Below are 56782 nucleotides of genomic sequence, written 5' to 3'. Positions count from 1 at the left end.
GAGGTGCTCCCCCTCGTCGAGCACCACCTGCGGCGGCTGCTGGCCTGGGAGCCGTACGACGCGACCCCCGACTACGAGGCGCGCCCCGAGCCGCCGCGCATCACCCTCGTCACGCCCGGCGGCCGCTGAGCCCCCGCGTCGCCACCGCTCGGCCCGCGGAGGCGCGGCGGGCGGGCGCGGCGGCGTACCACTGCGCGAGCAGGAGCGCCGCGAGCGCGAGCTCGACGACGTCGCCGCCGTAGTACATGAGCAGCGCGCCCGAGCGGGCCTCCGCGACCTCGACGCCGGCCGGCGGGTGCGCCCACAGGTGCTTCGCCAGCACCGCGTGCCCGGCCGCCGCCAGCACGAGCACGACGAGGCGCACCCCCGTGCCGGGGCGGTGCGGCGCGGGGTCGACCCCCACCAGTGCCGCGGTCAGCAGGTAGCCCGCGACGAGGAAGTGCGCCAGCAGCAGGTGGTGCACCACCGGGTCGTGCAGCATCACGCCCGCCAGCGGCGTCGCGTAGAGCACCCACAGCGAGCCGACGTTGAGCACCGCCGCCGCGACCGGGTGGCCGAGGCCCCGCACCACCCGGCCGCCCAGCACACGGGTGAGCCGCCGGGCAGCACCTACGGGCAGCACCCGCAGCGCCAACGTCACCGGCGCCGCCGCGACGAGCAGCAGGGGCGCGACCATCCCCACCAGCAGGTGGGCCGCCATGTGGCCCGTGAAGCCGGCGTGCGACCAGGCCGCGAGCGGGCCGACCAGCGCCGCCGCGACGCACCCGAGACCGAGCACGGCCAACCCGACCCGGTACGCCGGCCACCCCCGCCCGCCGCGCCGGCGTACGACGCACGCGGCCCCGACGTACGCGGCGCCGGCAGCGAGCAGCAGCACGAGCCCCGTCCCGGCGAGCAGCGGGCCGAGGAGGTCGCCCGCTCCCCCGTCACCGTGACCCCCGTGCCCGCCGTGGTCCACCACGATCACGCCTCGGAGCGGCGACGGCGTGCCACGCGCACCGTGAGTACGAGGCCCACCGCGAGGGCCAGCAGGCCCGCGCCGATCCAGGCCGCGTCGTACGGCAGCAGGTCGACCCCGTAGCGCACCTGGTGCAGCCGCAGCACCTTGTGGTCGACCACGCCGTCCCAGAGCTGGAAGGCGCCGAGACCCGTCACGAACCCGGCTGCGGCGACCGCGCGGACAGCGAGTCCGCGCCGGCGCGCGTCGGCCAGGAGGAAGCCGCCGGCCACGAGCGCGACGAGCTCGGCCGCGTGCAGCAGGCCGTCGGAGAGCAGCCCGATCCGCAGCGAGGCGGCGTCGTAGAAGTGGTGCCAGCCGAGCATCTGGTGGAAGACGATCTCGTCGAGCGCGGCCATCACGGCGGCGCCGAGCAGGAAGGTGGACCAGTACGTCGGGTCGCGCCCGACCGCGGGTCGTGCGACGTCGTACGGCGCGTCCGTGACCACGGCTCCCCCTCCCGGTCGACGCTGCTCCCGGGGCGCCTGTACCCCGGGCCGGACGGTGCACCCCCGTGCCCTCCGCGGGTGCGTCACCGGCGCCGGGACGCGCCCGGGGAGGGCGGGGTGAGCAGGCGTAGAGTGAAGGGGTGACCCAGACGCCAGCCGCCGACGGACGCAAGCTCCTCCGCCTCGAGGTGCGCAACTCGGAGACCCCGATCGAGCGCAAGCCGGAGTGGATCAAGACCCGGGCGAAGATGGGCCCGGAGTACAAGGCGCTGCAGCACCTCGTGAAGTCCGAGGGCCTGCACACCGTGTGCCAGGAAGCGGGTTGTCCCAACATCTTCGAGTGCTGGGAGGACCGCGAGGCCACGTTCCTCATCGGCGGCGACCAGTGCACCCGCCGCTGCGACTTCTGCCAGATCGACACCGGCAAGCCGCAGGCGCTCGACCGCGACGAGCCGCGCCGCGTCGCGGAGTCCGTGCAGTCGATGCAGCTGCGCTACGCGACCATCACCGGTGTCGCCCGCGACGACCTGCCCGACGGCGGCGCGTGGCTGTACGCCGAGACCGTGCGCGCCATCCACGAGCTCAACCCCGGCACGGGCGTCGAGAACCTCATCCCCGACTTCAACGGCGAGCCCGACCTGCTGGCCGAGGTCTTCGAGTCCCGCCCCGAGGTGCTCGCGCACAACGTCGAGACGGTGCCGCGCATCTTCAAGCGCATCCGTCCCGCGTTCCGCTACGAGCGCTCCCTCGACGTGCTCACCCAGGCCCGCGCGTTCGGCCTGGTCACAAAGTCCAATCTCATCCTCGGCATGGGCGAGACCCGCGAGGAGGTCAGCCAGGCGCTGCGCGACCTGCACGAGGCCGGCTGCGACCTCATCACCATCACGCAGTACCTGCGGCCCTCGCTGCGCCACCACCCCGTGGAGCGCTGGGTCAAGCCCGAGGAGTTCGTCGAGCTGCAGGCCGAGGCGATGGAGATCGGCTTCGCCGGTGCCCTGTCCGGGCCGCTGGTCCGCTCGTCGTACCGCGCCGGTCGCCTGTACCGTCAGGCCGTCGAGGCCCGCGGGGGCGAGGTCACGATCGACGTCGGCGCCGCGCCGGCCGCCGTCTGACCCCCCGCACCGCAGCCCCACCGCAGCCCCGCCCCGACCCGGACCACCTCCGGCCGAACGAGACGAAGAAGGCACCACCGAGATGTCGACCAAGATGCCGGCCCCGCCGAAGAAGAAGCGCCGGGCGCAGATCGCCGAGACCTACCGGATGGCCAAGAAGGGCGATCCGAAGCTCGGTCTGATCCTGCTCGGCGTCTTCGTCGTCGCGGCGGCCGTCGGCTTCGCGCTCTTCTGGTTCCTGCCGGGTCCCGACCTGGTCTTCGCGATCCCCGGGGCGCTGCTCTTCGGCTCGCTCGCGACCCTCATCGTCTTCGGCCGCCGCGCCCAGCACTCGATGTACACCCAGATCGAGGACCAGAAGGGTGCCGCGGCCGCCGCGCTGCAGATGCTGCGCCGCGGCTGGGTCTCGGCCCCCGTCATCGCGTTCAACAAGCAGCAGGACGTCGTGCACCGCGCCGTCGGCCGCCAGGGCATCGTGCTCATCGGCGAGGGCAACCCCAACCGGCTCCGCCCGCTGATGACGTCGGAGCGCCGCAAGCACGAGCGCGTCGCCGCCGGTGCCCCGATCACCGAGGTGATCGTCGGTCGCGGTGAGGGCCAGGTGCCCCTGCCGAAGCTCGTGAAGCACCTGCAGAAGCTGCCGAAGGCGATCCGCCCCGCGGAGATGACCGACGTGGTGAACCGCCTCAAGGCCTTCGACGCGACCCGCTCCGCGGTGCCGCTGCCGAAGGGCCCGGTGCCGACGAACATGAAGGGCATGCGCCAGAACATGCGCGGTCGCTGACCCGCGCTCCCCCACACGAGAGAGGGCCCCGACCGGAGCGATCCGGCCGGGGCCCTCTGTGCGTGGTGCCGGGGTTCGGGTGCCCCAGCAAGTACGGCGGGACTCAGCCGTTCGAGCCGCTCGAGCCGCCCGAGCTGTCGGGGATGCCGCCGCCGAACAGGTCGGCGCCATCCGTCACCGTGCTCGGGTCCGGGGCCTCGACGTCGACCTCGACACCGAAGTTCGAGTAGGTGATCGACTGCGTCAACCCGGGCTGCGCGCCGATCGACGGGATCGTCTGGTCGTAGCGCACGACGTTGCCGTCCTCGTCGAAGCCGACCACGTACGTGAACTCCTCGGGCAGGTCGGACCCGCCCGCCGCGGCGAGGTCGCCCAGGCCGAGGGCCTCGAGCGAGGCGACGGCGTCGATGGTGACCTCGTAGGTGTCGACCGTCGAGCCGTCGACCTCCTCCTCGCCCTGGCTCACGACGCCGGTGGCGGCGGTCTCGAACAGCTCCTGCGCCGACTCGCCGTCGTACGCCGCCTTGAAGGACTGGCCGAGCGGGTTGCCCGCGGCACCGAGGTCGAGCGAGACGTACTGGCTGCCGGTGGCGTCGGCGGGGATGTACATGACGTTGTCCACCAGGATCATGGTGCCGCTCATGCCGGGGGCGAACTCGCCCTCCAGCTCCATCTCCGGGCTCTCGGCGTCGAACGCGACGACGCCCTCGAGGGAGCTGGTCGTGCTGCCGGTGGTGGTCTCCATGGTCACCGCGGCCGTGTCCATCTGGTCGATGGCGTCGCCGTACGCGGCGGCGAACTCCTCGACCGCGACCTCCTCGCCCTCGGCGACGCCGAAGCGCGAGTCGTCGACGGCGTCGCCGGAGTCACCCGAGTCGTCGGAGTCGCCGGAGTCGCCGGACTGGCTGCTGTCGGTGCCGTTGTCGGCGTTGTCGGAGTCGTCGGAGCCGCAGGCGGCCAGGCCGCTGACGGCGAGGACGCTCAGGGACGTGGCGGCGACGGCGCGTCGTACGTTGAGGCGCGACATGGGTTCCTCTCGGGTGGGTGCAGGTACGGCCGGCACGGAGCCGACCGGACGTCACCCTCCCCGGGTGCCGTGCGGCTAAAACGGTTCGACGCGCGCGGTTCTCGTCAGCGTCGCGGCGCGAGCGGTACGACGGCCGACCCGACCGCCAGGTCGTGCAGCCCGCGCCCGTCGGGCCGGAAGACCAGCGGCGGGATCACGAGGGCGATGAGCACGGCGCGCGCCAGCGACCGGAAGGGGTCCAGGGTGCCGGGGCGTCCGTCGTACCGGACCACGCGGAGGCGGGTCGCGAGCTGGCCGAAGGAGCCGCCGGCGAGGCAGACGAGGATGGTCGTCTCGGCAACGAAGAGCAGCAACGTCAGCACCGACGGCGGGATGCCGGTGGTGACGTCGCCCTCGGACGGGAAGTAGCGCGCGGGGCCGACGAACGCGATGACGACGAACATGCAGGTGAACCAGTCGACGATGAGGGCCCCCACACGGCGGGCCCACGAGGCGGTCTCCTGCTGGGTGTGCGGCACGGTCGGCAAGGCTATCGGAGCGGCCCGACAGGCCCCTCGGGCACCACACTGTTACACGCGTGAAACAATCGGGTGACCGTTGCGAAACCGCTCCTGCATACGTTGCAGAGCACTCGCCCGGCCCGCGGTTGCGCCGGGCGGATCACCCGTACGAGCGTGGCGCCCCGGTGCGTCCCGCCAAGGAGGACGAATGTTCGCCAACAGCGAAGAGCTGCTGAAGTACATCAAGGACGAGGGCGTCGAGATGATCGACGTCCGGTTCTGCGACCTGCCCGGCATCATGCAGCACTTCACGGTCCCCGTGTCGTCGTTCGACCAGTCGGTCTTCGACGACGGGCTCGGCTTCGACGGTTCGTCGATCCGTGGCTTCCAGGCCATCAACGAGTCGGACATGTCCCTGTTCCCGGACCCGTCCACGGCGTACATCGACCCGTTCCGCACCGCGAAGACGCTGGTCATCAACTTCTTCATCCACGACCCGATCACGGGCGAGCCCTACTCCCGCGACCCGCGCAACATCGCGAAGAAGGCGCTGGCGTACCTCGAGACGACGGGCATCGCGGACACCGCGTTCTTCGCCCCCGAGGCCGAGTTCTACATCTTCGACAACGTGCGCTACTCCACGGGTGTCAACGAGAGCTACTACCACATCGACTCCGTCGAGGGCTGGTGGAACTCGGGCAAGGAGGGCGACAACCTCGGCTACAAGACCCGCCTCAAGGGTGGCTACTTCCCCGTCGCGCCGTACGACCACTACACGGACCTGCGCGACGACATGGTGAAGAACCTGGAGGGCGTCGGCCTGCAGGTCGAGCGCGCGCACCACGAGGTCGGCACCGCGGGTCAGGCGGAGATCAACTACCGCTTCGACACGCTGCTCAAGGCCGCGGACGACGTGATGAAGTTCAAGTACATCATCAAGAACACCGCGTGGGCCCAGGGCAAGTCGGTCACCTTCATGCCGAAGCCGATCTTCGGTGACAACGGCTCGGGCATGCACGTGCACCAGTCGCTGTGGAAAGACGGCTCGCCGCTCTTCTACGACGAGTCCGGGTACGGCGGTCTCTCCGACCTCGCGCGCTGGTACATCGGCGGCATCCTGAAGCACGCCCCGTCGCTGCTCGCCTTCACGAACCCGACGGTGAACTCGTTCCACCGCCTGGTGCCGGGCTTCGAGGCGCCGATCTCGCTGGTCTACTCCTCGCGCAACCGCTCCGCCTCGGTCCGCATCCCGATCACGGGCAGCAACCCGAAGGCCAAGCGCATCGAGACGCGCTTCCCCGACCCGTCGGCGAACCCGTACCTCGCGTTCTCGGCCCTGATGCTCGCCGGCATCGACGGCATCAAGAACAAGATCGAGCCCGCCGCTCCGATCGACAAGGACATCTACGAGCTGCCGCCGGACGAGATGGCCGAGATCGACCAGGTGCCCACGTCGCTGGGTGCGGTGCTCGACGCCCTCGAGGCCGACAACGAGTACCTGAGCCAGGGCGGCGTCTTCACGCCCGACCTCATCGAGACCTGGGTCGACTACAAGCGCACCCACGAGATCGCCCCCGTGCAGCTGCGCCCGCACCCGCACGAGTTCGAGCTGTACTACGACATCTGAGTTCGCTCCGACGTCTGTCGCGACGCCCCCGGTCACCGCTGCGGTGACCGGGGGCGTGCGTCGTACCGGGCTGCTTCGGCTCCGGTGTCTCGAGGAGCGGGCACGTGCGGAGCCGACTCTCGACCGGATCCCGTACGCCGATCGACCGCGGGCGCCGCGCGGTGCGGCGCCGTTCCGGTCGAGCGTCAGCGGCGGCCTCTTGGCGTCGGCACGTGGTTCGTCGACACGGCGTGGGGCCGGGAGTCCCCACCGTCGAGCCCCCACCCACCGACGACGATAAGCGCGAACTCCGCGGACTTTCCGCTGCGCTCACCTAGTGCCCCACGTCACAAAGACCCCTAGTGTGCTCTCGGGCGCCGCCGACACCTGCGGTAGCGCCCACGAGCCGAGGAGGACGTCGTGCCGGACCGGGAAGTCTTCACCCACGTGGTGGTCGGAGCCGGCAGCGCCGGCGCCGCGCTCGCCGCCCGCCTGACCGAGGACCCGTCGGTCTCGGTCCTCCTGCTCGAGGCCGGCGGCCCCGCCGACGCGGACGAGATCAGCATCCCGGCGGCGTTCCCGAACCTCTTCAAGACGCGGTGGGACTGGAACTACCAGACCAGCGAGCAGAAGCAGCTGGAGGGGCGGCGTGCGTACTGGCCCCGCATGAAGGCCCTCGGCGGCTGCTCGTCGATGAACGCGATGATCTACATCCGCGGCAACCGCGCGGACTTCGACACCTGGCGCGACGCCTACGGGGCGACCGGGTGGGGGTACGACGACGTCCTGCCGTACTTCATCCGCTCGGAGGCCAACACGCGCCTCGGCGGGCCGTACCACGGGCAGGACGGCCCGCTGCACGTCGAGGATCGGCGTTACACCCACCCGCTGACCACCTCCTGGGTCGAGTCGGCCGTGGCCGCCGGGTTCAAGCCCACCGACGACTTCAACGGCGCCGAGCAGGAGGGCGCGGGGCTCTACCAGGTCACCTGCCGCAAGGGGCGGCGCTGGTCCACCGCGAAGGCGTACCTCGAGCCCGCCGCGAGCCGGCCCAACCTCACGATCCGCACCGGCGCGCTCGCCGAGCGGGTCGTCCTGGAGGGTGGCCGGGCCGTGGGCGTCGCCTACCAGCACGGCGCCGGCAGCCGCACGGCGTACGTCGAGGGCGAGGTCGTCCTCGCCGGCGGCGCCATCAACTCGCCCCAGCTGCTCCTGCTCTCCGGCATCGGTCCGGGCACGCACCTGACCGAGATCGGCGTGGATGTCGCCGTCGACCTGCCCGGCGTCGGCCAGAACCTGCACGACCACCCGGCCGTGCCGCTCGTCTTCCACACGCGCGACACCACCGACCTGCTCGACCACAACAACCTGGTGCAGTTCGCGCGCGCCAAGGCGACCGGCACCGGGCCGCTCACCTCGAACGTCGGCGAGGGCGGCGGCTTCTGGCGCACCCGCGACAGCCTGGCCGCGCCCGACCTGCAGGTCCACGTCGCGCCGACCGGCTTCTACGACAACGGGTTCCACGAGGCGACCGCCCGCAGCGTCACCGTCGCGCCGACGCTGGTCTCGGTCGAGAGCCGCGGCGCGCTGCGGCTGCGCTCCACCGACCCGCGCTGGCACCCGGAGATCGACCCGGGCTACTTCGACGACCAGGCCGACCTCGACGCGATGACCGCCGGCGTACGCCGGATGCTCGAGACCGTCGCGACCGGTCCGCTGGCAGAGCACGTGGCCGGGCCCGGGCTGCCGACGATGGAGTCCTGGGGCGACGACCCGACCGACGCGCAGATCGTCGAGCACCTGCGCAGCTACACCCAGACGCTCTACCACCCGGTCGGCACCTGCGCGATGGGCGGTGACGAGCGCTCGGTCGTCGACCCGCAGCTGCGGGTGCGCGGGGTCGACGGGCTGCGCGTCGCCGACGCCAGCGTGATGCCGATGGTGACCCGCGGCAACACCAACGCCGCTTCCATCATGATCGGCGAGCGTGCCGCCGACCTCCTGCGCGGAAAGGCCTGAACGATGACCACCACGACCACTCCCCCGAATCCGGCCGCCGCTGCGAGCGAGCGGCCGACGTTCGAGTCGATCAACCCCGCCACCGGCGACGTGGTGGGCGTCCACCCCGTCCACGACGAGGCCGACGTCCGTGCGGCCGTCGCGCGGGCCCGGGAGTCCGCCGGCTGGTGGGCCGACCTCGGCTTCGCCGGCCGCCGCGAGGTGCTCACCCAGTGGCGGGCCGTCCTCACGCGCCGGCTCGCGCAGCTGTGCGACGCCGTGCACCAGGAGACGGGCAAGCCGCACGGCGACGCCCAGCTCGAGTGCGCCCTCACGATCGACCACCTCGCCTGGGCCGGGTCGCACGCCGAGAAGGTCCTCGGTCGCAAGCGCGTCTCGCCCGGCCTGCTGCTCGCGAACCAGGCGGCGTCGGTGGAGTACCTCCCCCTGGGCGTCGTCGGCGTCATCGGCCCGTGGAACTACCCCGTCTTCACCCCGATGGGATCGATCGCCTACGCGCTGGCCGCGGGCAACACCGTCGTGTTCAAGCCCAGCGAGCTGACCCCCGGCGTCGGTCTGTGGCTCGCCGACAGCCTGCGCGAGGTCGTCCCCGACCACGACCTGCTGCAGGTCGTCACCGGCCTCGGCGAGACCGGGGCCGCGCTGTGCCGGGCCGGCGTCGACAAGGTCGCCTTCACCGGCTCGACCGCCACCGGCAAGCGCGTGATGGCGGCCTGCGCCGAGACGCTCACCCCCGTGGTGGTCGAGGCGGGCGGCAAGGACGCGCTGCTCGTCGACGAGGACGCCGACCTCGACGCCGCTGCGGACGCCGCCGCCTGGGGCGCCTTCGCCAACGCCGGCCAGACCTGCGCCGGCGTCGAGCGCATCTACGTCCACGAGCGGGTGCACGACCGGTTCGTCGCCCTGCTCGCCGAGCGCGCCCGGACCGTCCACGCCGGTGTCGACGTCGACGCCAAGATCGGCCCGATGACCATGCCCGGCCAGCTCGACGTCGTACGCCGCCACGTCGCCGACGCGCTCGCCCGCGGTGGGCGGGCAGTGGTCGGCGGATCCGACGCGGTGGGCGACCGGTTCGTGCAGCCGACCGTCCTCGTCGATGTGCCCGAGGACAGCGAGGCGGTCACCGAGGAGACGTTCGGGCCGACCGTCACCGTGCGCAAGGTGCGCGACATGGACGAGGCGGTCGAGCTGACCAACGCGGGGAAGTACGGGCTCGGCTCGGCGATCTTCACCGGCGGGAACGGGGAGGACCTGGCGCGGCGACTCCGCACGGGGATGACATCGATCAACTCGGTGATCTCGTTCGCCGGCGTCCCCTCCCTGCCGTTCGGCGGTGTCGGCGACTCCGGTTTCGGTCGCATCCACGGGCCGGACGGGCTGCGGGAGTTCACCTACGCCAAGTCGGTGACCCGCACGCGGTTCAAGGCGCCGATCAACCTCACGACCTTCGAGCGCACCGCCGAGCAGGAGACGACGGTGGCCACCCTGCTGCTCGCCCTCCACGGGCGGGCCACGCAGCTGCCGAAGCTGCCGCGCCGTCCGTTGGAGACGATCCGCGGGCGGCGACGCGACTGACGGGCGCGGCCTACGATGGCCACCCGATGAGCCCGACCGACGACACCCCCCGCAAGCTCCTCCTCGTCGTCGACGCGCCGTCGCTGCTGCACCGCAACCACCACGCGCGTGCCCACACCCGGGCGCTCGACCGTGCGGGCCGACCGGTCTGGGCGCTGCACGGGATGCTGCGCCAGATCATCGAGTCCATCGACCGGTTCGCGCCGGACGCGGTGCTCTTCGGCCTGGACGACCGGACCGCGTCCGTGCGGCGCGACGCGTACCCGGCGTACAAGGCCGGCCGTGCCGAGAAGCACCCCGAGCTGATCGGGCAGCTCGAGCGGGCGGGCGCTCTGCTCGACGCGCTCGGCTTGGCGACGCTCACCCCGCCCGGGCTCGAGGCCGACGACGTCAGCGCCTCGGGGGCCGCGTGGGCCGGTCGGCACGGGTGGGACTGCGTCATCATCACGTCCGACCGCGACACGTTCGCCCACATCAGCGACCACACGAAGGTGCTGCGGCTGATCGACGGCGGCATCAACGGCTCGCCGCTGCTCGACCCGCGGCGGCTGCACGCGATGTACGGCGTCGCGGCCGAGAACTACCTCGCGTACGCCGCGCTGCGCGGCGACGCCAGCGACAACCTCCCCGGCGTACCGGGGATCGGCGAGAAGACCGCCGCCATCCTCCTGGAGGCGGCCGGCTCCATGCAGGCCGTGTGGGCCGACGTCGAGCACGGCGACGGCAGCACGGTCGCTGCGGCCCTCGACTCGTGGGCGGTGGACAACGGGAGCCCCCGCCTGGGCACGCGCGTCGTCCGGCACCTCACCGCGTCAGGAGCCCGGGAGCGCTACGACTTCAACGTGTCGATGATGCGCGGCCACGACGACCTCGACCTGGGGCTGACGCCGGACGTGCCCGGTACGCCGGGGCTGCTGCCGCTCGACGTCGATCGGGTCAGCCGTGTGGTGGGGTTCCTCAACGTCGAGGCGACGACGTCGATGGCGGTGCGGGTGCTCACCAGCACGCCGGCGTCGGCGGCGACCCGCTGGGCGTGACCACGCAGGTCAGCCGACGCTGATCTCCACCTGGTTCGGGTAGAACGCGACGTGGCCGGCGATGGGTGCGACGGCGTCGTACGGCGCGTCGTACCCCCAGACCGCGTTCTCCGCGCGGTCGTCACCGTCGACGAGCGAGAAGTAGCCGGCCTCGCCCTTGTAGGGGCAGTACGTCGCGTGGCTCGTCCGCTCGAGGACCGACGCGTCGACGTCGGCGAGCGGGACGTACTGCGCCGCCGGGTAGCTCGCCTCCTGCAGAGTCAGCGCGCTGTCGGTCTCGGCGATGACGCGGCCGTGGCGCGTGACCACGACCCGGCCCTCCGTGGGCGTGACGGTGATGGGGTGGGTCTCGTCGGGGATGAGGTGCGGGCGCTGGGTCATGACGTGGTGAACGCCGCGGCCTGACCGCATCATCCCCACCAGCAGACCCCGCTCGAAAAGGCGGTGGAAGCGCCGGAGCCCGCGCGGACCGGCGGACCTCAACCGGGATGCCCGAACCCACGACCCCTGTCGGCGCACCGCGCTAGGTTCCGTACATGGCGAAGTACCCCCGGATTCGGGAACAACACGTCGCAGTGTTCGGCGAGAGCGGCTCGGGCAAGACAGTGCTCGTCTCTTCCTTCTTCGGGCCCACCCAGGAGGGGTCTTACAAGAACGAGCTCTGGGACCTCATTGCAGACGACACTGGCCAGGGAAACCGGCTCTACCAGAACTACCTCGGCATGCGGGACAACGGGACCGCCCCCATGGCTACTCGTTTTGCCAATACCACCTACTACTTCTCGTTGAAGCTCCGCGGCGCGGACCTGGACACCGCCAAGAAGCGGCCCTTCGACGTCCTCCGGCTGGCGTGGCACGACTACCCAGGTGACTGGTTCCAGGACGAGCCCTCAAGCGACGAGGAGCGGAACCGCCGGACGGACACGTTCCGATCGCTCCTGAAGTCCGACGTGGCCCTCCTGCTCATCGACGGGCAGAAGTTGCTCGACTATCGCGGGCAGGAAGAGCGCTACCTCAAGTCGGTGCTCGGCAACTTCCGACAGAACCTGCTGAGGCTCAAGGACGAGCTGCTGGCCGGCGAGGGGCGACTGGTCGAGTTTCCGCGCATCTGGATCCTCTCCCTGTCCAAGGCCGATCTGCTCCCGGAGATCGACGTGCACGCCTTCCGCGATCTGGTCATCCTCAAGGCGGCCGAAGACGTCGAGAACCTTCGGACGACGCTCCAGCAGTTGATTGACACACCCGACGCACTTGCGATCGGCGATGACTTCATGCTGCTCTCGTCCGCGAAGTTCGAGCTGACGGCCGACGCCGGTTCTCCTGTCGAGATCGACCTCACCCGGCGCGTCGGCGTCGACCTCGTCCTCCCCGTCGCTTCGCTGCTGCCGCTCGAGCGCCGCGTCCAGTGGCAGTCGAGGCTCACCATTCCCATGAAGGTCCTCGACTCGCTCGCCGACGGCGCCGAACTGTTGGCAGCGGGACTGACCGGGGGAAGGTTCGTGCTGGTGGAGAAGGCTCTCGCGAGACTTCCCAAGGCCGGCAGGGCCACGAAGGTTGCCGCCAAGCTCGGCCCGATCCTGGTCGAAGCCGTGGAACTCGCTGGGCCGAAGTTGCGTGAGATGAACGAGCAAGCACGCGCCCAGCACGACTACCTGCGCGCCATGCTCACCCAACTCAAGCTCGACCTCGAGCAGGGTGTCGCAGACAACGTGATCCGGAAGGCAAAGTGAGCGATCAGTCCGCCCACGTCACCCGTCTCATCTGGGCGACGCGGGGACGATCCTGGGTGTTTCGCTTCTTGCTCGACGCCGGTCTGAGCGACCCGCTGCCCATGTACGAACGTACGTTCGGTGCTCTTCGCGATCAGTCTGAGGCGTGGCGTCGCGAGGGAACCAACGTGGCGCTTCGGTTTCCCGACCCCGAGGGCCGGGCCGACACCGCCGGCCGGGTCATCCCCCACGAGTTCATCGTCCTCGGACCTCTCGCGCGACAGATCGAGTCCGTCGAGGACGGTCGAGAGCAACTCTGGCCCGTTGTCAGCGCGGCGTACGCAGCAGTCTGGGACTCGCCTTCTCCGCCGTCGGCCATGTACCTGGATCACGCGGACGGGATGCAGGTCCGCAGCCGTTGAAGTTCGTTCGAACCCGCTGGTCTCGACACGGCTTGGCTGCGGAATATCTGTGACGAGCAAACCCGTACCGGACCGATAACGGGCAGCGCTGCGACGAGCTGTCCTACAGACTCGGGGCCATGAAGCAGAGCAAGATCCGCCGCCGGCTCGAGAGCTCGTTGACCGACGGGCGGATCGCCACGGTGGTCCGAGACGACTTCGAGCTCACCATGACGGACGGGTTCGTCGTCACCCTGACAGACGACTGGGTGGTCCTCCACGAGCTCGCCGACGGCGTGCACCTCGACGACCTCGTGATGCTGCGTCTCAGCGACGTCTCGCGCGTCTGGTTCCGCGACGACGACCCTTACCACCACCGAGCGATCAACGGCCTCGGCTCGACGGTCGCCACGTTCGAGTGCCCGCCCGAGGCCGGGTTGATCGACATGCTCAACGCAGCCGCCTTCAAGGCGGACATCTTCGCCATTCGCATGGAGACGCTGCGCGACGAGCCGCTCGCGATCGGCCGGCTCGTCAAGCTCGGGAAGAAGCGGCTCACGCTGCACTTCGTCGGTCGTGACGGAGTGTGGGCACCCGAGACGGAGCGCTGGCGTCACCGCGACATCACGCGCATCGAGGTCGGCGGACGCTACCTGGACGCGCTCAACCGCTTCGCCGACCCCTATCCCGCCGCCGAACCCGCCTGAACGCACACTGACCCGGACGGCGCGAGAGTCGACCGCACTTACCCACCCACCCCGGTGCGACGATGACCCGGTGCACCGACTCGTGGGCCTGCTGCTGACCGTAACGGTCGGGCTCGTGCTGGCCGACTCGGCGATCGTCACCCTCGCGCTACCCGAGATGCTCGAGCAGCTCGACGCGTCGGTCACCGAGGTCGCGTGGGTGCTCATCTCCTACAACCTCGTGCTGGGGGTGCTCGCCGTACCGGCCGCCCTGCGGCCGTTGCGGGTCCGCCCGCGCATCCTCGCCGCCGCCGGCATCGCCGTCTTCGCCGGCGCCTCGGCGTGGTGCGCCGCCGCCCCCACGATCGAGGTGCTCATCGCGGCCCGCTGCCTGCAGGCGGTCGGCGGGGCGTTCGCGCTCGTCGGGGCGCTGGAGCTGCTCGTCGCCCGCTCCGGCGAGCGCCGCGGCGTGGCGGCTTGGGTCACCGCCGGGGTCGTCGGTACGGCGGCGGGCCCCGTCGCCGGTGGCCTGCTGACCGAGGCCATCTCGTGGCAGGCGATCTTCATCGCCCAGGTGCCGTTCGCGGCGCTCGCGGTGCCGGCGGCGCTCGCCGTACGCACCCGGCACCAGGGCCAGGCCGTCCCGGAGCCGGCCGTCAGCCACCGGCCCGTCATCGGCCACAACGTCACGCTCGCCCTGCTCTCCGCCGCGCTGACCGCCGCGCTCTTCCTGCTCGTGCTGCTGCTGGTGGAGGGGTGGCGCCACTCGCCCGCCACCGCCGCGCTCACTGTGTCCGTCATCCCCGTCGCGGCGCTCGCGGCCCAACCCCTGGCGCGGCTGCTGCGCACCACGCCCGACCTCGAGCTGGCTGCGGGCTGCGTGCTCGTCGCCGGCGGTCTCGTCGGTCTCGCGCTCCCGCCGTCGGCCGACCTGTGGTGGACCGTCGCCCCGCAGGCCCTCGTCGGCCTCGGCCTCGGGCTCAGCGTCGACGAGCTCACCCACCGCGCCATGGAGGACCGGCTCCCTCGCGCCCGGCACGCCGCCTGGACCATCAGCGCCCGCCACCTCGGCGTCGTGGTGGGGCTGGCGGTGCTGACGCCGGTCTTCACCGCCGACCTCCTCGACGCCGAGGAGCCCGCGACCGAGGCCATCGCCGCGCTGGTGCTCGACGCGCCGCTGCAGCCCGACGACAAGATCTCCGTCGCCCGGGCCCTCGGCTCCCACCTCACCGACCAGCGCGGGCAGGTGCCGGAGCTGGACGGGGCGTTCGCCGAGCTCGACGTACGGGCCGAGGACGAGGCCGCGGTCGCCGACCTCGAGCGCGGCCTCGACGACCAGCTCGACCGGTCGGTGTCGCTGGCGTTCCGCGACTCCTACCTCGTCGGCGCGGGCCTCGCGGCGCTGGCGCTGCTCTCCGTCGGGCTCACGGCCGCCGCGGGTGCCGCGCGCCGGTCCCGGGCGCGCAGGAGCCTCGTGTGAGCGCCGGGCTGCGCGCCGGGGTGCTGCCCGGGCTGGCGCTGGCCCTGGTGGCCGGCGTCGTCGGCGCCCAGGTCGCGGCCGGCGGCGGCGACTTCGCGCCGCTGCGCCCGGCCGACGCCTGCGCCGACCGCGCGGTCACCTCGCAGGCCGACGGCATCGAGGGGCTCACCGAGCAGCTCGTGCTGCGCGGCATCGACGACGCGGCGTGCACCCTCGACGTCAGCCGCGAGGCGCTCACCCTCGAGCTCGCCCAGCAGGAGGAGCCCACCGACGCGCAGGTCGACGCGGTCCGCGACGGGCTGCGCGCCGCGGTGGGCGAGCTCGCCGACGAGGACGCGCTGCCCCCGTCCTCCTCGCTGGTCGACGAGGCCCTCGAGGGCTCCGACCTCAACCGGTTCGTGAAAGGCGCGATCCGCCTCGTGCCCGACTCCGTGGTCGACGACGCGCTGCCCACCGAGGACGTCCTGACCCGCGCGGTCGACGAGCTCGACGTACGGGCAGTCCTGTCCGACCTCGACGACGCCGAGGCCCTCAACGAGGCCGTGCAGGACGCGGTCACCCAGGCCGTGCGCGACGAGCTGACCGACCGGGTGCGGAACCTCGTCTGAGGGGTACGGCGGGCGCCGTCACGGGCTGGGTGCGCTGGCAGGCACGAGGTCCTCCGGGCTCCGCCGTCGTTCCCGCGCCGAGGCGACCTTGTCGATCGCGACCCCCGCGCAGAGGCCCAGCACCATCCCGACGCCCATCGCCAGCCAGGGCTGGTCGCTCAGCCCGAACCCGGCCACGGCGCCGACGCCGACCGTGAAGCTCCCCCACAGCAGGCAGGCGCTCAGGGCGAGCGGCAGCCACACCCGATAGCGCAGCGCACCTCCGGCGACGAGGTTGACGCCGATGCGGATCACCGGCAGGAAGCGGGCCGTCACCACGATGCGCGCGCCGCGGCGGGCGAACTGCCGGTCCGCGGCCTCGATGAACTTCGCGAACCGCCGATGCTCCCGCAGGCGTTCGCGGGGCAGCCTGCCCCCGATGGCGAAGCCGATGCTGTCGCCGATCAGCGCGCCGACCACCGCCACCGCCAGCAGCACCAGGAGGGCCCACGGGTCGCCGGAGGCGACGGTCAGCGCCGCGACCGCGATGATCACCTCGTCGCTCGGCACGGCAGGCAGGAAGCAGTCGACGACGACCAGCAGGAGCACCGCCACGTAGAGCCAGGGCGACCCGAGCGACGACCGGGCCAGGTCGAGGACTGCGTCCACCTCGGAACCTCCTCGCTCGGTCGACACCTCAGCCTAGGTGGCCCACCCGACGGCCTCGTACGGCGGTCGCCCGCACCGACCCACGCGTGCCGGGGCCGGCCGCCTCCCTCAGACGCCCTGCTCCCGGAGGAACGCGACGGTGTCGTCCATCGCGGCGTCGAACGCCGGCCCGAAGGCGTGGGCGTCGTCGTACCACCGCAGGCGGGAGTCGACGCCGGCGGCGACCAGCGCGTCCTGCGTCGCGTCCGCCCACCGGGGCGGGCACTGGTCGTCGTGCCGGCCGTGGACCACCAGGACCGGCTCGGTGATCCGGTCGAGGTAGGGGCGCGACGAGTTCTGCTCCCACCACGCCGGGTCGTCCGCAGGGAGCGCCCCTCGGCGAGCCAGCTCCGCCACCTCGGGGTCGTCGGCGGGGGCGTCGCCCCGGAACTGCGCGAAGTTCTCCGCCTCGAGCGACGACACCGACGCCCAGAGCGCCGCGGCCCGCACCAGCCCGGGCTCGGCGACGAGCGCCTTGAGCACCACCCCGCCGCCCATCGAGCGGCCGAGCAGCGCGATCCGGTCGTCCACGACCGGCACGTCGTCGGAGGCCTGCAGGGCCTTGACGGCGTTGACCACGTCTGCGCTGTAGCCGAGGAGCAGCTCGCGGCGGTGGTCCGGGTCGTCGTCGGACTCGGCGTGGCTGCGGTAGTCGACGTGGAGCGCGACGTACCCCTGCGCCGCCAGGCGGCTGCGCTCCCGGGTCATCCCCTGCCCCCGCACGTAGACGTCGGGGTCGATGTAGCCGTGCGCCAGCACCACCGCCGGGAACGGGCCCCCACCCCGCGGCACGTCGAGCACCCCCGAGATCGTGTACCCCTCGACGACGCCACCGGGCGTCGTGCTGCGGCTGCGGTAGGTGACGTCGTACGACGTCGCGTCGGCCGTCCGCTCCCGCACGGCGCCGAGACGCAGCCGGTCGCCCTCGTGCGTCTGCTCCGCCAGGCCGAGGACCGAGGTCCCCGGGGCCGGGGGGCTCACCTCCGCCCCCGGTCCGGCGGCACCGGCCGCCCCACCCGGGGAGTACGACGACGCTTCGGCGCCCGGCGTGCGTCCGGCGCCCGCCGAACCGTCCTGGGCGGAGCAGCCCGCCAGCACGACGACGGCAGCGACCGCCGCCCCCAGCACGGGACGGCGCCTCACGGAACGGCGCCCCAGGGGAGGGCGCCTCACGGGCCCTCCGACCACGAGGCACGTCCGTCGCCGTCGATCGGGATCGCGGGGCCGCCGGTGACCGATGGCCGCCACGTCGCCTCGCCCAGACCGCGGACCCGGGCCAGGGTCTCCCGGACGTGCCGCCCGGCGTCGCCGGCGACGTACCCCTGGACCTCGATCCCCGCCGCGGTGCCGAGGTCGACGGCGCGCACCGCGTAGGTGTCCTGGGTGACGACGACCGCGCTCTCGACGCCGAACACGTCGTGGGCACGCCGCATGGTGTGCCACGTGCTGAACCCGGCGTAGTCGACGAAGACGTCCTCGGCGGGCACGCCCGCCGCCAGCACGGCGTCGCGCATCGCGCGGGCTCGTTGTAGTTCGGCGAGCCGTTGTCCCCCGAGACCAGCACCTTGTCGACCGCACCCGCCTCGTGCAGCGCGACCGCCCCGGCGACGCGCTCCCCCACGACCCGCCCCAGCGAGCCGTCGGGGTGCACGAACGACCCCGGCACGATCGCCACCTGGGCCGGCTCGACGGCGCCGAGCTCCCGGGTCACGTGGTCACTCGCGCGGGCCGCCACCACCACGTTGGCGGTGGCCACGACGACGGTGCAGGCCGCGGCGCCGACCAGTCCGACGCGCAGCAGGCGCCGGGCCCACCGGTCCGTCCCCCGCGCGGGGGAAGCGGTCCTCATGCGGCGACCTCGCCCCTGGCGCGGAAGCGCACGGGCAGGACGACGCGCCTGCCGGTGAGGTCGGGAACGTGGAGGTCGGGCGTGCGGGCCATGGGGTGCTCCTGGGTCGGTGGGTCGGGATCGTGCCGTGGCACCACCGTCCAGCAATCCGCGGGCGGGAGGCAGGGCCCGTCGATCCCCCTCTCCGCACCGACGCGCAGGTCGGCCACGCTGTCAGCGGCGCACCGCCGGTCGCTACGGTGGCGCGGTGGCACCGTCGCCGAGCCCCGCGGACGAGGCTGCCCGCGTGCGGCGTACCCGCGTCGACGAGCCGCACGTGGCTCCGCTCAACGACCTGGCCCGCTCGCTGCGCACCCAGGGCGAGGGCCATCGCTTCGTCCCGTGGTTCGACCCCGACGGGGGTGGCACCACGGCGCACGTCCTGGTGCTCATGGAGACGCCGGGCCCGCGCACGGTCGCGGCGGGCGACCTGGGGTTCAGCACCGAGGACAACACCGACCCCACGGCCGCGGCCCTCCGCGCCGCCCGCGCCGCCTCCGGTCTCGACCGCTCCGCCTACGTCCGCTGGAACGTCGTCCCCTGGCCCCTGCACGACGGCGCCGGCCATCGCCGCCCGCCCCGGGTCCGCGACCTCGACGAGGCCCGGCCGGCACTGGCGGCCCTCCTCGACCTGCTCCCCGCCCTGGAGCTCGTCGTCGCGGTCGGTACGCCGGCACTCACCGGTGTCATGCGCCACCTCACCCTGGACCCCCCGGACCGGGTGCCGCGGGTGCTCGGCGTCCCCCACCCGTCGCCGCGCAACGCCGGCCAGCAGCAGGAGGCCCGGGCGCGGCTGGCCAACGCGCTGCGCGCCGGCGTCAGGCCGCCGGAGCGGCGGTGAGCACCTCCGCCCCGTCGGCGGTGATGACGACGGTGTGCTCGGAGTGGGCCGTGCGGCACCCGGTCGCGCTGCGCAGCGTCCAGCCGTCGGCGTCCGTGACGAGCCGGTCGGTGTCGGCCATGACCCACGGCTCCAGCGCGAGCATCAGGCCGGGGCGCAGGTCGTAGCCCCGGCCGGGCCGTCCGACGTTCGCGACGTGGGGGTCCTGGTGCATCGTCGAGCCGATGCCGTGACCGCCGAACTCGGTGTTGACGGGGTAGCCCGCGTCGGTCAGGACCGTGCCGATCGCGTGGGAGAGGTCACCGGTGCGGGCGCCGGGACGGGCCACGGCGATGGCCGCGGCCAGCGCCCGCTCGGTGACCTCGATCAGCGCGACGCTCTCCGCGGGCCGCGTCGGCCCCACGACGAAGCTGATCGCGGCGTCGGCGGCGACACCGCCCGTCAGCAGGGCGAGGTCGAGGGTCACCAGGTCGCCGTCGGCCAGCGCCCGGTCGTGCGGTCGGCCGTGCAGCACGGCGTCATTGACCGCGGTGCAGACGTGGTGGCCGAACGGGCCCCGGCCGAAGGACGGCGCGTAGTCGACGTAGCAGGACTCCGCCCCGGCGTCGCTGATCATCTCGGCGGCCCAGCGGTCGATCTCGAGGAGGTTCGTGCCGACCGTGGCTCGGCGCCGCAGGGTGTGCAGGATCTCGCCGACCAGGGCGCCCGACACCCGGGCCTGGGCGATCTTCGCGGGGCTGAGGATCTCGATCACGAGCAGGACTCCGTCCGGGATGGGATGACTATCCCGGTAATGTTATCCCGGTACTACTATCGGCCCATGGTCCGGCTCCCGCTCTCCCCCGCCGAGGTCGAGCGCGGTCGACGCCTCGGCGCCCTCATCCGCCGCGCCCGCGGCGAGCGCCCGATGCTCGAGACCGCGCTCAGCGCAGGCGTGTCCCCCGAGACGCTGCGCAAGATCGAGTCGGGCCGGGTGGCGACCCCCGCGTTCCCCACCGTCGCGGCCATCGCGGACGTCCTCGGTCTCTCCCTCGACGAGGTCTGGGCCGAGATCAGCGGTCCCACGGGCGGCCGGCGCCACGTCTCCGCCCCGGCCGAGGACCCCCGCGCCCGCCTGAGCTCCTAGCGCCGGGCCCACCCGCGGCTGCCGTCGGGGCGGAAGACTCCTATTGTTTCGGGCGTGTAACACGTCCTGACCACGACGAGCGCCCCGAGCGCCGTCCCACGGAGGAGCCCCCATGTCGATGCTCGACGAGAAGCTGCAGCCCATGTTCGAGGAGGTGCTGCGCCGCAACCCCGGTGAGGACGAGTTCCACCAGGCCGTGCACGAGGTGCTGGACTCCCTCGGGCCGGTCGTCGCCAAGCACCCGGAGTACGCCGACGCCGCGATCATCCCGCGGCTGTGCGAGCCCGAGCGGCAGATCATCTTCCGCGTCCCGTGGGTCGACGACAGCGGCCAGGTGCAGATCAACCGCGGCTTCCGCGTCGAGTTCAACTCGGCTCTCGGCCCCTACAAGGGCGGCCTGCGCTTCCACCCGACGGTCTACCTGGGCATCGTGAAGTTCCTCGGCTTCGAGCAGATCTTCAAGAACGCGCTGACCGGCCTGCCCATCGGCGGCGGCAAGGGCGGCTCGGACTTCGACCCCAAGGGTCGCTCCGACGCCGAGGTGATGCGCTTCTGCCAGTCGTTCATGACGGAGCTCTACCGCCACATCGGGGAGTACACCGACGTCCCCGCCGGCGACATCGGCGTCGGCGGCCGCGAGATCGGCTACCTCTTCGGGCAGTACAAGCGGATCACCAACCGCTACGAGTCCGGCGTGCTGACCGGCAAGGGCATCGGCTGGGGCGGCTCGCTGGTCCGGACCGAGGCCACCGGCTACGGCACCGTGTTCTTCGTCGACGAGATCCTCCGCAGCCGCGGCGACAGCCTCGACGGCAAGAAGGTGGTCGTCTCCGGCTCGGGCAACGTCGCCATCTACGCGATCGAGAAGCTGCAGCAGCTCGGCGCCGTCGTGGTCGCCTGCTCCGACTCCGGCGGGTACGTCGTGGACCCCGACGGCGTCGACCTCGCGCTGGTCAAGGACATCAAGGAGCGGCGCCGCTCCCGCATCGCCGTGTACGCCGACGAGCGGCCGCGCGCGTCGTACGTCGAGGGCGGCTCGGTGTGGCAGGTGCCGTGCGACGTGGCGCTGCCGTGCGCGACGCAGAACGAGCTGAACGGCAACGACGCCGCGGCTCTCGTCCGCAACGGCTGCCAGGTGGTGGCCGAGGGCGCGAACATGCCGTGCACCCCGGAGGCCGTGCGCACCTTCAGCGACGCCGGCGTCTCCTTCGCGCCCGGCAAGGCCGCCAACGCGGGCGGCGTCGCCACCAGCGCGCTGGAGATGCAGCAGAACGCCTCGCGCGACTCCTGGTCCTTCGAGCACACCGAGGAGCGGCTCGCCGAGATCATGCGCAACATCCACCACCGGTGCCTGACGACCGCCGACGAGTACGGCCAGCCCGGCAACTACTCCGTGGGGGCCAACATCGCCGGCTTCACGCAGGTCGCCGACGCAGTGCTCGCACTCGGCGTCATCTGACCCCCAGCACCGTCCCGGCGCGCCCGACCAGCCGCTCCATCACCGCCCGCACCGCGGGCACGTCCTCCGCGCCGGGACGGTGCACCAACCCGACGTGCCGCTCGCCGAAGGCGGGCGCGCGACGCGCCTCGACCTCGGGATGACGGAACGCCGTCAGCGCGAGCTGCGGCAGCACCGTCACCCCCAAGCCGTGGGCCACGAGGTTCTGCACCACCACGTAGTCGTCGCTCTCGTGGACCAGCCGCGGCTCGAACCCCGCGGCCCGGCACCGCTCGAGCAGGTGGCCGCGGCAGCGCTCGCACCCGGCCACCCAGTCCTGCTCGGCCAGCCATGCCCCCGGTACGGCGGAGCCCTCCCCGCCGGGCGCGCCGGGCGCTGCGGCACCAGGCGGCAGCACGAGGTGCAGCGGCTCGACGCCGAGCGGCACCCAGGCGAGCGCGCCGTCGTCGGCGGGCGGCCCGTCGTACCCGAAGACGAGGGCGACGTCGGCGTCGCCGGCGAGCACGGCGGCCCACGCCTCCGGCGGCTCGGACTCGACCAGCGTGACCCGCAGGCCGGGATGGTCGCCCTGCAGCGCCCGGACGACCGCGGGCACCAGGGTGGCCGCCGCCGAGGGGAAGGCGGCGAGCCGCACGGTCCCGGCTCGCAGGTCGGCGAGCGCCCCGAGCTCCTCCTGCGCCTGGTGCAGGGCGGCGTGGACGGCGTCCGCGCGGGCCAGGAGCGCCGCGCCCGCCTCGGTCGGCGTGGTGCCGCGCGCCGTGCGCACGAGCAGTGCCCCGCCCGCCTCGCGCTCCAGGGCGCGCAACTGCTGGCTGACGGCCGACTGGGTCGTGCCGAGCTCGCGCGCAGCCGCGCTCAAGGAGCCGGCCCGGGCGACGGTGCGGAAGAGCAGGACGCGGCGGGGATCCACCGGGCCATTAGATCCGCTACGAGCAGGTGACGGGAAGTCCCGTCTACCTGGGAACCGAACGGGGCCCGACGATGGGCTGTATGGAGACCATCGGACTGATCGGCGGCATGAGCTGGCACTCGACCGCGACCTACTACCGCACCGTCAACGAGGCGGTGGCCGCCGCCCGCGGGGGGCACGCGTCGGCGCGCATCGCGCTGCAGTCCCTCGACTTCGCCGAGGTGCGGGCCCTCCAGGAGGCCGGGGACTGGGACGGGGCCGCCGCCCTCCTCGTCGAGGCGAGTCGGCGGTGCGTCGCGGCCGGCGCCACGACCGTCGCGATCTGCACGAACCTCATGCATAAGGTCGCGCCGCAGGTGGAGGCCGCCCTCGACGTGCCGCTGCTCCACATCGGGGACGCGGTCGCGGCCGAGTCGGCGCGGCACCGCTGGGGGACCCTCGGTGTGCTCGGCACCCGCTGGGTGATGGAGGAGCCGTTCTACGCCGAGCGGCTGGCCGGCCACGGCATCGCCACGGTCGTCCCCGACGCGGCGGACCGCGCGCTGGTCGACGCCGTGATCTTCGACGAGCTGACGCAGGGGGTCGTGGACCCCGCCTCGCGGGAGCGGTACGTCGAGGTGATCGCCCGCCTCGCGGAGCGCGGCGCCGACGCGGTCGTCCTGGCCTGCACGGAGATCGGCCTGCTGGTCGGTCCCGACGACAGCCCGGTCCCGCTCATCGACAGCGCCGACGTGCACGCCCGGGAGCTGGGACGGGTCGCGGCGGGCACGGTCACCGCGGAGGCGTGAGGCTCAGCGGCCCCGCGCAGGGAACGGGTCGTAGCCGTCGTCGACCCGGCCGCGGTCGGTGACCGGGCGCTCGGCCGCGACCCGGTCGGCCACCGCCTGGTCCACCGCCTCCTCGACGGCGGAACCGGCGCGCCACGGGGCGGCCTCGGCGCGCCGTACCCGCTCCTCGTTGCGACGCTTGCGGATCGAGTTGAAGGTGTGGACGTTCGCGAGGTGCACCACCCCGAGCACGAGGAGCACCACGCCCAGCTTGCCGCTGAGGGTCTCGAGCATGTCGGCGAACCCGCGCACCTCACCGCCCACCCGGACGAGGAGCAGCACGAAGCCGATGTTGAGCAGGTAGAACCCGACCACCATGAGGCGGTTGACCGACCCCGCCAACTGCGCCCGCCCCTCGTAGACGTCGGTGAGGAATGCCGTGCCGTTCACCAGCAGCGTCCTCGCCACCCACACGGTCACGGGCAGCGCGACGGCCAGGTAGACGAGGTGGGTCGTGGCGGTCCAGTCCATGGGTCCTCCGGGGGATCGGCGGCGAGCGCTCACGCACTCCGCCCCCCGGTGCCCAATCGGCGCCGCGTTGACCGTCAGCCGCGCAGGGACCGCACCAGCGTCGCGATGTCGCCCGCGATGCCCCGCACGACCGGCAGGCGGGTCAGGCGCGCCAGCCGGTCCACGAGGGGTACGACGCCCCGCACCAGCGCGCGGGTGCGCTGCTGGTCCTCGGAGGAGTCGTAGACCCAGAACAGCACCACCCCCATCTGCAGGAGCCAGAGCAGCTCGGGCATCTCCTCGCGCAGCGCGGCGGGCAGCTTGAGGTCCGACCCGGCCAGCACCTCGCGCTGGATGCCCACCGACGTCTCGCGCGCCGCCTGCGACTCGGGCGAGAACGGCGAGAGGGGGCTGCGGGGGTCGGCGGCGTTCTTGAAGAAGGTGGCCGCGAACTCGTGGTACGGCGCCGCCAGGTCGATCCAGCGCAGCAGCACACCGGAGTAGCGCTCCACGAACCCCGTCTCGGCGGCGAGCACCTCGGCGACGGCCGCCTCGTGCTCGGCCGACAGCTGGTCGTAGAACCCCTGGACCAGGTGCTCCTTGGAGGCGAAGTAGTAGTACGCGCTGCCCAGCGACATCCCGGCCTCGTCGGCGACCGCACGCATCGTCGTCGCGTCGTACCCGCCCTCGCGGAACAGGCGCATCGCGGCGGCGACGATCGTGGCGCGCGTCGCCTCAGCCTTGGCGGTTCGGGGAGCAGGCGTCGGCACAGCGGCCAGCGTAGTCATCGTCCCGATCCCACCCTGCGCCCCCGCCCGCGCCCGGCGTCGCCCCCGGCCCGGGGCCGAGGAGGTGACGCAGGCCGGCGGCCGAGTACGCCGCGCCCCGCGCCAGTCCCCGCCCGGCGGCCGAGCCGCTCAGCCGGTGGGCGAGCACCCGGTGCCGACTGGTGGCCCAGAGCACGACCACCCAGGCGGCGTCGTGGGTCCACACCTCTCCCCCGTCCCCGACCACCGTCACCGTCGCCCGCGTCGCGGCGTGGTCGAGGCCGGGGAAGCGGGCCCGGGCCTCCGCCGACCCGCACGGCACCAGCTCGAGCGGGACCAGCAGGTCCTGCCGCGCCACCCAGCCTGCGAACGGGACGCACAGACGGCAGTCCGCGTCGTACAGCAGCGTGAGCCGCACGGCCCGTCACCGGCCCGGCGCCGGGAACGGCTGGAGCGCACCAGGGTCGGCCGGGGCGGCCGGGCCGGCGGGGGCCGCGGGGCCCCGGGATCCGGCGCCGAGGACACCCTGCGGCGCCACCGGCGGGCGCTGTCCCTGCTCGTAGTGGTGACGGCGGCGGATGGAGTTGAAGACCAGCACGTTGGCCAGGTGGACGCCGCCCAGCACCAGCATCACGACGCCCAGCTTCACGCTCAGCACCTCGAGCATCCCGCTGGCGTCGAGCACCGGGTCGCCCACCCGCAGGAAGAGGAGGACGAACCCGACGTTGAGCAGGTAGAAGCCGACGACGAGCAACCGGTTCACCGCCGCGGCGAGCTCGTGGCGGCCCTCGAAGACGTCGGTCAGGAAGACGGTGCCGTTGGTGAAGAGCGTGCGGGCGACCCACACGGTGAGCGGGATGGCGATGGCCAGGTAGCCGAGGTAGGTGGTGACGGTCCAGTCCACGAGGATCCTCCGGAGTCAGTGTTGAACGTGTTCAACTTCTTGGTCGTGACCGTACACCATTTCTGAACACGTTCAATACTGCGCTGGCGCGCCCCCGGTCACGACGCGAACGCGTGCCAGCCGACGCCGTCGTCACCCAGCAGCCGCACCGCCTCGCTGCGCGGGAGGTCGGCGACGGCGAGCTCCGGCGAGGTGGGCTGCACGACCTCCTCGGCGCGGATCCCCTGCGGGGTCCAGGCGTCGCCGTCGGCCGCCATCATGCCCACGATCCGCACCCACCGGACGCGTCCGTCGCCGCCCGTGACCTGGGCGACCGACTGCAGCATCACCGTGTCCGGCGCCTCGGCGCTCCCGCTGTGGCCGTAGAGCCGGTAGGCGCCGCCGCGGAAGTCCACGCGCAGGGCGTCGTCGCCGCTGGCGGCGAGGTGCCCGAGGTCGCTCGGCAGCAGCAGGGGGAACGCGGCCCGCGCGACCGACGGGTCGTCGCGGACGTCCTGCGACGACAGCAGCCAGCCCGCGCACTCCACGAAGCGCCCGACCGCGTCGTCCACCGTCACCCCGGGCAGGGGCCCCACCACCGGCGAACGGCCGGGCTCGAAGAGGCCCCCGCGCACCGGGCTCGGCGCGAGGTCCAGCCCGACCCCCCGGCGCGGGGGTTCCGGCACGGGGAGGTCGGCGGACGGTGACGTGGCGGACGAGGTGGCGGACGAGGTGGCGGACGAGGCGGCGGGATCCACCGCGACGTCGTCCTCCCGGCCGGCCTCCTCCCCGCCCATGAGGAGCACCACCAGCACCACCACGACGAGCACCACGAGGGCGACCAGCACGGCCACCACCTGGACGGACCCCTGCGAACGCGACATGTCCCCCACCCCTCGCGGCCGTGCGGTCGACGACCCCTCGTGCAGTCTCGGCGGGGCCGGGCCCCGGCGCGTGAGTGCGCCGACTCAGCTCACGCGAGGACGACGAGCCGCTGCGTCGCCCGGGTCATCGCGACGTAGCGGTCGACGGCCGCCGCGACCGGGTCGCCCGGGTCACCCAGCTCGTCGGGCCGCAGGAGCACGACGAGGTCGAACTCCAGCCCCTTCACGAGCGCCGGGGTGAGCACCCGGACCCGGGGCGAGGCGGGGACGGCGTCCGGGTCGAGCGTGCCCGCGGCCACGACGCACGCGGTGCCCTCGGCGTGCTCCGCGAGCCACGCGTCGAGGAGGGGACGCAGCTCGTCGAGCCCGCCGTGGTGCACCGGCACGCCGGTGCGGCGCACCGAGGTCGGCACGTTGGCGTCCGGGAGCACCGCGCGGATGACCGGCTCGGCCTCGGCCATCACCTCCGCCGGGGTGCGGTAGTTGACGGTCAGCGACGCCACCGTGACCTGGTCGAACCCCACGCGCGCGAGCCGCTCCTCCCACGTGCCGGTGAACCCGTGCCGCGCCTGCGCCCGGTCCCCGACGACCGTGAGGCTGCGGGTCGGGCACCGATGCAGCACCACCTGCCACTCGGCGTCGGTCAGCTCCTGCGCCTCGTCCACCACGACGTGGGCGAACGGCCCGGCGAGCCGGTCGTGCGTCTCCGTGGCGGGAACCGTGCCCGGGTCGGCACCGGGCACCAGCGCGCCCTGGAGGTCGTCGCCCCGCAGCATCGACATGACCGCCATCTCGGTGTCGTCGGTCGCCACGAGGTGGTCGACGACGTGGGCCATCCGCGCGCGCTCGGCGGTCGCTGCGACCGACGCCCGCCGCCGCCGCCGCGACGCCTCAGGGTCGCCGAGCCGCAGCCGGGCCGCGTCGAGCAGCGGCAGGTCGACGACCGTCCACGCCTCGGGGTCGCGGCGCTGCAGGGCGCGGACCTCCTCGGGGGTGAGCCAGGGGGCGCACCGCCGCAGGTAGGCCGGCACCGTCCAGAGATCGCCGACGACGTCCGTCGCCTCGAGCAGCGGCCAGGCCCGGTCGAACGCCTCGCGGATGGCGCCGTTCGCGGCCAGCGCGCGCCGTACCTGCTCCGGCTCCACCCCCTCGGCGTCGTGGCCGGTGTCGTGCTTGTCGACGAGGATCGCCAGCAGCGCCTCCCAGACCTGGTCGCGGGCGTCGTTGTGCGGCGTGCCGGGGTCGGGCGAGGAGAACGCCTCGGCCCACTCGGCGGCGCTCAGCCAGGTGTCCGCCCACGGCGTCTCGACGTCCATGCCGGTGGTCGGGGGTTCCTCGTAGAGCGCCACGGCGGGCTCGATCGCGTCGACCATCGCAGCGTCGGACTTGAGCCGGGCCACCTGCGGGTCGCGCTCCTCGGCCGCATGGGCCCCCTCGGGCACGAGGTCGCGGAGCGTGCAGGTGCGCACGCCCTCCTCCCCCAGGCTCGGGAGGACGTCGGCGACGTAGGCCAGGTAGGGCTGGTGCGGTCCGACGAACAGCACGCCGCCCCGGCGGTGGTCCAGGCGCGGGTCGGCATGGAGGAGGTACGCCGTGCGGTGCAGCGCCACGACCGTCTTGCCCGTGCCCGGGCCGCCGTCGACGACGAGCACGCCGCGCGACCCCGCGCGGACGATGGCGTCCTGGTCGGCCTGGAGGGTCGCGAGCACGTCGCGCATGCGCGCCGAGCGGCTGCTGCCGAGGCTGGCGACGAACGCGGACTGGTCGTCGAGGGCGGCGTGCCCGGCGTACGCCGCGGGGTCGAAGACCTCGTCCCAGTAGTCGGTGACGCGACCGTCCGTCCAGCGGTAGCGGCGCCGACTGACGAGGCCGCGGGGGTCGGCGTGGGTGGCGCCGAAGAACGGCTCGGCCGCCGGCGAGCGCCAGTCGACGAGCAGGCGCTCGCCGGCGCCGTCGCTGACCCCGACCCTCCCGACGTACGTCGGGGCGGACCCGTCCGCGGGTACCGCGCGGCCCAGGCAGAGGTCGAGGCCGTAGCGGCGCAGGGTGCGCAGCCGGCTCGAGAGCCGGTGCACCTCGAGGTCGCGGTCCATCGCCTCCTGGCCGGTGCCGCCGGCCTCGGCGAGGGTCGCGTCGAGCCGAGCGGAGACGTCGTCGACGGAGCGCTGCAGGGCGTCGGCGAGGCGGGCGAGGAAGCACTCGTCGTCGTCGACGAGGGCGGGTGCGGCCTTGGCCGCGAGGTGGTCCGGCAGGGCGAAGGCGGAGGGGCGTGTGCTCGTCACGGCGGGCGACTCTGGACCACCACGGGGGTCTTGCGGCAAGCCCCCTGGTGCTCTATACCTTGGAGAAGGAGAGGGGCACGCCCCTCTCCTTCGTCGTTCCCGGGGGCTGCCCCCGCACCGCCGGGCCCGTCAACCGCCGCGGCGCACGTGCATCCGCTCGCCCTGCGGCCCGAACAACGCCAGCACCTCGACCGGCTCACGCCCGCGGTTCGCCACGACGTGCGGAGTGCGGGTGTCGAACTCGACGACCTCCCCCGGCCCCAGGTCGATCTCGCGCTCCCCCAGCACGAGGTGCAGCCGGCCCGACAGGACGTAGATCCACTCGTAGCCCTCGTGCACCCGCGGCTCGTACGGCGGGGGCGGATCGTTCGGCGGCACGATCATCTTGAAGGCCTGGAGCCCGCCTGGGCGCCGGGTCAGGGGCACGAAGGTGCGGCCGTGGCGGACGATCGGCTTGGCCCGCACGCGGGGGTCGCCCGTCTCCGGCGCGTCGACCAGGTCGTCGAGGGACTGCCCGTGGGCGCGGGCGAGGGGCAGCAGCAGCTCCAGCGTGGGGCGGCGCTGGCCCGACTCGAGGCGCGAGAGCGTGCTCACCGAGATGCCCGTCTGCTCAGCCAGCTCGGTCAGGGTCGTGCCCCTCGTCAGCCGGAGCGCCCGCAGGCGCGGCCCGACCCCGTCCAGCACCTCGGCGTACTCGTCCACCCGGCCAGTTTGCCGTTTCGGCAACAGAACTTGTCAATCCGGTGTGGTGCGCGGAGCCTGGAGGCACACGCAGTCGTGCGTCGTGATCGCAGGTCCGACGCGCGCCAGGAGGAAGGCACCGCATGAGCGACCACGACCACCAGCACGACCACCGGGACGGTCAGGAACACGGCCACCAGCACGACGAGCGCGAGGACCAGTGGTTCGAGCCCGCGGGCTGGGAGGAGCGCTACACCGGCGAGGAGACGATCTGGAGCGGCCGGCCCAACGCCCAGCTCGTCGCCGAGGCCTCGAAGCTGCCGCCCGGCACCGCGCTCGACGTCGGCTGCGGCGAGGGCGGGGACGTCATCTGGCTCGCCCAGCAGGGGTGGACGGTGACGGGTGCGGACTTCTCCGCCAACGGCCTGGCTCGCGCCGCCCGGCACGCCGAGCAGGTCGGCGTGGCCGAGCGGACCGACTGGTGGCAGGTCGACGCGCGCACGTTCGAGGCGGGCGGGCGTCAGTTCGACCTCGTCACGACCCACTTCCTCCACCCGCCGGACGGGCGCATCGTCGAGGTCGTCGGCCGGCTGGCCGAGGCCGTCGCCCCCGGCGGCCACCTCCTCGTCGTCGGCCACGCGCCCTCGCCACTGTTCACCCAGCTGAGCGAGACCCGCCGCCGCGCCATGTGGGATGCCAACGAGCTCGTGCCCGCCCTGCCCGACGGTTTCGACGCGGTCGTCGTCGAGCAGCGCCCGCGCACGATGGAGCGCGAGGGCGTCACCCACGACGTGCACGACTCGACGTTCCTGGCGCGCCGGCGCGCCTGAGGCCTCGCCCTCGGGTCGGGGGGGGGGGGGGGGGGGGGGGGGCCGCCCCCCCCCCCCCCCCCCCCGACCCGGTGCGGCCAACCGCGATCACCCGGTACGACGGGTGGCCGGGGCCTTCACCCCGGCTGGGATCAGCCCTTCGGCACCCAGGGACGCAAGTGCTGCACCACGTCGGCGTAGAAGGTGGTCGTGACAGCCTTGACCGAGCCGATCAAGGTGCCAGTGCCGGCTGCGCGCTTGCTGCCGAGCGCCAGGTCGAGGGAGACGGTGAACGCCTTGATCTCCCGCTGCTCCTCCGGGACCAGGCACGACGGGTTCTGGCGGGCGCCGCCCAGCAGCGCGGCGGTCGACGCGCCCCGCGGCCCTGCGAGGTGGGCCTCCACCCGGATCGACTCCTTCGCGTGCTCCGGCAGCTGGCGGAGCAGCCACTGGACCCGGGTCAGCGGGCGCGTGTCGCCGCGCGGAGCGGGGACGGTGATCGACGCCATGGCCTTGTCCGAGCGCAGGTCCGCGCCGACGACCAGCACGTCCACCGCCCCCGGCACCTTGAGGCGGCCGAACAGCAGGCCGGAGTCCGCGAGCTGATGGCGGCGGCTCGCGTGGTCCGGGGTCTCGCGCGGCGGGAGGGACTGCACCTCCACCCCGAGCAGCCCAGTCATGTGGTGCCCCAGGTGCTGGACCAGCTCGTCGAAGCGGGCGCTGACCTCACCCGTGGCCTTGTCGGAGGCGCGCGCCGTCTTGGCCTTGACCGCCTCGCGGACCTTGACCCAGCTCGGCCCCATGTCGCCGAGCCCGCCCATCCCCGAGCGGGCGTGGTTCATGTAGCGGATGAACTCGTCGAGCACCTTCGCCTGCGTCGCGTCCGCGACGCCACGGTGCCGAGCAGCCAGGACGGCCTCGGCCCGGATCTGGTCCCACGACAGGTGGTGCAGCGAGACCTTCCGCAGCTTGCGTCGGTCGATGGCGACCGGGTGCTCGGCGTCCCCGCCGGCGAGCTCGTTGCTGATGGTGATGACCGCGTCGTACCCACGGCTGCGGGCGATCTCGACGTACTTGTCGATCTGCTCGACGTTGAGGCGCCCCGTGGACGTCTTCACCTCGACGAGGGCCGTCCACTCCTTCCGCCCGCGCCGCACCTGGATGACCCCGTCGGGCCGGTACGCCTCCTCGTCCTGGCCGAAGGGCACCTCGATGAAGGTGCTGACGGTGCCGCGGGGTGCACCGCAGCGGGCCGTCAACGCGGCCCCGAACTCCCGCACGGTGCTCATCACCGCCAGCAGCGCCGACGTGGCGCGACGCTCCTGCTCCTCGCCGCTGCCGATGCCCGCGACGGGGAAGAGCCGTGCGGGCTGCCAGTCGTTGCCGTCCTCGGCCGGGATCGAGGCGTCCCAGTCGGCGGGCAGGCGCGGGGCGCGGGTGGGGCGTCGCACCGAGACGGACCGCTTCACCGGGGCCGGCGGTGCTGCGGGGTCATCGTCGGCTGCCGCGGCCGACTCCTCGGCGAGTGTCGGCGGCGCTCCGGCGTCGTCCTCCGCCGCGACGACGGCGGCTGGGTCGAGAGGAGGAGCGGCGGTCTCGACGGTGAAGGTCGGCGAGGCGTAGCCGGCCGTGTCCGACCCCTCGGCTGCCCCTCCGGTCACTGCCGGGGCGCCGGGGTCCGCTGCTACCGACGGGCCCGCGGCGGCGTCGTCGGTGTCCGGCTCCTCGGACACGTCCACGCCGTGCTCGGTCACCAGCGATGCCAGCCCCTCGACGTACCCCCGGCCCACCGCCCGGATCTTCCAGCTGTCCTCGCGGCGGTAGAACTCGCCGAAGACGAGCGCGAGCTCGTCGGTGGCGTCGTCGATGTCGTAGACGAGCAGGTCGGCCGCGTCGGAGGTGCGTTGCAGCCGGAGCCGTACGCCGGCCGCGTCACCGAACGTCGTACCGCTCGCGGGATCGAGGCTCGCGGCGACCACGATCCGCTCGATCTCCTGCGGCACGTCGTCGAGCTCGATGGTCACCACGTCCGAGGACCAGCCCTGGTGGGCCTCGTCCGTGCCCGGCTCCGGGCGCACCTTGTCCCGCAGGTGCACCGCGCCGTTGAGGGCCACCGGCTGGTTGTAGAAGACGAAGTCGCGGCCGGAGCGCACCTTGCCGGTGCTGTCGAGGAGCAGGACGCTCACGTCGGCGTCGACGGGCTCGTCGTCCCGGCCCCGGCTGTCGAGGAACACCGTCAGGCCGCCGAGCTCGGCACCCAGGTCGTCGAGGGCTGCGTTGGCTCCCCTGCGCAGCTCGCGGGGAGCGGGGTTCGCGTCGTTCACGGTCCGAGCCTCACACGCCCTCCCGGTCCTGCGCCGCGGAATCGACCGAACGAGAACCACGCCAATGCGCCCGGCCTGCGGCTCGCCGCGACGCCGCCAGGTCGCGGTGGCAGCGGTGGTCATCCACTACCGCTCCTACCGCGACTCACCACAAGAGGTCGCCCCCCACGACCTCGCCGTGGGCGGGGACGACCTCAACGGGGGCGCCCTCGACCGCCTGCCAGCGGTCGATCCAGCTCGGCGTCGTCCCCCCGATGCTGGGCCTCCGGCGGGCCCGCGGAGGGCACCGTACCCGGGTACGGCGTGGCGCGCGCCACCTTCTTCCGCCCTCCCTGCGCCCGACATCGTTATGGTGAGCGCCGAGCGAACAGCGTTCGCACGCCGGGTGTCACGCTGCGCTACGCGTGGGACCCCCGGCGGTCCGCCCGTCGGAGGGGCTCCTCCCTGCGGCGGGATCCGTGCACGAACCGGCCGGAAGGGGCGTTGCCGATGGGTGAGTTCATCGCCGAGCGTCGACAACAGATCGCCTACGACATGCTCCAGCACGCGAACCTGGTGTTCCAGTGCGTGCTCGTCGCCACGCTCGTCGCCGTGCTGCTCGCGGTGCTCATCAACCGCTTCCGGGCGTTGGAGCCGATCGCCAACGCCGTCTCGGCGATCGGGCTCACGCTGCCGGCGTTCGCGCTGGTCGGCCTGCTGCTCCCCCTGACCAGCCTCGGCACCGTCACGGCGTTCACCTGCGTCGTCTTCTACGCCGTGCTCCCCGTGCTCCGCAACGCGGTCGTCGGCCTGGCGGGGGTCGACCCCACCCTCCTCGAGTCGGCCCGCGGCATGGGCATGAGCCCGGTCGGGGTGCTCCTCAAGGTGCAGCTCCCGCTCGCCTGGCCCGTGATCCTGGCCGGCGTCCGCACCTCCATGCAGATGTCGATGGGCATCGCCGCCATCGCGGCGTACGTCCTCGGCCCCGGCCTCGGCTCCTACATCTGGCGCGGCCTGACGCAGACGGGCGGCGCGAACGCCCTCAACTACGCGCTCGTGGGCACGATCGGCATCATCGCCGTCGCCCTCGTCGCCGACCTCCTGCTGCTCGTCCTCGGGCGGCTCACCATCTCGAAGGGAGTCCGGGTCGCATGACCGAGAGCATCGAGAGGCCGGCCGGCGCCACCAGCACGAGCGCCACCGACCACAGCAGCGCGGCTGCGCCCGACCGCCACATCAGCGGCGTCGAGATCCAGCTGCGCGACGTCGTCAAGAAGTACCCCGGACAGAAGTCCGCCGCCGTCGAGAGCCTGTCGCTGACGGTCCCGGCCGGTGAGGTGGTGATGTTCATCGGGCCCTCCGGCTGCGGCAAGACGACGTCGCTGAAGATGATCAACCGGCTCATCGAGCCCACCTCCGGCACCATCACGATCGGCGGCGAGGACGTGCGCGGCCGCGACGCCGACGAGCTGCGCCGCACGATCGGCTACGTCATCCAGGGCGGCAGCCTCTTCCCGCACCTGACGGTGGCCGACAACATCGCCGTCGTCCCCAAGCTGCTGAAGTGGTCGAAGCAGCGCACGGCCGACCGCGTGGAGGAGCTGCTCGACCTCGTCGGGCTCGAGCCCGGGCGCTACCGCGACCGCTACCCCCGCGAGCTCTCCGGAGGCCAGCAGCAGCGCGTCGGCGTGGCCCGCGGGCTCGCGGCCGACCCGCCGGTGGTGCTGATGGACGAGCCGTTCGGCGCGGTCGACCCCATCACCCGGCAGCGGCTGCAGGACGAGATGCTCGGCATCCAGCGCGAGCTGGGCAAGACCATCGTCTGCGTCACCCACGACATCGACGAGGCCATCAAGCTGGGCGACCGCATCCTCATCCTGTCCGAGGGCGCCCACGTCGAGCAGTACGACACCCCCGAGAACGTCCTGGCCGCCCCGGCCAACGACTTCGTGGCCGACTTCGTGGGCGCGGGCTCCACCCTCAAGCAGCTCAGCCTGTCCCGCGTGGACGAGCTGCAGATGCTGCCGTGGACGACCGCGCGGGTGGGCGACGACGCCGCCGAGGCGGTACGACGCGCCGAGGCCGCCGGCCACGACTGCATCGTCGTGCTCGACGCCCGCAACCGCCCCATCGCGTGGCCCTGGCTGCGCAACCTGCGCCGCGGCGGCTCCATCGACATCGCCCGTCGCGACGAGCTCATCACCCTCGACCAGCGCGCCACGCTCAACGACGCCCTCGACACGATGCTCAGCTCGTCGCACGCCGGCGCGATCGTCACGGACTCCCGCGACACCTACGTCGGCGTCGTCGACTTCGAGTCGGTCACCACCCACATCCGCTCCCAGGAGGCCTCCGCCAAGGAGGCCCAGCAGGCGCGCGCCGACGGGGCGGTCTCGTGACGACGACGACCGGCACCCCCCTCGACGGGCGCGACACCGCCGCCACGCCCCCCACGGGGCTGCGGGGCTGGATGGCCCGCAAGACGGTGACGCGCGAGGCCGTGACGATGCTCGTCCTCCCCCCGCTGCTCATCGCCGTCGCCTTCGGCGGCTTCGTCGTCTGGCGCCAGACCGCCGAGCTCGACTCCGTCGAGGCGCAGCAGCTGCGCTGGGGCACGCTGACCCGGCTGCTGGTCGACCACGTGCAGCTCACGGTCGTCGCCGCCGTCATCGTCGTGGCCGTCGCGCTGCCGCTGGGGATCGCGCTCACGCGCGGCCGGGTACGGCGCGCCGCACCGCTGGTGGTCGGCATCGCGAACGGCGGCCAGGCGGCCCCGGCCGTCGGCCTCATCGTCCTGCTGTTCCTCTGGCTCGGCGGCGGCTTCTGGACGGCGATCCTGGGCCTCAGCCTCTACGGCCTCCTGCCCGTGCTCCGCAACACGATCACCGGCATCCAGGCCGTCGACCCGACCCTGGTCGAGGCCGCCCGCGGCGTCGGCATGACGTCGTTCGAGACGCTCCGCAAGATCGAGCTGCCGCTCGCGGTGCCGGTCATCATGGCCGGTGTGCGCACCGCGCTCGTGCTCATCGCGGGCACGGCCTCGCTGGCGTGCTTCATCAACGCCGGCGGTCTGGGCGAGGTGCTGCAGACGGGCATCTCCCTGTTCCGGTTCTCGCTGATGATCACGGGGGCGCTGCTCATCGCCCTGCTGGCCCTGCTCATCGAGTGGGTCGGCCGTCTGCTCGAGCTCGCCTACCGACCGAAGGGGCTCTGACATGGCTCGCACGACCGACGCACGACGGCGGGGCGCGCGGCGTACCGGCGTCGTGGCCACGACCCTGGCCGGGGTGGGTGCGCTCCTCTCGGGGTGCGCGCTCGGGACGGCCGGCGGCTACGTGCCCGAGGGGCAGCTCGCGGGCGACCTCGAGGACACGCCCTCGCTCGAGGGCGCCTCCATCGCGGTGGGCTCGAAGAACTTCAACGAGAACGTGATCCTCGGCAAGATGGCGATCATCCTGCTGCGCGCGGCGGGCGCCGACGTTGCGGACCTCACCAACGTGCCCGGCAGCGCCGCGGCCCGGCAGGCCCACCTCGTCGGGCAGATCGACGCCATGTGGGAGTACACGGGCACCGGGTGGATCACCTACCTCGGCGAGAGCGACCCGATCCCCGACGAGCAGGAGCAGTACGAGGCGGTGCGCGACGCCGACCTCGAGCAGAACCAGCTCGTCTGGCTGCCGCCCGCGCCGATGAACAACACCTACGCGTTCGCGATGAACCCGGAGGTGACGGAGCGGCTCGGCATCACGAGCATGTCGCAGCTGGCGGAGATCCCCGTCGAGGAGCGCACGTTCTGCGTCGAGTCGGAGTTCACCAACCGCCCCGACGGGCTGCCCGGGATGCTCGAGACCTACGGCATCCCGCTCGGCGACCCGCAGGGGACGCCGGAGTCGAACCTGCGGACCTACCAGACCGGCGCGATCTACGACGCGACGGCGCGGGGCGAGTGCAACTTCGGCGAGGTGTTCACCACCGACGGCCGCATCCTGGCGCTCGACCTGACGGTGCTGGAGGACGATCAGCAGTACTTCCCGAAGTACAACGTCTCCCTCGTGCTGCGCGAGGACGTCGCGGAGGAGTACCCGGAGATCGAGGACCTCATGGCCCCGGTCACCGAGGCGCTCACCGACGAGGTGCTCATCGAGCTGAACGCGCGGGTCGACGTCGACGGCGAGGAGCCGGCCGACGTGGCCTACGACTGGCTCGTCGAGCAGGGCTTCGTCTCGTGACCGCCACCGCCGACCGTCTGCTGGACGCGCACACCCGCTGGGTCGTGGACCGCCTCACCACCGGCGGGCCCGACGGCTCCCGCGACGAGGCGATCGCCGAGGACGTCGACCTGCTGCTCGACCTCGGGTCCGAGCTGACGCTCTCGGACGTGCTGAGCCCCGACGAGGTCTCCGACGCGCTGGAGCGCGTGCTCGTGACCGTGCCGCCGAGCGAGGGCGCGGCGCGCTTCGCCGCCTCGGTGGCCGACGCGCTGCTCGACGGGGACATCGACCGGTTCGCGCTCTCCGACGTGGTGAGCCGCGCGCACGTCGAGGCGTGGGTACGCCGCGTGCTCGCCGGCGTCGACGGCATCGAGGCGGCGCTCGACCGCCTCACGCGCAGCCCGCAGGTGGCGACGCTCGCCGGCGGGTTCGTCGGCCGCATCGTCGGCGAGGTCGTGCAGGCCAACCGCGCCGCCGCGGAGAAGATCCCGGGGGTCGGCTCCCTGGTCTCCTTCGGCGCGAACGCCGCGGGCCGGGTCGGTGGCGCGGCCAACAGGCAGCTCGAGGGCCTGCTGGGCGACACGGCCGGCAAGGGCGCGGTGTTCGCGATGCGGCGCCTCAACAAGGTGCTGGTCGACACCCTGCGCGACCCCACGATGCCGGACGCCTTCATGGAGGTCTTCGACCTGTACCGCGACGAGCCGCTCCCCCGCGTCGGCGACGTCGTCTCGCGCGACGAGGCGCACGAGATCGCCGGGCTCGTCCACGAGGTCGTCGCCGGCGCGGCGCCGTCGCCGCCGGTGCAGCAGATCGCCACCGCGGTGGTGAGGCAGGTCTGGGCCGATCACGGCGACCGGCCCGTCACGGCGCTGCTCGAGGAGCTCGGCCTGACCCGTGACGAGCTGGTCGTGCACGCGATCTCCTTGGCCCCGCGGCTCCTCGACGCCGCCCACGCCGACGGCCGGCTCGAGGCCCTGGTGCGCGGCCGGCTCGCCCCGTTCTACGCCTCCGACGAGGTCGCCGGCATCCTCGAGGCCTGAGTCCCCGCCTGCGGGCACACCGCGGGCCCGGTCCCCGTCCGTCGGGGAGCCGGGCCCGTCGGGGCTGCTGCGTGCTGGTCGGCTCAGGCCGTGCCGCCGAGGATCGACTGCGCGTCGACCTCGCCGTGCTCGTCCTGGATCGCGTCGGCCAGCTTGGCGCGGTCGGCCTCGCTCACCTCGATGCCGACCTCCTCGAACCCCTTGTGGAGCTCGGTGTCGACGGTGCCCTCGGTGGCCCCGTCCTGCCAGGAGGTGACGCGGTCCACGACGACCTGGATGGCTTCGAACTGCTCGGAGGTGTAGTCGCTCATGCCGTGACGGTACCCACGCGGCCCTGAGACGAGCGGCCGCCGTGTCCCCGCTCGCGCCCGCTCCGGCGCCGGGGGGCCGTCGACCGCTGCGTGGGTACCGTCACCGCATGGACGTGGACCTGACCCTGACCGTCGACGGTGCGGAGCGGACCGTCGCCGTCGACACGCGCACCACCCTCCTCGACGCGTTGCGCGAACGGCTGGGGGTCACGAACCCGAAGAAGGGCTGCGACCACGGCCAGTGCGGCTCCTGCACGGTGATCCTCGACGGCCGGCGCCACCTGACGTGCCTCACGCTCGCGGTGGCCCACGAGGGCGCCGAGGTCGTGACGGCCGGCGGGCTGCGCGGCGCCGACGGGGCCCTGCACCCGGTGCAGCAGGCGTTCCTCGACCACGACGGCTTCCAGTGCGGCTACTGCACCCCGGGACAGGTGTGCTCGGCCGTCGGCGTGCTCGACGAGGTGCGTGCCGGGCACCGCAGCCACGTCACCGAGGACCTCGAGGCCGACCCGGAGCTCACGGACGACGAGATCCGCGAGCGGATGAGCGGCAACCTGTGCCGGTGCGGCGCCTACCCCGGCATCCTCGCGGCCGTGCGCCAGGCCGGCGGTGCCGCGTGAGGGACTTCGCCTACCACCGCGCCGACGACGCCGCGGGGGCCGTCGCCCTGGTCGCGGCCGACCCCGACGCCCGCTTCCTCGGCGGCGGGACGAACCTCGTCGACCACCTCAAGCTGGGCATCACCTCCCCCGGCACGCTCGTCGACGTCAGCCGGCTCCCCCTCGACCAGGTCGAGGAGCTGCCCGACGGCGGCCTGCGGGTCGGTACGAACGTCCGCAACAGTGACCTCGCCGCCCACCCCGCGGTACGGCGGGACTTCCCCGGCGTCGCGCGCGCCCTCCTGGCCGGCGCGTCGGGCCAGATCCGCCACCAGGCCACCACCGGCGGCAACCTGCTGCAGCGCACCCGCTGCGTCTACTTCCAGGACGTCACGACCCCCTGTAACAAGCGCGACCCCGGCTCGGGCTGCTCGGCCCTCGAGGGCTACGGCCGCTACAACGCGGTCCTGGGCCTGAGCGAGGCCTGCGTGACCACCCACCCGTCCGACCTCGCCGTCGCCCTGGCGGCGGCCGACGCGACCGTCGTGGTGCTCGGCCCCGAGGGCGAGCGCCGCATCCCGCTGGTCGACCTGCACCGGCTGCCGGGCCACCACCCCGAGCGCGACACGGTGCTCGAGCACGGGGACCTCATCACCGCCGTCCAGCTGCCCGCCTCCGCGGTGGCGCGGAACGCGACGTACCGCAAGGCGCGCGACCGCGCGTCGTACGCGTTCGCCCTCGTCTCCGTGGCCGCCGGCCTCGAGCTCGACGGGGAGGTCGTGCGCGACGTGCGCATCGCCTGGGGCGGCGTCGCCCACAAGCCGTGGCGCGCGCTGCTGGCCGAGGAGGCGCTGCGCGGCGCGGTCCTCACCGAGGACGCGGTGCGCGAGGCCGCCTCGGCCGAGCTGGCCGCGGCCACCGTCACGGCGCAGACGGCCTACAAGGTCGACATGGTGCGGAACCTGACTGCGCTGGCCCTCACCCGTCTCGCGGAAGGAACCGGCCGATGAGCGAGCAGTCCCCCGACGAGGTCGTCCCCGAGGTCGTCGCGCCGCAGGTGATGGGCCGCCACCTCGACCGCCAGGACGGGGTCGAGAAGGTCACCGGGGAGGCGACGTACGCCGTCGAGCACCCGGTCGAGGGCGACCTGCTGCACGCCTGGCTCGTCACCTCCACCGTCGCCCGGGGGCGGGTCGTGCGGGTCGACGCCTCCGCCGCCCTCGAGCACCCCGGCGTCGAGGCGGTCCTCGACCACGAGAGCGCCCCCCGGCTGGCCGACACCGAGGACCGCGAGCTGGCGGTGCTGCAGGACGACCGCATCGGCTTCCGGGGACAGGTCGTGGCGCTCGTGCTCGCCACCAGCTCGGAGGCGGCCCGCGAGGGTGCCGCGCTCGTGGCCGTGCACCAGGACGCGGAGGCCCACGAGGCCGCGTTCGCGCCGGGCAGCGCGACGTACGCCCCCGAGGAGGTCAACGCCGGCGCCGAGACCGACACCGTCGACGGCGACCCGACCGCGGCCCTGGCTGCGGCGCCCGTGGTGGTGGACGCGGTCTACGAGACGCCGCACGAGTACAACAGCCCGATGGAGCCGCACGCCGCGACGGCGCTGTGGGACGGCGAGCGGCTGACCCTGCACGACTCCACCCAGGGCGTGCACCCGGTGCGGGCCACGCTCGCGCCGCTGCTCGGCCTGGAGCCCGAGCAGGTGCGGGTGCTCGCGCCGTACGTCGGGGGTGGCTTCGGCAGCAAGGGCCTCCCCCACGCGCCCGAGGTGGCGGTGGCGCTGGCCGCGCTGAGCGTGCCGGGCCGGCCCGTGCGGCTCGCCGTGACGCGGCAGCAGATGTTCGCGCTGACCGGCTACCGCACCGCGACGCGCTCCCGGGTCCGCCTCGGAGCGGAGCCCGACGGGCGCCTGGTGGCGCTGCGGCACGACGCCGAGTCGCAGACCTCGCGCATCAAGGAGTTCGCCGAGCAGACGGCGACCGCGGCACGCATGATGTACGCCGCCCCCCACCGCGCCACGACCCACCGGGTGGCGGAGCTGGACGTGGCCGTGCCGTCGTGGATGCGGGCGCCGGGCGAGATGCCCGGCATGTACGCCCACGAGGTCGCCATGGACGAGCTGGCCGTCGCCACCGGGGTCGACCCCATCGACCTGCGGGTGCGCAACGAGCCCGAGGTCGACCCCGAGACGGGCAACCCCTTCAACGACCGCCGCCTCGTCGAGTGCCTGCACCGGGGCGCCGAGCTGTTCGGCTGGGCCGAGCGGCCCGAGGGCGTCCGGGCGCGGGCCGAGGGTGACTGGTGGGTCGGCACGGGCGTGGCGTCCGCGACGTACCCCATGCTCTGGATGCCGGGCAACGGCGCACGGGTGCGCTCGGTCGAGGGCGGGCGCTACGAGGTCGCCATCGGCGCGGTCGACATCGGCACCGGGGCGCGCACCGTGCTGCTGCAGGTCGCCAGCGACGCGCTCGGGTGCCCGCCCGAGGCGATCGACCTCCTCGTCGCCGACTCCGAGCTGCCGTTCGCGACCGTGGCGGGCGGCTCGTCGGGCACCTCGTCGTGGGGTACGGCGATCGCCGCCGCCGCGCAGCAGTTCCGCGCCGACCACGGCGAGCACCCCGACCCCGGGGTCGCCACCACCGCGACGTCGGGGCAGTACGCCGACATGTCCGGCCACTCCCTGCACTCGTTCGGCGCCGTCTTCGCGGAGACCCACGTGCACCGGTGGACGGGCGAGGTGCGGGTCGAGCGGCTGCTCGGCGTCTACTCGGTCGGGCGGGTCATCAACCCGACGACCGCGCGCTCGCAGCTGCTGGGCGGCCTCGTGATGGGGCTGTCCGCGGCGCTGCACGAGGAGGGCTGGCGGGACCCGCGCTTCGGCCACACGGTGACGCAGGACCTCGCGACGTACCACGTGGCCGCCCACGCCGACGTGCGCGACCTGCGCGCCGAGTGGCTCGAGGAGGAGGACCACCTGTCGACGCCCATGGGCTCGCGCGGCATCGGCGAGATCGGCATCGTGGGCACCGCCGCGGCCATCGCGAACGCGACGCACCACGCGACGGGGGTGCGCGTGCGGTCGCTGCCCGTCACCGCGGACCACTTCCTCGACCTGCCGGCGCTGGCGCCCGAGCCGGCCGGGAAGGCCTGACGCCGGTGGCGGTGGACGCCGGACGGCACCTGGTGCTCGTGCGGCACGGCAAGTCGGACTGGTCCACGTGGGTGCCCGACCGCGACCGGCCGGTGGGGCCGCGCGGCCGGCGCCAGGCGACCGAGGCGGGCGCGTGGCTCGGCGCGCACGGGCCGAGGCTCGACCTCGCCGTGGTGTCCCCGGCCGTCCGCGCGGCGACCACCTGGGAGCTCGTCGCGGCCGGTCTCCCGGCCCCGCCGCCGGTGGTGCACGACGAGCGGGTCTACACGTTCGACGCCGACGACCTGCTCGCCGTCGTCGCCGGGCTCGACCCGGCGCTCCCCGCGGTGGCGCTCGTCGGCCACGAGCCGGGCCTCGGCGAGCTGGCGTCGTCGCTCGCCGGCGACGCGGTCGCGATGCCGACGTCGGCGATCGCGTGGCTGCGGTGGGAGGGCGTCTGGGCCGACGCCGTGGACCACGCCCGCGCCGGTACGGCGACCCTCCACGCCGCCGGCCGCCCCCCGGCCGCGCCGGGCGAGTAGCCCCTCCCGGTTCCCGGCGCTCCGTCCGGCTCCAGGGGGCTTTCCGGTGGTTGAGGTGGCCGCCCCGGCGGCCACGCGGTGGTTGAGGTGGCTGCCCCGGCGGCCCTCGAAACCACCAGCCGGCTGACGTGCACGGATCGCACCGTGGTTTCGAGGGGCGCTAGCGCGCCCACCTCAACCACCGAGACGCGCCACGGCTCCGCCGGTGGTTGAGGTGGCCGCCCCGGCGGCCTTCGAAACCACGGGCCGGCAGACGTGCACGGATCGCACCGTGGTTTCGAGGGGCGCTGGCGCGCCCACCTCAACCACCGGGGCGCAGCGCCCACCTCGACCACCGGGGCGCTGGCGCGCCCACCACAACCGGGGCGCAGCGCATTCCTCGACCACCGAGACGCGCCGCGCCCGGCCAGCCGGGCGTCACGGGCGCAGGACGCGCTCGCGGGTGGCCTCGAACCGGGCGATGGTGCGCAGGTGCACCTCGTCGGGGCCGTCGAAGATGCGCATGGCGCGGTGCCAGCCGTACATCAGCGTCAGCGGCACGTCGTCGCTGACACCCGCGCCGCCGTGCACCTGGATGGCGCGGTCGATGACCTCGAGCGTCACGCGCGGCACCGACACCTTCGCCATCGACACCAGCGGGGCGGCCGCCTTGTTGCCGTGCGCGTCGATGACGGCGGCGGCGTGCCGGCAGAGCAACCGCGCCTCTTCGATGGCCAGGCGCGACTCGGCGATGTCGCGCTGCACCATGCCCTGGTCGGCCAGGGGCTTGCCGAACGCGACGCGGCTGCCGGCGCGCCGTACGAGCAGGTCCATGGCCCGCTCGGCGGCGCCCAGCGCCCGCATGCAGTGGTGGATGCGCCCCGGGCCGAGGCGGGCCTGGGCGAGGGCGAACCCGGCGCCCTCCTCCCCCAGCACGTTCGTGACGGGCACGCGCACGTCGGTGAGCAGCACCTCGCAGTGCCCGTGCTGGTCGTGGCGACCGAACACCGGGAGATCGCGCACGAGCTCCACACCGGGCGAGTCCATCGGCACCAGCACCATCGACTGCTGCCGGTGCTTGGCGGCGCCGGGGTCGGTCTTGCCCATGACGATGAGCAGCCGGCAGCGCGGGTCGGCGGCACCGGAGGTCCACCACTTGCGGCCGTTGATGACGTACTCGTCGCCGTCGCGCACGATCGAGGTCTCGATGTTGGTGGCGTCGCTGCTGGCGACCGCCTTCTCCGTCATGGCGAACGCGGAGCGGATCTCCCCGTCGAGCAGCGGCTGCAGCCAGCGCTCCTGCTGCTCGGGCGTGCCGAACAGGTGCAGCAGCTCCATGTTGCCGGTGTCGGGAGCCTGGCCGTTGATGGCCTCCGGCGCCAGCTCGAGGCTCCACCCGGTGATCTCCGCCAGGCCCGCGTAGTCGAGCTGGCTGATGCCGCCGATGTCGGGCATGAAGAGGTTCCACAGCCCGCGCCGCCGTGCCTCGACCTTGAGCGTCTCCACCACGGGCGGCAGCGTGTGGTCGTCGGGGCCGGCCGCGGCCCGGTACGCCGTGTACTCCGCCTCGGCGGGGAACACGTGGTCGTTCATGAACTCCACCAACGACCCCCGCAGCTCCCGCGCCCGTGGCGAGGGCGTGAGGTCGAGCCCCGCCACGTCGAAGGGGTCGTCGGTGGGGAGCAGGTCGGTCATCGGGTCTCCTCGGCGGTGGGGCGGCGGTCGACGACGGTCAGGACGTCGGCGACGGGGGCGCGGTCGGTGCGGAACGCGTTGACCGGGTGCTCCGGGTCGGCGTGGCCGAGCGCGACGGCGCAGACGACGAGCCGGTCCTCGGGCAGGGCGAGGAACTCGTGCACCGCGCCGGAGTACATGGCGATCGCCGCCTGGGGGCACGACGCCACGCCGTGGGCGGCGGCCGCGTTCAGCAGGTTCGCGACGTACCCGCCGCAGTCGATCGCGCCGTACGTGCCCTGCTGGCGGTCGGTGGTGACGACCGCGACGTGGGGCGCGCCGAAGAACGAGAAGTTGCGGAACATCTGCAGGCCCCGGGCCTCCTTGTCCTCCCGCGCGATGCCGAGGCTCTCGTAGAGCGCGAACCCCGAGGCGCGGCGGCGGTCGGCGTACACCCCCGCGTACCCCTCGGGCATCGGCAGGTCGGACGACCCCGGCGCGGTCAGCACCGCGGTCTCGAGGTGCTGCGCGAACTCCGGCACGGCCTCGCCGGTGACGAGGTGCACCTGCCAGGGCTGCGTGTTGCACCAGGAGGCGGTGCGCTGCGCCAGCCCGAAGATCGCGGCGAAGGTCTCCGGCGCGACCGGGTCCGGGAGGAAGGCCCGGCAGCTGTGCCGCCGCGCGAGCAGCTCCTCGAGCGCCGACGCCGGCGCGCCGTCCGGTCCCCCGCCGGTCCCCGCGGGTCCGCCGTCCTCCACGAGCTGCACCACGCGCCCCTCCCCGTCCGCACCGGGCCGATCGTTCGATCGGTCCGGGGCGAGCGTACGACAGCAGCCCCGGACGGACCGGTCAGTCGGAGGTCGCGCCGTCGCGGTCCTCCGGCGGCGGGGGCCGCAGCCGAACGGGGACGAACCGCTCGAAGCCCCCGAACGCGTCGCGGTCGACCTCCTCGCCGGGCCGCTGCACGACGTCGCCGAGGGCGTCGTACGCCGACCCGCCGAGCTCGGGCCCGATGAGGACGAGGGAGCAGCCGCGGACGCCGCTCGGCACACCCGGCGTGATGCGCACGTGCCGCCCCACCCGGTGCACGGTCCAGCGCGCCGGCACGCCGGGCACGTCGATGCCCACGAACCCCTTGACGCGGAACGCCTCGGGCACCCCCGAGGCCAGCAGCGTCGCGAGGCGCGCGGGGTGCAGCGGGCCCGGGTGGGTCCAGCTCACCGACCGGTACGGCGTGTGCAGGTGCGCGTGCTCGTCGGCCCGGATGTCGCCCAGCGTCAGCTGCCGGTGCGGGTCGTGCCGCAGGTCGAAGAGCAGGGAGGGGTCGAGGGCGCCCTGGCGGGCGACGGTGACGGGGCGGCCGGGGACGAGGACCCGCAGCCGTGCCCGCAGACGGGCGAGGTGCCCGGCGTCCACGCGGTCGGCCTTCGTCAGCACGACGAGGTCGGCCGCGGTGAGCCGGCGGTGCAGGTCACCGCCCTCGTCGACGGTGGGCGTGTTCTCGGCGTCGACGAGCAGGACAAGGCCGCCGAAGCGGGCCCGGCGGCCCAGGTCTCCGACGACGCGCTGCACGAGCACTCCGGGGTCGGCCACGCCGCTGGCCTCCACGACCACCACGTCGATGCCGGCCCGCGGGGCCGTGAGGCGGGTGATGAAGTCGGCGATCGCGCCGTGGTCGGCGGCGCAGCACAGGCAGCCGCCGGTGGCGGAGAACATCATGTCGGCCTGGCCGGCCACGAGCAGGCCGTCGACGTCGACGTCACCGAAGTCGTTGACGATCACGCCCACCCGCGTGTCGGCGCTGTGGCGCAGCAGGTGGTTGACGACCGTGGTCTTGCCGGCGCCGAGGCTGCCCGCCACGACGACGACCGGTACGGGCTCCACCACGAGGCGCGAGCCTACTCAGGCGGCACGCAGCCGCCTCAGACGGCTGCGCGCTTCTTCAGCTTGCGGCGCTCGCGCTCGGAGAGACCACCCCAGATGCCGAAGCGCTCGTCGTTGAGCAGCGCGTACTCCAGGCACTCGTCCTTGACCTCGCACGTCAGGCAGACCTTCTTGGCCTCCCGCGTGGAGCCGCCCTTCTCCGGGAAGAACGACTCGGGGTCGGTCTGGGCGCACAGCGCGCGCTCCTGCCACCCCAGCTCCGCCGAGTCCTCGTCCACGAGATCCAGTTCGTTCACCGCACCCGACCTTTCGACCCGACTCCGACCCAGCTGACCCTGCTGCCGCGCACACGACCCCCACCACGACGTCGGGGGGTCTGCGACGAGCACACGTGGCGTCCGGGGGTACTGCTCCACCAGCAGGTCACACCGTAACGACACTGTGGGAATTACATGCCTGTCGTACCCCGAAGTCAAGCCCGTCATCTGGTAGAGGGGCACCCGGAGGGGTGATCCGGGACCCTGGTCCCGGGTCCGCCCGTCGGCCCCGGCGCGAGGTCGGACCCGATCATCGGGCAGGGTGGTTCCATGAGCGCTCCCGGCACCCCCGTGCGGCGCGTCACCGTGCTCTCGGGCGGCATGGGCGGCGCACGCTTCCTCCAGGGCCTGCGGCACGGCCTCGCGCACGGGCTCGTGCCCGGCGCGTCGGCCGACACCGAGGTCACCGTGGTGGCCAACACCGCCGACGACATCTGGGTCCACGGCCTCAAGGTCTGCCCCGACCTCGACACCGTCATGTACACGCTCGGCGACGGCATCGACCTCGAGCGCGGCTGGGGCCGGCGCGACGAGACGTGGAGCGTCAAGGAGGAGCTCGCCGCGTACGGCGTGGAGCCGACGTGGTTCGGCCTCGGCGACCGCGACGTGGCCACCCACCTGGTGCGCACGCAGCTGCTCGAGGCGGGCTACCCGCTCTCGGACATCACCACGGCCCTGTGCCGGCGCTGGCAGCCCGGCGTGCGGCTGCTGCCGATGACCGACGACCGCGTCGAGACCCACGTGGCGATCGCGGACCCCGACGCCCCCAGCGGCCGCCGGGTCGTGCACTTCCAGGAGTACTGGGTGCGCCTGCGCGCCGAGGTGCCCGCCGAGGCCCTCGTCTTCGTCGGCCTCGACGAGTCCGAGCCCGCCCCGGGCGTGGTGGAGGCCCTGACGGAGACCGACGTCGTCCTCCTCCCGCCGTCGAACCCGGTCGTCTCGGTCGGCACCATCCTCGGCGTCCCCGGGGTGCGGGCGGCGCTGGCCGCCTCCGACGCCCCCGTGGTCGGCCTCTCCCCCATCGTGGGCGGCGCCCCCGTGCGCGGGATGGCGCGGCAGCTGCTGGAGGCCATCGGCGTCGAGGTCACCGCCGGGGCGGTGGGCGCGCACTACGGCGCCCGCGCGAACGGCGGCGTGCTCGACGGCTGGCTGGTCGACGAGCGCGACGCGGACCAGGTGGCCGTCGCCGAGGCCGCCGGGGTCCCGACCCGCGCCGTGCCGCTCATGATGAGCGACCACGACGCCACCGCCGCCATGGCCGCGGCCGCCGTCGGCATGGCGCTGGAGCTGCGCGCCGACCGGGAGGCCTGAGGTGGTCGGACGCGTCGAGCTCGTCGCGCCCGAGGGGGTCGGCGAGGTCGCGGCCGACACCGACCTGGTCGCCCTGGTCGCCGACCTGCTCGCACCGGTCGACGGCGACGTCGTCGTCGTCACGAGCAAGGTGGTCGCGAAGGCGGAGGGACGCGTGCGCGCCGGTGACCGCGAGGCCCTCGTCGACGCCGAGACCGTCCGCGTCGTGGCCCGCCGCGGTCCCACCCGCATCTCCCGCACCCGCCACGGCCTCACCCTCGCTGCGGCCGGCGTGGACGCCTCGAACGTGGCGCGGGGCTCCGTCGTACCCCTCCCGGCCGACCCCGACGCCTCCGCCCGCGCCCTGCGTGCCGGGCTGCGCGAGCGCACCGGCGTCAACGTCGGCGTCGTCGTCACCGACACCGCCGGCCGCGCGTGGCGCGAGGGCCAGACCGACATCGCCGTGGGCGCCGCGGGCCTCCGCGTGCTCGACGACCACGCGGGTCGCGTCGACGGCTACGGCAACGAGCTGGCCGTCACCGCCCCCGCGGTCGCCGACGAGATCGCCGGTGCGGCCGAGCTCGCGCAGGGCAAGCTCTCGGGCCGGCCGCTGGTGCTCCTGCGTGGCCGTGCCGACCTCGTGCTGCCCCCGGACGAGGACGGCGCCGGCGCCCGCGGGCTCGTCCGCGACCCCGCCCGCGACATGTTCGGGTACGGCGCACGCGAGGCCGTGGTCGCCGCGCTCGCCGCCGAGGTCGACCCCGCGGACCTGGCCGACGGCTTCGGCGCGCCCGCGAGCCCCGGCGACCTGGCCGACGCGCTGGCGCGGGTGCTCGCCGTACCCGTGCTCGTCGTCGAGGAGGCCCCGGAGGGCCGCGCCGCGGCCCCGTTCCACCTGTCCGTGCACGTGCCGCCCGCCGCCGGCCTGGAGCGGACGCTCGACGCGCTCGGCCGGGCGTTCGCGTGGCACTGGGAGCGCACCGGCCCGGCGGAGGTCCGCTTCGTCCCGGGGACTCCGTAGACTCTCCCCTCGTGCGCCCGCCCGGGGCGCCCGTGCACGCCCGCGCGCACACCCTCCTGACCGCCGTCCACCCGTGAGGAAAGCCTGACCGTGGCGAAGACCCCCAGCAACGACCGTGCCGCCAAGGCCAAGAAGCAGCTGAAGGCGCACCAGCGCGCCGAGCGCCGCGGCAGCTTCATGATCGTCGGCGTCTGCGGCGTGGTCGCGCTCCTCATCGTCGCCGCCGCGGCGTACCGCCCGGTGATGAACTGGTGGGAGCTGCGCCAGTTCAACGACATCGACCTCGCGAGCATCGGTGAGCCCGCCGACACCTGCAGCCCCGAGCAGGTGCTCGCGGCGACGGGCAACCAGGACCACCAGGACGACGGGGACATCACCTACGAGACCTCCCCGGCCATCTTCGGTCCCCACCGCAGCGTGCCCGCCCCGATGGAGCGCAAGTTCTACGGCTGGGACGAGGCCCCCGAGGTCGAGCAGCTGGTCCACAACCTCGAGCACGGCTACACGTTCCTCTGGTACGACCAGACGGCGTGGGAGGACGAGGAGATGATGGACGAGATCCGCGGCATCGCGAGCAAGCTGAAGGGCACCGACAACTTCCGCCTCAAGTTCAAGGCCGCGCCGTGGAAGGGCGAGGAGGACGGCGGCACCGCCTTCCCCGAGGGCCAGCACATCGCCATCGCCCACTGGGCCTCCTCGGCCGAGCCCGCCGTCGGCGAGGCGCCCGAGGACCTGCCCGAGGAGGGCGACAGCGGCTTCGGCGTCGTGCAGTACTGCTCCGCCCCGAGCGGCGAGGCGCTCGAGGACTTCATGCTGCGCTGGCCCTACACCAACTCGTGGGAGCCGAACGCCATGTGAGCCACTCCCCCGCCGACCCGGCGGGGGTACGACGAAGGGCCCCGGTCGCGCCGACCGGGGCCCTTCGTCGTGCTCGGGGGCGTGCTCGGGGGTGGTGCGGGGTCAGTCCCCGGCGCCCACGGTGCTGCCGACGTCGACGCGCTCGTCGGTGACGTGCGCGCCCGCGGTGACGACGACCTCGTCGCCGAGCGTCGCCCCCCGCAGCACCGCGTCGCGACCCACCCGGGCCCAGGGCCCGACGACCGAGTCCGTGACCCGGGCGCCCGCCTCGACGACGGCGCCGGTCATGACGATGCTGCCCTCGACCACGGCCCCCGCCTCGACGGTGGCCTCCTTCATGACGACCGATCCCCCGCCGACGTGGTCGCTGCGGACGGTGGCTCCCTCGGCGACGCGCGCGCCGGCCTCCGCCGCGCCGATGGCCGGGGTCGGCGCCACGCCGAGGACGACGTCGCGCGACGCGCCCACCAGGGCGGCCGGCGTACCCACGTCGCGCCAGTAGGCGGTCTCGACGAAGCCGACGACGAGGCGGCCGTCGGCCACGAGGCCGGGGAAGGTCTCCCGCTCGACCGAGACGACCTCACCGGCGGGGATGGTGTCGATGACGTCGCGGCGGAAGACGTAGCAACCGGCGTTGACCTGGTTGGTGACGGGGTCGTCGGACTTCTCCACGAACGCGGTCACCCGGCCGGCCGCGTCGGTGGGCACGCAGCCGAACGCGCGGGCGTCCTCGACCTCGACGAGGTGGAGGCTCACGTCGACGCGCTGCCCGTCGCGCGGGGTGCGGAAGTCCTCGAGCTGCGCGGGCAGGTCGTGGCCCGAGAGCACGTCGCCGTTGAGGATGACGACGGCGCCGTCCGGGTCGTCGGTCAGGGCGTCCGCGACGTTGCGGATGGCCCCGCCCGTGCCGAGCGGCTGCTCCTCCAGCACGTAGTCGATGCGCACCCCCCAGCGGCTGCCGTCGCCGAGCACCGGGCGGAACTGGTCGGCGTGGTACGACGTGGCGAGCACGACGTGGTCGACCCCCGCCTCGGCGAGCCGCGCGATCTGGTGCTCGAGGAAGGGCACGCCGCCGACGTCGAGCAGGTGCTTGGGACGACGGGCCGTCAGCGGGAGGAGCCGGGAGCCGAACCCACCCGCGACGATCACCGCCTCGACAGAGGAAGGAGTCATGTCGGGCATCGTAGAGAAGGCTGGGAGGATGGCCGACGTGACCCACGCCGCCGCACCCGCCCGTCACCGTCCCGCCACCTTCGCGACGCTGCTCGCCGACCTGCTGCGCGCCGAGCCGGGTCGCCCGCTGCTCACCTGGTACGCCCACGACGCCGACGGCCAGGTGGTGGACCGGACCGAGCTGTCCGTGACGACCTACGCGAACTGGGTCGCCAAGACCGCCGGGCTGCTCACCGACGCGCTCGACCTCGAGCGCGGCGACCGCCTCCTCGTCGACCTGCCCACCCACTGGCTCGGTCCCGTCGTCGCCGGGGCCGCGTGGACCGCGGGCCTCGTCGTGCTGCTGCCCGACCACCCCGGCGCCGACGAGGCCGACGCGGTGGTCTGCGGCCCGGACCGCCTCGAGCGCTGGGCCCCCGAGGCGGGCCGGCGCGTCGTGGTGGCGGCGGCGCTCACCCCGCTCGCGCGCCCCTTCGCGACCGGTGTGCCCGCCGGCGTCCACGACCTCGGCGTCGAGGTGTGGGGCCAGCCCGACGCGTACGTCGCGCTCGACCCGCCGACCCCCCAGGACGCGGCGCTCGGTGCGCGCACCCACGCCGAGCTGTTCGCCGCCACGGGCTCGGAGCCCGCGCGCGTGCTCGCCCACGCCCTGACCGACGAGGGCGCGGTCGCGACCGCGTGGTCGGTGCTGGCGGCCGGCGGCTCGCTCGTCCTCACCGACGACGACGCGCCGCTCGCGCCGTGGTGGCGGGAGCGGCGCGTCGTCCTCGAGCGCGACGAGCGGATCAGCCCAGCAGGTTGACCTTCGACGACGCCTGGGCGAGCACGCGGTTGGTGACCACGCGTCCGGAGGCGTCCCACTGCACCAGGCGCAGCAGCCCTGTCGACTTGTGGCGGATGACGAGGTCGGGCCGGCCCGCCCCGGTCAGCGACGCGACGGTCGTCACGAGGTCGTAGCCGCGCAGGTCGAGCCCGCCGTACGAGTACCAGTCGGCCAGGCGCTGCGACGCGGAGATGCCCGGCTTGAACCCGTTGACGCCGTTGCCGGGGAAGATCCGCAGCGTGCCCTCGGCCGAGCGGCCGAAGAAGTCGGGCATCCCGTCGCTGGTGACGTCGCCGACGAACCGCAGCGACGTGACGCCCTCGACGCCGGAGCCGAGGGGCACCCCGGCCGCGAACGTGCCGGTCCCGGTGCCGCGCCACAGCGTGAGCCCGCCCCCGGAGCTGCGGGTGACGAGGTCGCCCCGGCCGTCCTTGTCCCAGTCGCCCACGTTGAACATCTGGGTCGCGGCGGGCACGACGACGTTGGTCGCGACAGCCGGGGTGTGGTCCACCTTGCCCGAGTGCGGCAGCAGGTAGACGTCGTCCCCGACGCGCGTCAGCAGGTCGGGCGAGCTGCCGCCGATGACGTTGCCGCCGCCGGAGATGCTGCGGTAGGCGCCCTTGGTCGCGACCGGGCCGCGGGCCGGACCGAGGCGGGCGTCCCCGTTGCCCGGCATGATGTAGACGGTGCCGCTGGACAGACGCACGACCAGGTCGGCCTTGCGGTCGGCCGTGACGTCGCCCCAGCCGCCCATCGCGGAGATGGAGCCGAAGTCCCCGGGCACCTGGATCCGCGCGCCCATCGCGACGACGCGACCCTTGACGGTGCCGGCCACGCCGCCCGGGATGATCCACAGCTTCCCGGCCGTGTCGCGCATGACGAGGTCGGGCTTCCCGTCGTCGGTCAGGTCCCCGACACTCGTGATGAGCTCGTAGCTGCGCCAGTCGCGCGCCACCTTCGTGGGGGTGAAGCCGCCGCGGCCGTTGCCGAGGTACACGTAGGTCTCACCCGTGGCCTTGAAGCGGGCCAGCAGGTCGTTCCTGCCGTCGCCGTCGATGTCGCCGACGGGCGTCAGGTTGTCGGTGCCGCGGAACATCGAGGCGCTCGCCAGCTTCGTCGTGGCGAACCCGCCGCCGCCCGTGCCCGGGCGGATCCACGCCGCACCGCCGCGGTCGACGATGACCATGTCGGCGCGGCCGTCGCCCGTCAGGTCCGGCGACAGGGCGACGCCCTGGGCGCCGGTGAAGCTGCCGGTCAGCTTGACCGGGGCGGTGTAGGAGGTGAGCCCACCGGTGGGCAGCAGCCACACGCGACCGTCGCTCATGCGGAACGGCACGTCGGGGTAGCTGTTGCCGATCAGGTTCGAGCCGGTGATGGCCGGCTTGCTGACCGTGCTGCCCGGGGCCGGCGTGGGCGCCGGGGTCGGGGCCGGGGCCGGCGCGCTGGCGCCGTTCTGGATGCGCTTGGCCTCGGTGCGGATGCCCGGGATCTTGGCGTAGAGGTACTTGCCCGGGCAGGCCGTCTGGCCGCCGTCGCGGTGCCCGATGATCGCCGGGAACCGGTCGCCGCCGAAGCTCTGGTTGGTCGAGGCCGCGTCGACGCCGTGGATCGCGAGCTTCCACGCGAGGAGGTTCGCGATGGCCTGCACCATGGCGGCGCTGGGCTGGGCGGTCTCGTAGTTGCCGATGGCCGAGATGCCGAACGCGTAGTCGTTGTACGCCGAGATGTGCGCGCCGCGGACCGCCTTCGTGATGCCGCCGTAGCGGCCCTCCCACAACCGGCCGAACTTGTCGACGAGGAAGTTGTAGCCGACGTCGGCCCAGCCCTGGGACTTGGTGTGGTACGCGTAGATGCCGCGGATGATGCCCGGCACCTGAGCGGCGGTGTAGTCGTTCGCGTTCACCGTGTGGTGGATGACCGCACCGCGCACGGCCGCGTAGCGCGGGGCGCTGTCGCGCATCGACTCGTCGGCACCCCACTGGGCGCGCGAGTAGATGGCGGGCTGCGGCACGGACGCCGCGGCGGCCAGCCGGAGGTCACCCTGCGCCGAGGCGTCGGGGGTGTCGGACGCGGCCGTGGTGGTCGCGGTGGTGGCGCCGGTGGCGCTGCCCGCGTCGTACGACGCCGTGGTCGCCGCGGTGGGGTCGGCGGTCGTGGTGCCGTCGTACTCCGGGGCCTCCTCGACGACGGTGGTCTCCCCCGGGTCGATGACCGACACGGTGAGGTCCGCCGGCACGCCGCCCGGGGCGACGACGTCGACCTGCACCTCGTCGACCTCGCCCACGAAGACGAGCTCGGTGCCCGGGCGGGCGTCGGCCTCGGCGGTCGCGTCCGCGGCGTCGGTGTCGTCGGCGCCGTCCGTGGCCTCCGCCTCGTAGGGCAGCTCCTCCCAGGCCGACCACGTGCCCGCGGTCGCGGTGCGCACGCGGAAGTCGATGTCGTCCCCGGTGACCTGCACCTGCGGGTCCCAGGTGACGCCGACCGCGCCGAAGCCGGTGACGGGCTGCGGCTCGCTCGTGAGCTCCGTCGCGGGCACCGCGACCGGCTCAGCGGCCGGCTCCGTCGTCGCCGGCGCGGGCTCCGCGGCCACGGTCGACTCCGCGGCCGTCGTCGGCGCGGCGGGGGCGAGCGGCGGCTCCACGGACGCACCGGTCGTCGTGTCCTCCTCCGCCACGCCCTCGGCGTCGGTCAGGGGCACCTCGGCGACGGTCGGCTCCACCGGGGCCGTGGCCACCGGGGCCTCGTCGGCCGCCGCGGCGACCGGGAGGGTCGCCGCCTCGGGGGCGTGGGTGACGTCGAGCGAGATGGTGTTGGCCGCGGGGGCCAGGACCGCGAGGACGGCGAACAGCGCCAAGAGCTGCTGGCAGGCGGTGACGAAACGGGCCTTGCTGGGTGGCATGGGTGACTCTGCTCCTGCGCGCGAGGGGGGAAGTTTTCACACGAGACAGCAGTAATCACACACGTCACTTCCGTTACCGGCAAGCGAATGCGCGAACTACACGAGTGTAATTAGCAAGCCGACACGCCGAGCACACAGACGATTTAACCGTCAAATCGGCCCGTTCGTGGCGCGACACGCCAGAAAAGCAGCGGCGCCGCCCCCCGAGGACCGGGGAGCGGCGCCGCCGCGGGGGTGGTGAGGGTCTCAGCAGGAGGAGCCGAGGTCCGTCGTCTCGTTGGCCGTGTAGCCGTCGTCGCGCGAGCCGAGCGAGCCACCGGTGACCGTGGGCTCGCCCTCGACCTCGGCCTCGGCGTCGGACTCCGTCGCCGCCTCCGTCGCCGCGGCGCTCGCCTCCGCCTCGGCCGCGGCCTCGGCTGCGGAGTCCGCCGTCGCGCTGCTGCGTCCCACGGCGTCGTCGATCATGCGGTGCACGACCGCCATGTCCGGGTTCGCCGTGTCGACGGCCGGCGGCACGATCGACACGGTGGCGATCGGCTCGCTGCGCGCCTTCAGGGCGAGGTCGACGAACGTGTCGAGCTCGCTGCGCGGGATGCTCGTCTCGAGCATCGCGGAGCCGGCTGCGGCGATCTCGCCGAAGCGGGAGACCAGCGTGGCCGGGTCCAGCTGCTGCAGCATCGCGCTCATGACGCACTTCTGGCGCGCCATGCGCGAGTAGTCGTCGGAGTCCTCCCGCGAGCGGGAGAACCACAGGGCCTGGTAGCCGTCGAGCTGCTGCACGCCCGGCTCGATGTAGCCGTACACCGGGGAGCCGACGCCGCCGATCGGGATGCGGCTGCGCACGTTCATCTCCACGCCGCCGACCGCGTCGACCAGGCGCTCGAACCCGCCCATGTCCACCATGGCCCAGTAGTTCACGTCGAGGTCGGTGACGCCCTCGACCGCCGAGAGCGTCGCGTCCATCCCGATCTCGAACAGCTCGTCCTCGCTCGCCGACGACGACGCCCCGAACAGGTCGGGGTGGTCGGTGGCCCAGGTCGTGACGCCGTTGAGGTAGCAGCCCTCGCAGTCGAACCCGTCGGGGAACTGCTCGTCCATCACCGAGCCGGGGGCGAAGGGGAAGTTGGCCAGGTTGCGCGGCAGCGAGACCAGCACGGTCTCGCCGCTCTGCTCGTCGATGCTCGCGAGGGTCATCGAGTCGGTCCGCAGGCCGACGCGTCCGTCCCCGGCGTCGGCACCGAGCAGCAGCACGTTGTAGCGGCCCCCCGTCGCCTCGGTCGCCTCGCCCTCGCCGAAGACGGTCTGGATGGCTCCCTGGCCCGCGCCCACGATGTGGGCGCCGAAGAGCAGCGAGCCGACGACGGAGAAGCACAGCACGCCGTTGACGCCCACAGCGACGAGCCGGCGGTTGCGCTGGAGCGTCATGGGCTCGCCGAGGCGCCAGGCGTCGACGAACAGCGCGGCCCACCCGAGGGCGAGCGCGATCAGCAGCAGGCGCAGCACGCCGAGCACGTCGGTGTTGAGCGCCAGGGAGAACGCGAAGCCGTCCCACACGAGGCTGACGAGCGCGACCAGGGCGACGACGCCGACGAGGCCCAGCCACACGCGCAGGGCGAAGCGGCCGACCCGCCGGTCGCCGGCCACGAGCTGCGCCGACCCGGGCAGGACCAGCGTCATGAGCATGAGCGTGAGGGCGCGCCGGAAGCGCACCCCCGCGGCACGCCGCTCGGGGTCGTCCGCGCGGGGGCGCGGAGCCCGCACGGCGGGCGGCGCCGGACGGGGCCTCCGCGCACCGGGGGGCGGTGGGCCCGACGGGCCGCCCACGCGGTCGCGCGTGGGCAGGTCGGTAGGCGGCATCGAGCAGGCCTTTCTCGCCGGGGAAGGAGCGCCAGGGCTTGCGCGGCTCATCTCACCAGCCCCACGCGTACCAGCGGTGACGCCACGCCGGGGTCGCGGACGGTAGCGTCCCCCTCATGGCAGACGGTCAGCGGCGGGGAGGACGGCCCGAGGAGGGCACCCCCGAGTACGAGTGGCTCTACGGCTCCTCCGGCAGTGCCCCCCGGCCCGACCAGACCCAGCCGACGCGCCGTCGTCCGCGCCCCGGGCCCGACGACGAGAGCACCCGGCTGCTCCCGGGCGGCGGGGCCCCGGGCGCAGCGGCGGCCGGGGCCGGCGCGCAGCAGGGCCCGACCGACGCCGACCTCTACCCCGCCGGCCGCCCCTCGCGCCGGTCGACCTCCC

The 56782-nt window shown here is 73.7% G+C and carries 55 protein-coding genes and 2 pseudogenes (1 of these 57 cut by a window edge); 31 read left to right on the top strand and 26 right to left on the bottom strand.

From position 1 onward, the window contains the following. Positions 1-129: the end of a lipoyl(octanoyl) transferase LipB gene (lipB, locus tag KK617_RS06000; protein WP_277498727.1), read on the top strand. It extends 621 nt beyond the left edge of the window; only the last 129 of its 750 coding nucleotides appear in the window; the start codon falls outside the window, past its left edge; the stop codon is at positions 127-129. On the opposite strand, the gene KK617_RS05995 is transcribed toward lipB, so the two are convergent. Together KK617_RS05995 and KK617_RS05990 are read right to left on the bottom strand one after the other, a co-directional pair. Further along, positions 110-967, bottom strand: a complete 858-nt coding sequence (locus tag KK617_RS05995; RefSeq protein ID WP_277498724.1) for a cytochrome c oxidase assembly protein — start codon at positions 965-967, stop codon at positions 110-112. The two genes, lipB and KK617_RS05995, sit on opposite strands and share 20 nt — an antisense overlap. Further along, entirely contained in the window at positions 964-1446 is a 483-nt protein-coding gene (locus tag KK617_RS05990; protein ID WP_277498723.1) for a DUF2243 domain-containing protein, read from the bottom strand. Before KK617_RS05990 ends, KK617_RS05995 begins: the two co-directional genes overlap by 4 nt. A gap of 140 nt (positions 1447-1586) precedes the next feature. Here KK617_RS05990 and lipA point away from each other — a divergent pair, with 140 nt between their 5' ends. Continuing rightward, a complete protein-coding gene (gene lipA / locus KK617_RS05985; protein WP_277498721.1) occupies positions 1587-2558 on the top strand; it encodes a lipoyl synthase in 972 nt (323 codons plus the stop codon). Between the two features lie 82 nt (positions 2559-2640). Further along, positions 2641-3342, top strand: coding sequence for a DUF4191 domain-containing protein (locus tag KK617_RS05980; RefSeq protein ID WP_277498719.1), 702 nt, complete (start codon positions 2641-2643; stop codon positions 3340-3342). A 103-nt stretch (positions 3343-3445) separates the two neighbouring features. Here the strand turns inward: KK617_RS05980 and KK617_RS05975 are convergent, their stop codons facing one another. Both KK617_RS05975 and KK617_RS05970 read right to left on the bottom strand, forming a co-directional pair. Further along, positions 3446-4369 carry a hypothetical protein gene (locus tag KK617_RS05975; protein WP_277498717.1) on the bottom strand — a complete coding sequence of 308 codons (924 nt, stop codon included), beginning with the start codon at positions 4367-4369 and terminating at the stop codon, positions 3446-3448. A gap of 104 nt (positions 4370-4473) precedes the next feature. Beyond that, complete coding sequence (locus tag KK617_RS05970) at positions 4474-4887, bottom strand: RDD family protein (RefSeq protein WP_277498716.1); 414 nt, start codon at positions 4885-4887, stop codon at positions 4474-4476. A 190-nt stretch (positions 4888-5077) separates the two neighbouring features. On the opposite strand from KK617_RS05970, the gene glnA reads away from it, so the two are divergent. The 4 genes from glnA to KK617_RS05950 all read left to right on the top strand — a co-directional run bounded on the left by glnA (position 5078) and on the right by KK617_RS05950 (position 11106). Continuing rightward, positions 5078-6496: a type I glutamate--ammonia ligase gene (gene glnA / locus KK617_RS05965; protein WP_277498715.1), complete on the top strand. Its 1419-nt coding sequence runs from the start codon at positions 5078-5080 to the stop codon at positions 6494-6496. 399 nt (positions 6497-6895) lie between these two features. Further along, positions 6896-8494, top strand: a complete 1599-nt coding sequence (locus KK617_RS05960; RefSeq protein WP_277498714.1) for a GMC family oxidoreductase N-terminal domain-containing protein — start codon at positions 6896-6898, stop codon at positions 8492-8494. A gap of 3 nt (positions 8495-8497) precedes the next feature. Next, positions 8498-10069: an aldehyde dehydrogenase family protein gene (locus KK617_RS05955; protein ID WP_277498713.1), complete on the top strand. Its 1572-nt coding sequence runs from the start codon at positions 8498-8500 to the stop codon at positions 10067-10069. Positions 10070-10095: 26 nt separating this feature from the next. Next, the gene (locus tag KK617_RS05950; RefSeq protein WP_277498710.1) at positions 10096-11106 is read left to right on the top strand and encodes a 5'-3' exonuclease H3TH domain-containing protein; all 1011 of its coding nucleotides are present in this window, start codon (positions 10096-10098) and stop codon (positions 11104-11106) included. A 9-nt stretch (positions 11107-11115) separates the two neighbouring features. On the opposite strand, the gene KK617_RS05945 is transcribed toward KK617_RS05950, so the two are convergent. Further along, complete coding sequence (locus tag KK617_RS05945; RefSeq protein ID WP_277498708.1) at positions 11116-11487, bottom strand: DUF427 domain-containing protein; 372 nt, start codon at positions 11485-11487, stop codon at positions 11116-11118. A gap of 155 nt (positions 11488-11642) precedes the next feature. On the opposite strand from KK617_RS05945, the gene KK617_RS05940 reads away from it, so the two are divergent. The 5 genes from KK617_RS05940 to KK617_RS05920 all read left to right on the top strand — a co-directional run bounded on the left by KK617_RS05940 (position 11643) and on the right by KK617_RS05920 (position 15990). Beyond that, positions 11643-12836 (top strand): hypothetical protein, encoded by a 1194-nt coding sequence (locus KK617_RS05940; protein ID WP_277498706.1) that lies wholly within the window; start codon positions 11643-11645, stop codon positions 12834-12836. Then, complete coding sequence (locus tag KK617_RS05935; protein ID WP_277498705.1) at positions 12833-13237, top strand: hypothetical protein; 405 nt, start codon at positions 12833-12835, stop codon at positions 13235-13237. The genes KK617_RS05940 and KK617_RS05935 overlap by 4 nt, the downstream gene beginning before the upstream one ends. Positions 13238-13356: 119 nt before the next feature. Beyond that, complete coding sequence (locus KK617_RS05930) at positions 13357-13923, top strand: hypothetical protein (RefSeq protein WP_277498703.1); 567 nt, start codon at positions 13357-13359, stop codon at positions 13921-13923. Positions 13924-13993: 70 nt separating this feature from the next. Continuing rightward, positions 13994-15382: an MFS transporter gene (locus KK617_RS05925; RefSeq protein ID WP_277498701.1), complete on the top strand. Its 1389-nt coding sequence runs from the start codon at positions 13994-13996 to the stop codon at positions 15380-15382. Next, on the top strand, positions 15379-15990 hold the full coding sequence (locus KK617_RS05920) for a hypothetical protein (RefSeq protein WP_277498700.1): 612 nt from the start codon (positions 15379-15381) through the stop codon (positions 15988-15990). The genes KK617_RS05925 and KK617_RS05920 overlap by 4 nt, the downstream gene beginning before the upstream one ends. Positions 15991-16008: 18 nt before the next feature. On the opposite strand, the gene KK617_RS05915 is transcribed toward KK617_RS05920, so the two are convergent. The 3 genes and pseudogenes from KK617_RS05915 to KK617_RS05905 form a co-directional block, all read right to left on the bottom strand. Beyond that, positions 16009-16638 (bottom strand): VTT domain-containing protein, encoded by a 630-nt coding sequence (locus tag KK617_RS05915; protein WP_277498699.1) that lies wholly within the window; start codon positions 16636-16638, stop codon positions 16009-16011. A gap of 108 nt (positions 16639-16746) precedes the next feature. Next, positions 16747-17820 carry a prolyl oligopeptidase family serine peptidase gene (locus KK617_RS05910; protein WP_277498697.1) on the bottom strand — a complete coding sequence of 358 codons (1074 nt, stop codon included), beginning with the start codon at positions 17818-17820 and terminating at the stop codon, positions 16747-16749. Positions 17821-17846: 26 nt separating this feature from the next. Further along, positions 17847-18218: pseudogene (locus KK617_RS05905) on the bottom strand (ElyC/SanA/YdcF family protein); the annotation flags it as partial. A 555-nt stretch (positions 18219-18773) separates the two neighbouring features. Here KK617_RS05905 and KK617_RS05900 point away from each other — a divergent pair. Next, positions 18774-19406, top strand: coding sequence for a uracil-DNA glycosylase family protein (locus KK617_RS05900; protein ID WP_277498696.1), 633 nt, complete (start codon positions 18774-18776; stop codon positions 19404-19406). On the opposite strand, the gene map is transcribed toward KK617_RS05900, so the two are convergent. Beyond that, a complete protein-coding gene (gene map / locus KK617_RS05895; protein ID WP_277498695.1) occupies positions 19384-20160 on the bottom strand; it encodes a type I methionyl aminopeptidase in 777 nt (258 codons plus the stop codon). The two genes, KK617_RS05900 and map, sit on opposite strands and share 23 nt — an antisense overlap. Positions 20161-20226: 66 nt before the next feature. On the opposite strand from map, the gene KK617_RS05890 reads away from it, so the two are divergent. Then, positions 20227-20532, top strand: a complete 306-nt coding sequence (locus KK617_RS05890; protein WP_277498694.1) for a helix-turn-helix transcriptional regulator — start codon at positions 20227-20229, stop codon at positions 20530-20532. A gap of 112 nt (positions 20533-20644) precedes the next feature. Then, positions 20645-21991 (top strand): NADP-specific glutamate dehydrogenase, encoded by a 1347-nt coding sequence (gene gdhA, locus KK617_RS05885; protein ID WP_277498693.1) that lies wholly within the window; start codon positions 20645-20647, stop codon positions 21989-21991. On the opposite strand, the gene KK617_RS05880 is transcribed toward gdhA, so the two are convergent. After that, positions 21984-22901: a LysR family transcriptional regulator gene (locus KK617_RS05880; protein ID WP_277498691.1), complete on the bottom strand. Its 918-nt coding sequence runs from the start codon at positions 22899-22901 to the stop codon at positions 21984-21986. The genes gdhA and KK617_RS05880 overlap by 8 nt on opposite strands. A gap of 80 nt (positions 22902-22981) precedes the next feature. Between KK617_RS05880 and KK617_RS05875 the strand changes: the two genes are divergently transcribed. Next, positions 22982-23689 (top strand): aspartate/glutamate racemase family protein, encoded by a 708-nt coding sequence (locus KK617_RS05875; RefSeq protein WP_277498690.1) that lies wholly within the window; start codon positions 22982-22984, stop codon positions 23687-23689. 3 nt (positions 23690-23692) lie between these two features. On the opposite strand, the gene KK617_RS05870 is transcribed toward KK617_RS05875, so the two are convergent. The 7 genes from KK617_RS05870 to KK617_RS05840 form a co-directional block, all read right to left on the bottom strand. Next, a complete protein-coding gene (locus tag KK617_RS05870; RefSeq protein ID WP_277498688.1) occupies positions 23693-24199 on the bottom strand; it encodes a hypothetical protein in 507 nt (168 codons plus the stop codon). Positions 24200-24273: 74 nt separating this feature from the next. After that, positions 24274-24948, bottom strand: a complete 675-nt coding sequence (locus tag KK617_RS05865; RefSeq protein ID WP_277498685.1) for a TetR family transcriptional regulator — start codon at positions 24946-24948, stop codon at positions 24274-24276. Next, positions 24914-25363, bottom strand: a complete 450-nt coding sequence (locus KK617_RS05860; protein ID WP_277498683.1) for a DCC1-like thiol-disulfide oxidoreductase family protein — start codon at positions 25361-25363, stop codon at positions 24914-24916. The genes KK617_RS05865 and KK617_RS05860 overlap by 35 nt, the downstream gene beginning before the upstream one ends. Before the next feature lie 6 nt (positions 25364-25369). Continuing rightward, complete coding sequence (locus KK617_RS05855; protein WP_277498681.1) at positions 25370-25849, bottom strand: hypothetical protein; 480 nt, start codon at positions 25847-25849, stop codon at positions 25370-25372. A gap of 98 nt (positions 25850-25947) precedes the next feature. After that, positions 25948-26712, bottom strand: coding sequence for a hypothetical protein (locus tag KK617_RS05850; protein WP_277498680.1), 765 nt, complete (start codon positions 26710-26712; stop codon positions 25948-25950). Positions 26713-26801: 89 nt separating this feature from the next. After that, positions 26802-28994 (bottom strand): RNA polymerase recycling motor ATPase HelR, encoded by a 2193-nt coding sequence (helR, locus tag KK617_RS05845; RefSeq protein ID WP_277498679.1) that lies wholly within the window; start codon positions 28992-28994, stop codon positions 26802-26804. Between the two features lie 129 nt (positions 28995-29123). Beyond that, positions 29124-29696 (bottom strand): helix-turn-helix transcriptional regulator, encoded by a 573-nt coding sequence (locus KK617_RS05840; RefSeq protein WP_277498678.1) that lies wholly within the window; start codon positions 29694-29696, stop codon positions 29124-29126. Between the two features lie 122 nt (positions 29697-29818). Here KK617_RS05840 and KK617_RS05835 point away from each other — a divergent pair, with 122 nt between their 5' ends. Then, positions 29819-30505 carry a class I SAM-dependent methyltransferase gene (locus KK617_RS05835; protein WP_277498677.1) on the top strand — a complete coding sequence of 229 codons (687 nt, stop codon included), beginning with the start codon at positions 29819-29821 and terminating at the stop codon, positions 30503-30505. Between the two features lie 131 nt (positions 30506-30636). Here KK617_RS05835 and KK617_RS05830 read toward each other — a convergent pair whose 3' ends face one another. Further along, positions 30637-32808, bottom strand: coding sequence for a TerD family protein (locus KK617_RS05830; RefSeq protein ID WP_277498676.1), 2172 nt, complete (start codon positions 32806-32808; stop codon positions 30637-30639). 489 nt (positions 32809-33297) lie between these two features. Between KK617_RS05830 and KK617_RS05825 the strand changes: the two genes are divergently transcribed. From KK617_RS05825 to KK617_RS05805, 5 genes are read left to right on the top strand one after another with little or no spacing between them, the layout of a single operon-like run. Further along, positions 33298-33942, top strand: a complete 645-nt coding sequence (locus tag KK617_RS05825; protein ID WP_277498675.1) for an ABC transporter permease — start codon at positions 33298-33300, stop codon at positions 33940-33942. Further along, a complete protein-coding gene (locus KK617_RS05820) occupies positions 33939-35186 on the top strand; it encodes an ABC transporter ATP-binding protein (RefSeq protein ID WP_277498674.1) in 1248 nt (415 codons plus the stop codon). The genes KK617_RS05825 and KK617_RS05820 overlap by 4 nt, the downstream gene beginning before the upstream one ends. Beyond that, positions 35183-36001: an ABC transporter permease gene (locus KK617_RS05815; protein WP_277498673.1), complete on the top strand. Its 819-nt coding sequence runs from the start codon at positions 35183-35185 to the stop codon at positions 35999-36001. The genes KK617_RS05820 and KK617_RS05815 overlap by 4 nt, the downstream gene beginning before the upstream one ends. Position 36002: 1 nt before the next feature. Then, positions 36003-37016 (top strand): glycine betaine ABC transporter substrate-binding protein, encoded by a 1014-nt coding sequence (locus KK617_RS05810; RefSeq protein ID WP_277498672.1) that lies wholly within the window; start codon positions 36003-36005, stop codon positions 37014-37016. Further along, on the top strand, positions 37013-38038 hold the full coding sequence (locus KK617_RS05805) for a hypothetical protein (RefSeq protein ID WP_277498671.1): 1026 nt from the start codon (positions 37013-37015) through the stop codon (positions 38036-38038). Before KK617_RS05810 ends, KK617_RS05805 begins: the two co-directional genes overlap by 4 nt. Positions 38039-38121: 83 nt before the next feature. Here KK617_RS05805 and KK617_RS05800 read toward each other — a convergent pair whose 3' ends face one another. Beyond that, positions 38122-38349, bottom strand: a complete 228-nt coding sequence (locus KK617_RS05800) for a hypothetical protein (protein WP_277498670.1) — start codon at positions 38347-38349, stop codon at positions 38122-38124. 107 nt (positions 38350-38456) lie between these two features. On the opposite strand from KK617_RS05800, the gene KK617_RS05795 reads away from it, so the two are divergent. Genes KK617_RS05795 through KK617_RS05780 form a run of 4 tightly spaced genes read left to right on the top strand, consistent with a single transcriptional unit; the run spans position 38457 to position 42623 of the window. Then, positions 38457-38969: a 2Fe-2S iron-sulfur cluster-binding protein gene (locus KK617_RS05795; RefSeq protein ID WP_277498669.1), complete on the top strand. Its 513-nt coding sequence runs from the start codon at positions 38457-38459 to the stop codon at positions 38967-38969. Continuing rightward, positions 38966-39958, top strand: coding sequence for a xanthine dehydrogenase family protein subunit M (locus KK617_RS05790; RefSeq protein ID WP_277498668.1), 993 nt, complete (start codon positions 38966-38968; stop codon positions 39956-39958). The genes KK617_RS05795 and KK617_RS05790 overlap by 4 nt, the downstream gene beginning before the upstream one ends. Further along, entirely contained in the window at positions 39955-42102 is a 2148-nt protein-coding gene (locus KK617_RS05785) for a xanthine dehydrogenase family protein molybdopterin-binding subunit (RefSeq protein WP_277498667.1), read from the top strand. The genes KK617_RS05790 and KK617_RS05785 overlap by 4 nt, the downstream gene beginning before the upstream one ends. Before the next feature lie 11 nt (positions 42103-42113). Continuing rightward, positions 42114-42623: a histidine phosphatase family protein gene (locus tag KK617_RS05780; protein WP_277498666.1), complete on the top strand. Its 510-nt coding sequence runs from the start codon at positions 42114-42116 to the stop codon at positions 42621-42623. Positions 42624-43040: 417 nt separating this feature from the next. Here KK617_RS05780 and KK617_RS05775 read toward each other — a convergent pair whose 3' ends face one another. The 4 genes from KK617_RS05775 to KK617_RS05760 all read right to left on the bottom strand — a co-directional run bounded on the left by KK617_RS05775 (position 43041) and on the right by KK617_RS05760 (position 46456). Beyond that, positions 43041-44297 carry an acyl-CoA dehydrogenase family protein gene (locus tag KK617_RS05775; protein WP_277498665.1) on the bottom strand — a complete coding sequence of 419 codons (1257 nt, stop codon included), beginning with the start codon at positions 44295-44297 and terminating at the stop codon, positions 43041-43043. Beyond that, complete coding sequence (locus KK617_RS05770) at positions 44294-45046, bottom strand: nitroreductase (protein WP_277498664.1); 753 nt, start codon at positions 45044-45046, stop codon at positions 44294-44296. The genes KK617_RS05775 and KK617_RS05770 overlap by 4 nt, the downstream gene beginning before the upstream one ends. A gap of 79 nt (positions 45047-45125) precedes the next feature. Next, positions 45126-46163, bottom strand: coding sequence for a GTP-binding protein (locus KK617_RS05765; RefSeq protein WP_277498663.1), 1038 nt, complete (start codon positions 46161-46163; stop codon positions 45126-45128). 35 nt (positions 46164-46198) lie between these two features. Next, positions 46199-46456, bottom strand: coding sequence for a WhiB family transcriptional regulator (locus KK617_RS05760; protein ID WP_277498662.1), 258 nt, complete (start codon positions 46454-46456; stop codon positions 46199-46201). 291 nt (positions 46457-46747) lie between these two features. Between KK617_RS05760 and cofD the strand changes: the two genes are divergently transcribed. The 3 genes from cofD (at position 46748) to KK617_RS05745 (ending at position 49646) form a co-directional block, all read left to right on the top strand. Continuing rightward, positions 46748-47788 (top strand): 2-phospho-L-lactate transferase, encoded by a 1041-nt coding sequence (gene cofD, locus KK617_RS05755; protein ID WP_277498661.1) that lies wholly within the window; start codon positions 46748-46750, stop codon positions 47786-47788. A gap of 1 nt (position 47789) precedes the next feature. After that, a complete protein-coding gene (gene cofE / locus KK617_RS05750; RefSeq protein WP_277498660.1) occupies positions 47790-48788 on the top strand; it encodes a coenzyme F420-0:L-glutamate ligase in 999 nt (332 codons plus the stop codon). A 90-nt stretch (positions 48789-48878) separates the two neighbouring features. Beyond that, positions 48879-49646 carry a DUF3105 domain-containing protein gene (locus tag KK617_RS05745; protein WP_277498659.1) on the top strand — a complete coding sequence of 256 codons (768 nt, stop codon included), beginning with the start codon at positions 48879-48881 and terminating at the stop codon, positions 49644-49646. Between the two features lie 102 nt (positions 49647-49748). Here the strand turns inward: KK617_RS05745 and KK617_RS05740 are convergent, their stop codons facing one another. Then, entirely contained in the window at positions 49749-50819 is a 1071-nt protein-coding gene (locus KK617_RS05740) for an NDP-sugar synthase (protein WP_277498658.1), read from the bottom strand. On the opposite strand from KK617_RS05740, the gene KK617_RS05735 reads away from it, so the two are divergent. Then, positions 50818-51621 carry a TIGR03089 family protein gene (locus tag KK617_RS05735; protein WP_277498657.1) on the top strand — a complete coding sequence of 268 codons (804 nt, stop codon included), beginning with the start codon at positions 50818-50820 and terminating at the stop codon, positions 51619-51621. The genes KK617_RS05740 and KK617_RS05735 overlap by 2 nt on opposite strands. Here KK617_RS05735 and KK617_RS05730 read toward each other — a convergent pair. Both KK617_RS05730 and KK617_RS05725 read right to left on the bottom strand, forming a co-directional pair. Continuing rightward, positions 51605-54541 (bottom strand): FG-GAP-like repeat-containing protein, encoded by a 2937-nt coding sequence (locus tag KK617_RS05730; RefSeq protein ID WP_277498655.1) that lies wholly within the window; start codon positions 54539-54541, stop codon positions 51605-51607. The genes KK617_RS05735 and KK617_RS05730 overlap by 17 nt on opposite strands. Before the next feature lie 246 nt (positions 54542-54787). Then, a complete protein-coding gene (locus KK617_RS05725) occupies positions 54788-56218 on the bottom strand; it encodes an LCP family protein (protein WP_277498654.1) in 1431 nt (476 codons plus the stop codon). Between the two features lie 296 nt (positions 56219-56514). On the opposite strand from KK617_RS05725, the pseudogene KK617_RS05720 reads away from it, so the two are divergent. Continuing rightward, positions 56515-56782 (top strand): annotated as a pseudogene (locus KK617_RS05720) (hypothetical protein); the annotation flags it as partial.

Source organism: Nocardioides sp. ChNu-99 (genome assembly GCF_029493445.1).
In the GTDB taxonomy this organism is placed as follows: domain Bacteria; phylum Actinomycetota; class Actinomycetes; order Propionibacteriales; family Nocardioidaceae; genus Nocardioides.
The sequence above is the reverse complement of the archived record's forward strand: the minus strand, read 5'-3'. Positions and strand labels throughout refer to the sequence as shown.

Excerpts from the sequence above, each read along its gene's own strand:
- KK617_RS05980 (WP_277498719.1), top strand. The coding sequence starts at position 2,641 with ATGTCGACCAAGATGCCGGCCCCGCCGAAGAAGAAGCGCCGGGCGCAG.
- KK617_RS05975 (WP_277498717.1), bottom strand. The coding sequence starts at position 4,369 with ATGTCGCGCCTCAACGTACGACGCGCCGTCGCCGCCACGTCCCTGAGC.
- glnA (WP_277498715.1), top strand. The coding sequence starts at position 5,078 with ATGTTCGCCAACAGCGAAGAGCTGCTGAAGTACATCAAGGACGAGGGC.
- KK617_RS05955 (WP_277498713.1), top strand. The coding sequence starts at position 8,498 with ATGACCACCACGACCACTCCCCCGAATCCGGCCGCCGCTGCGAGCGAG.
- KK617_RS05950 (WP_277498710.1), top strand. The coding sequence starts at position 10,096 with ATGAGCCCGACCGACGACACCCCCCGCAAGCTCCTCCTCGTCGTCGAC.
- KK617_RS05945 (WP_277498708.1), bottom strand. The coding sequence starts at position 11,487 with ATGACCCAGCGCCCGCACCTCATCCCCGACGAGACCCACCCCATCACC.
- KK617_RS05940 (WP_277498706.1), top strand. The coding sequence starts at position 11,643 with ATGGCGAAGTACCCCCGGATTCGGGAACAACACGTCGCAGTGTTCGGC.
- KK617_RS05930 (WP_277498703.1), top strand. The coding sequence starts at position 13,357 with ATGAAGCAGAGCAAGATCCGCCGCCGGCTCGAGAGCTCGTTGACCGAC.
- KK617_RS05890 (WP_277498694.1), top strand. The coding sequence starts at position 20,227 with ATGGTCCGGCTCCCGCTCTCCCCCGCCGAGGTCGAGCGCGGTCGACGC.
- gdhA (WP_277498693.1), top strand. The coding sequence starts at position 20,645 with ATGTCGATGCTCGACGAGAAGCTGCAGCCCATGTTCGAGGAGGTGCTG.
- KK617_RS05875 (WP_277498690.1), top strand. The coding sequence starts at position 22,982 with ATGGAGACCATCGGACTGATCGGCGGCATGAGCTGGCACTCGACCGCG.
- KK617_RS05870 (WP_277498688.1), bottom strand. The coding sequence starts at position 24,199 with ATGGACTGGACCGCCACGACCCACCTCGTCTACCTGGCCGTCGCGCTG.
- KK617_RS05850 (WP_277498680.1), bottom strand. The coding sequence starts at position 26,712 with ATGTCGCGTTCGCAGGGGTCCGTCCAGGTGGTGGCCGTGCTGGTCGCC.
- KK617_RS05835 (WP_277498677.1), top strand. The coding sequence starts at position 29,819 with ATGAGCGACCACGACCACCAGCACGACCACCGGGACGGTCAGGAACAC.
- KK617_RS05825 (WP_277498675.1), top strand. The coding sequence starts at position 33,298 with ATGGGTGAGTTCATCGCCGAGCGTCGACAACAGATCGCCTACGACATG.
- KK617_RS05820 (WP_277498674.1), top strand. The coding sequence starts at position 33,939 with ATGACCGAGAGCATCGAGAGGCCGGCCGGCGCCACCAGCACGAGCGCC.
- KK617_RS05810 (WP_277498672.1), top strand. The coding sequence starts at position 36,003 with ATGGCTCGCACGACCGACGCACGACGGCGGGGCGCGCGGCGTACCGGC.
- KK617_RS05800 (WP_277498670.1), bottom strand. The coding sequence starts at position 38,349 with ATGAGCGACTACACCTCCGAGCAGTTCGAAGCCATCCAGGTCGTCGTG.
- KK617_RS05795 (WP_277498669.1), top strand. The coding sequence starts at position 38,457 with ATGGACGTGGACCTGACCCTGACCGTCGACGGTGCGGAGCGGACCGTC.
- KK617_RS05785 (WP_277498667.1), top strand. The coding sequence starts at position 39,955 with ATGAGCGAGCAGTCCCCCGACGAGGTCGTCCCCGAGGTCGTCGCGCCG.
- KK617_RS05775 (WP_277498665.1), bottom strand. The coding sequence starts at position 44,297 with ATGACCGACCTGCTCCCCACCGACGACCCCTTCGACGTGGCGGGGCTC.
- cofD (WP_277498661.1), top strand. The coding sequence starts at position 46,748 with ATGAGCGCTCCCGGCACCCCCGTGCGGCGCGTCACCGTGCTCTCGGGC.
- KK617_RS05735 (WP_277498657.1), top strand. The coding sequence starts at position 50,818 with ATGTCGGGCATCGTAGAGAAGGCTGGGAGGATGGCCGACGTGACCCAC.
- KK617_RS05740 (WP_277498658.1), bottom strand. The coding sequence starts at position 50,819 with ATGACTCCTTCCTCTGTCGAGGCGGTGATCGTCGCGGGTGGGTTCGGC.
- KK617_RS05730 (WP_277498655.1), bottom strand. The coding sequence starts at position 54,541 with ATGCCACCCAGCAAGGCCCGTTTCGTCACCGCCTGCCAGCAGCTCTTG.
- KK617_RS05725 (WP_277498654.1), bottom strand. The coding sequence starts at position 56,218 with ATGACGCTGGTCCTGCCCGGGTCGGCGCAGCTCGTGGCCGGCGACCGG.